Origin of the sequence: Aneurinibacillus sp. REN35, from assembly GCF_041379945.2 — a bacterium.
Taxonomy (GTDB): Bacteria; Bacillota; Bacilli; order Aneurinibacillales; family Aneurinibacillaceae; genus Aneurinibacillus.
Genome location: NZ_JBFTXJ020000005.1, coordinates 1 through 57,671 on the forward strand (window position 1 = coordinate 1; position 57,671 = coordinate 57,671).

A 57,671-nucleotide genomic window follows, 5' to 3' on the forward strand; every position below is an offset into this window, starting at 1 on the left:
ACAGATATATTTACTCGCACACATCGAGTGTCACTGTTCAGTTTTCAAGGAACTTGTTAGTACGCTTTTGCACCGCTCTGTATCTCAGCGGCGACTTTATTATTTTATTATATTTACATTTACATTGCAAGCATTTTTTTGATCGTATGTGAAAAAACAAAATCGTGCAAGTCAAAAATACAAATGTAAATTTTAAAACTAGCAAGAAATAATTTATCATGTTTTTCTCAAATAAACAAGAGATACAGCAAGAAAATATTTCTATATTTTTTTAAAAAAGCCGATTCCCTGTATACTATGGAAATCGGCCTCTCCCTCAGAATTATTTTTCACCTACACAGATGAAATGAGAATGCTTCAGAAGGAACGTCGAAAGGCTGACTATTCGAATCGCATCCATTAGCTTTGACTCGCTTTCCCGTCCAAAAGCCCTGTCGTTTATTTCTTTTATCTTACCGCTATCTGCCTGCTGAAGTTTCTTCTCGAATGCTTACAATTGAATCTGCTTTTTCTATACCTATTATTCATCTTATCCTTCTGTCACAATATCACGGGAGACCCTTAGAACCACCGCATCATCAGAGGTAAGAAAATCGATCACATACGTCTCTCTTTAAGCAACAGAACCATCATCCAGCTCATAAAAAAGAGCATCAGCCACCAAAAAAACATCATTAAAAATTCAGGGAGACTGTGTAATACTCCAACCTCCTCCGTATCCACTGTGGATGTAAGCGGCGCGCCCGCCGTCAACTCCTCTTCCTTTGTCAATGCAGAAGGATATTGGCGTATAAGACCAGATGTTGTTTCTACAAGCAGAACATTCTCAGCCCCCACGCGAGCTTTAAACTCATCATTTTTAGGAATGGAAGCATACACATTCTCGCTTGCTGCATACGTATGTCCATCCTCCGAGATTTTCGCTCCAGCTCGCAGTACCGGTACGGTTTTATAGTGGGAAAAGCCGTAATCCAGCAGCTTTGTAGCATCTTTGTAAATTTGATTATTGTTATCGGCTTTCAATAATACAACAATGAATTCCGTGTCATCCCGCTTCGCTGAAGTAACAAGCGTAAAGCCCGATTGTTGGGTAAAGCCGTTCTTTATCCCATTGGCTCCCTGATAAGACACCAGCATCTTATTATGATTAATAAGCTTGCTTTTCCATTCCTTCCCTTCCCATGGTTTAACCCTTGTGCCGACAATTTCCCGGAACTTTGTATTCTTCATCGCATAGGCTGAGATTTTTGCCATATCTGCAGCAGTTGTTACATGTTCCTTTTCATGCAGGCCGCTTGGATTGGTAAAATGCGTATTATGCGCTCCCACAGAAGCTGCAAACGTATTCATTCTCTTACTGAATGCTTCTACACTCCCATCGATATGTTCTGCGATGGCAACAGCAGCATCATTTCCTGAATTCATTAAAAGACCATATACCATGTCTTTTAGCGGCTTCTGCTCACCCTCCGCTAGAAAGATCCGCGTCCCATCACTTTGCCTTGCATTGCGTGATACGGTCACCTGCTCATCGGACCGATCCGCTTCTAGCGCAATAATCCCGGTAGCAATTTTTGTAATGCTGGCCGGCTCCATTTTTTCTTCGCTATTCTTTTCGTACAACACATCACCGGAACGGGAATCGATAAGAATAGCAGCATGACTATGTAATGAAATCTGGTTCGCCGTTTCTTGTGCCGCTGCTGAAGATGAAACATCCGCTTCCATGGCAGGTGCAGCCATACTAGGCACCGGGAACAACGTTTGCAATATAAATAAAAAGAAAAATATTTTTTTTAGTAAAAATAGAGAGGATCGCTTTATCATTTTCATATAAAATAGTATAAATGATGAGAAAAAACTGAGAAAAGTGAAGAAAGTTATAACTTTGTCCATAATTTTCGACGCTTATTACTCCGATTTTTAACTATGACATATTTTTATTACGAAAGGTTGAATCCATGAACATTTTATTGACCGGCGGAACAGGCTTTGTAGGCGGAGCCCTTACTACTGTTCTGCTTACTGAAGGGCATCATGTGCATATTGTTGTACGCAGCATACGTAAAGCGCACCAATTCGCTTCCTCCCTTGATAAAGAGCTTCGTAATCGACTGCATATTATCGAAGGGGATATCACTCTTCCTTTTCTTGGGATCAAAAACTCTATTCGTTGTCAATTAGAAAAGAAGATCGATGCCTTTTATCATATTGCCGCTCTTGTTAAATTTGACGAAAGTATGCGCGAAACGCTGTTTTCCATTAATTACAACGGAACTGCACATGCCCTTGAGTTGGCCGCATCCCTTAGCATTCCCCGTTTCTTCTACGTTAGTACCGCCTATACAGTTGGCAGAAACGAACACGGACATGAAAAGCTTTATGATATACGAAGCAGGTTCAACAATCCGTATGAAGAAAGCAAGTGTCGGGCTGAACATCTCGTTTTCTCATACCAGGACCAAATGCACACGTCCATTTTTCGTCCATCTATTATCGTAGGAGATTCCACTTCCGGAAAATCTGACTCCACAGTCGCTTTATACGGCTTTATCCGGGGGATTCATGTATTTCAAAGACGCATCATGGCAAAAAGTGATGCTGCGTATACCTATCGTATTCATGCTGCATCCAAGGGTACTTCAAATCTTGTCCCCATTGATTATGTATGCCGCGTATTGTTCGGCGCTCTGACAAACGCAGAGTCAGGAACGATTTATTCAATTACAAATGCGCAGGCGCCTACAAACGAAAAAATCCTTTCTCTCATATGTGATCATCTTGGATTGGCAGACCGCTTGGTTTCGGCTGAAAACCCACAGGATTTATCAGCGGACGAGCTGTTGCTCAACGAATTGATTGCCGCATATGAGGTTTATATGCATAGACACATTCAGTTCACTGATACAAACACACAGCTGCTGCTCAGTAATGCCGGTCTCCCTGGTCTATCCATGGATGAGGCTATGCTTACACGAATTATCAACGGGTATCATCACACGACCAGCACAGGCACAAAAAAGCGGAGCGTTCTCGTCTAACGCTCCGCTTTCTTCTTTTTTATTTTTCCTAATCAATCAGCGGGTTATTGCCCATGGGCTCAGGCTTATCTACATATTCGAATGTATCATCCGCATTCCATGGCCCGCGTGCATCCGTCTCACCTGTAGACATATTGAAATATTTTCTTACGAATTCAGGCGAGCCGGCCATAGTGCCTGGCATCTGCTCTTCAAGGGAATAAAGTGCCTCTTGGAAGTTTCGAATATGTGTTACTTCCCGCGTCATTAAGAATTTCAATGTATCGATCACCAACGGGTCATCCGTCTGTCCCATTAGTCTTTCATACGTAATTTTGGCGCGCCCTTCGGCTGCAATATCGTTAAGTAGGTCGCTGGCAATCTCGCCGCTGACTTTTAAATAATCGGCTGTCCACTTTACACCGTGACTGTTCATCAAATCAGGACCGTTGCCTCCCACTACGTCGAACAGTTCACTTTCATAATACTCTTCATTTGGATGGCCTTTGATCAGCATGTCAATACACGTTCCTACCATCTCGAGATGACTAATTTCTTCTGTAGCGATATCCATAAACATATCTCTAAGCTTCGGATCACGACAGCCGATTCCTTGGACAAAGTATTGCATCGCGGCGGCTAGCTCACCGTTAGCTCCACCGAATTGTTCTAACAACAGCTTAGCAAAGCGTGGATCAGCTTGGCTCACTTTTACTTCATACATAAGTTTCTTGCGATGTTCAAACATTGGCTCGACCTCCTGTATGATTCAAATGGATACAAGCGGTCTTTTCCCTGCTTTTCAGTATCGTAAACAGATGCTTTCGTATTTTTACCCGTTCAATACAGTTCCGCCGTTCACATGAATCATCTGCCCGCTAATATAGGACGAATCATCACATGCCAGGAACACATAGCTTGGCGCAAGCTCTTCCGGCTGACCCGGACGCTGCATTGGTGTATCTTTTCCGAACTTCTCCACTTTATCCGGTGTGAACGTAGATGGAATCAGCGGTGTCCAGATCGGCCCCGGCGCAACACCATTCACTCGGATGCCGCGTTTTGCAAGGGAGATGGACAAGGAACGAGTAAATGAAACGATCGCCCCTTTTGTTGATGAGTAATCAATGAGCAGCGGGTGTCCTTTGTACGCGGTAATTGAAGCCGTATTAATAATAGCACTGCCTGACTTTAAGTGCTTCAACGCGGCTTTGGTTAAATAAAACATGGAGAAGATATTGGTTTGGAATGTACGATGCAACTGCTCAGACGTAATATCTTCAAAGTTCTCCTGTACATGCTGCTCCCCTGCATTATTTACAAGAATATCAAGCTGCCCTAACTCGTCAATAACCTTCTGAACGGCTCCCTGGCAAAATTCCTCATCACCAACATCGCCTGCAATCGTTAGACAGCGGCGTCCTTCTTCTTCTACCTGGCGCTTTGTCTCCTGCGCGTCACTATCAGACTCCAAATACATAATGCAGACGTCTGCCCCTTCCTTCGCATATGCGATAGCGACCGCCCGTCCAATGCCGCTGTCACCACCAGTAATTAAGGCCACTTTACCTTTAAGCTTGCCGCCTGGCTTATAATTATAATCCTCTGCATTAGGCTGAGGGGACATCTGTGATTCGATATCCGGCTGCAGATAACCATGCTGCGGAGCCATAGATACTAATTTGTCTTTGCTGTTTTTCTGTGCCATAATCGATCATCCTTTCAAGAGAAGTATAAACTGTCATCGTATATGTTGTTCCCGCTCTGTCTTAAATTGAACCAATCTATTTCCATAAAAAAAGCGAAGCTGCATCACAGCAGCTTCGCTTGGTCCATCTATTTTTATTTCAGCATAGCGGCATATACTTGCTCATCGAGCGCTTTTGCCTTCTCAACGTCATACGTTTTCTCAAACTTCGGATCTTGGGTAATTTTTGCACCCCAGAACATGCTCTCGAATATGGCAGAGATGCTGACTTCAATGTTAGCAAGCGGCATAGCTACGCCTTCCATTTTTTCCGTTAGTACCGTGCAGGTACCTGTGATGGAATACACGGATTCCAAACCGATGATGCATAGGGTTACACGCGGGTTCGCCTTCACATTGGTCACGATTCTAGACGAAGCGCTCACCGAAAAACGGATGGTCTCCTCAGAAGGCGCCTTCACCCAAGAGATCGCATTCACCGTAGGGGTATCCGTATCAGCATCTACTGTGCTGAGCAGCACCAGGGTCTCTTCATTCAGTAAATCTTTTTGCTGCTCTGTTAATGTTGTTGGTATTTCCGCTTTTTTTGCCATAGTATCTACTCCTTTGTCTTGTAGCTTATATTGCTCTTTTTCCCTTACCAAGATAGGCGTCGCGAACAGCTGGATTATCTGCCACTTCCTGCGCTGTTCCGCTAATAACAATATGGCCCCTCTCCAGCACGCAGGCATGATCGGCAATAGCGAGCGCTGCCTTTACGTTTTGCTCTACTAAGATCACGGTAGTTCCAAACTCCTCTTTCAACTGTTTAAGAATTTCCATAATGTTTTTTACGATAAGCGGGGCTAAGCCAAGCGATGGCTCATCAAGCATGATTAACTTTGGATTAGCCATTAACCCTCTCGCAATGGCTACCATCTGCTGTTCTCCTCCACTTAATAGCCCGCCCGGCCGGTCCAGCATGGATGTAAGACGCGGAAAAAATGCTAGCATTTTTTCATAATCCCTCATGACCTGTCGCCGCTCTCGTCGAAAACGGTGATACGATCCAAGAATAAGATTATCTTTTACTGAAAGGGCATCAAATATTTGACGCCGCTCTGGTACAAGCGCAATCCCCTTCGCAACAACCTGCTCGGCACGCATTCTTGAAATATCTTCGCCTTCGAAAACAATATTTCCTGCTTGTGAAGCATAAATACCTGCAATCGTACCAAGCAACGTGCTTTTTCCCGCTCCATTCGAACCGACAATGGCAAGTATTTCTCCTTTCTGCAAAGAGAATTCGATCTCATTCAATACATGAAGATAACCGTGATACGTATGCAGCCCCGTCACCTTTAACATGATAGAACCTCCTCATCACCTAGATACGCGGCTATAACACGTGGGTCGTTATAAATTTCTTCTGGCGTACCTTCCGCGATTTTGCCGCCGTAATCAAGTACAACAATTCGGTCGGCTGTCGTCATTACCGTCTCCATGTCATGTTCAACAAATAAAAAGGTCATACCTGCTTTTCGCATCTGTAAAATCACATTCACCAGCTCACGGGATTCTTCTGGATTCAGGCCTGCCATCGGTTCATCAAGCAAGATCAGCTTTGGCTCAGCCGCCGCCGCACGTGCAATCTCGATCAGTCGCTGATTCCCATAAGGCTGCATAGCGGCGCTCTCGTATGCTTTAGGCAGCATTCCCACCATATCTAGATAGCCAAAGGCTTTCTCAAGCATACGCTTTTCTTCTAAAGCGACACTCCTCAGGCGGAATCCTGCACCTAATAGCCCACAGCGACCACGGGTATGCATGCCAGTCATAACATTTTCGACAACCGACATATTGCCGAAGATTTGCAAATTCTGAAACGTACGCGTAATGCCGAGCGTTGCAATTTCGAACGGTTCTTTCCCTAAAACTTCTACTCCATCAAAACAGGCAGAACCGGATGTCGCAGGCAAAACGGCAGTAACCATATTGAACAGCGTCGTCTTCCCTGCACCATTCGGCCCGATAACAGCTACGATCTCTCCTGGAAAAATATCAAACGATACATCATGTACCGCCGTTACACCACCGAAGCTCTTAGTTAAACCACGGACGGAAAGAAGCGGCGTTTGCTCACTCATCCCTCTCCACCTCCTACCATTCTCACTTGATTTTCCCGCTCATTTTCTAGCTGTACATTCGTATCTGTGCTATTTTCATCATAGCTTTCATCTTTATGCAATATCCGTTTTTTCCATGCCTTATCGAAAGCCGGCATTAAGCCCTGCGGCATATAAATTAACAGCACAACAAGCAGGATACCGAAGAAGACAATTTCGAACTCTCCGCCTGCATGACTCATAATAAGAGGTACCACTTCTTTTAATCCTTCGCTCAAAAAAACGAAGACGGCCGCACCGACCAGCGCCCCCCAAATATTCGCCACTCCGCCGATGATGACCATAATTAAAAAGTGAATGGATGTCATCACTTCGAACAACTGCGGGCTGATAAAGGTCACATAGTGAGCATATAGACTCCCCGCAATCGCTGCATATACAGCGCTCATCATAAATACCTGAAGCTTATATTTTTGAATGTTGACGCCAAGTGCATTAGCCGCAGTCTCACTGCCATGAAGCGAACGAAGGGCTCGCCCGACTCGCGATTGTGTCACATTGCGAGCATATAAAATCCCACATAGAGCAATCGGCCAAACGAGATAGTAATAAGCAAAGTCCGTCATAAACGCAAACCCGAATATCTCAAATGGAGGAATACCAAAAAAGCCATCCAGACCTCCCGTAAGACTCTTAAATTGCTTAAATACGATAAAAATAATAACTCCAAATCCGAGTGTTGCCAGAGCAAGATAATGTTCTGTCAGTTTTAAGGTCGGCATACCGACAATGTATGCGATTACCAAAGCTACAAGCGCACCCGCTACAATTCCGACAACCGAGGGCATCCCCATTTTCGCTGTCATAATCGCAGAGGTATAGGCGCCTACACCATAGAACGCGGCATGGCCGAGCGAAATCTGCCCGGCGTATCCCATTAGCATGGACAATCCGGTTCCAACGATCGTGTAAAAACCAATTAGAACCATAAGACCGACAAAATACGGGGATGGAACAACAAAGGGAAAAGCAAACAACAGCACAGCAAGCGCAGCTGGAGCTTTCAGGCTCCTATTATAAATCCTGTGCAAATCCGGTTTCATTCTGGCTCCCCCCTTATACGCGCTTTCCGGAAGCTTTGGCAAAAATGCCATTTGGCAAAAGGAACAAGACGAGCAGCAATACACCGAAGCTTACTGCATCTTTAAACCCAGTGGTCCATAATCCTTCTGTAAACGACTCCAACAACCCAATCATCATCGCTCCTACAATTGCGGCGGGAGCATTAGATAAACCACCGATGACGGCGGCAATAAACGCTTTCATTCCGAGCATTAGACCCATGCTATATGTCGCGCCAGAAATCGGGGCGATAATAATTCCGGCCAATGCCCCGAGTCCACCGCTGACGCTGATCGAAATTAAGGACATTTTCTCCGGACGAATGCCCATTAAGCGGGCGGCAAAACGATTAACTACACAAGCTGTAACCGCTTTTCCAATGAATGTCTTCTCGAAGAATATGTACATAAAGACAAGACTAAGCAAAGAGACAGCAATGGCCCAAAGACTCTGCATCTGAATAACGGCACCACCGAGGGTAAGAGCTTTTCCAGAAGTAAGCGGAGCTAGATTGTGCGGTTCCGTCCCCCAAATAAACAATGCGATGCCGCGTAATGAGATGGCTACGCCAATCGTAATAATAATAAGCGTCGGAATGCTAGACTGGCGTGCCGGATAAATGGCTACACGTTCAAATAAGCCAGCAATGACAATGACCGCCGCAATACTTAGAACAATCGCACCTACATACGGCAGTCCACTTCCCACGAGTGATACGCAGATCAAAGCGCCCAACATCGCAAACTCTCCCTGTGCGAAGTTCAATACTCCCGTAATGTTATACGTAATAACAAATCCGATGGCAATTAGCGCATAAATACTACCAATCGTAAGCCCGGAAAAAATAAGCTGAATGATTTGGCTTACATCTCCCATGTCTGATTCACTTCCTCTCTTTTTTCGCTTGCATGTCAGCTACATGTAGGAAAGGGAAGGCCGGAATCCAGCCCTCCCGTCGCTCTCTCTAGTTTTCTTTTAACATCCATTTTCCGTCTTTAATTTCGATCATCGCCAGCGAATCCGCCTGCAGTCCGTTATGCTCTTGTTCTGACATTGTGAACACACCCGTTACACCCGTAAATTCTTTCGTGCTAGTTTCTAGTGCAGCGCGGATTTTCTCCTTATCATCTCCCGTGGACTTTATCACAGCCATCAGGATTTCAAATGCATCATACGCATGCCCACCAAATGTGCTCGGTTCTGTGTTATATTTTTCTTTAAACATTTTTGCATATGCTTCCAGCACCGGTTTCTGTTTGCTATCCGCTGGGATTTGATCAGCAACAAGCAGACGCCCAGCCGGGAAAACCACGCCGTTGGCCGCATCTTTAGCCAATTCAATGAATTTCTTATTACCAATACCATGCGACTCAACAACCGGTGCCTGAATGCCAAGCTCACGAATATTTTTTGTTACAATGGCCGATTCCTGTGCCGTCCCCCATACTATAATCGTTTCTGGATTTGTCTGTTTTACGCGCGTTAGCATCGGTTTTGCATCATTTACCGTCGCTTCAAACACTTCAGAGATTGCAATTTCAATTCCGGCTTCTTTTGCCAAAACGTCAAACTCTTCCTTACCGCTAGATCCAAAAGGATTGTCAACACTAAGCCAAGCTACCTTTTTAATATTTTGTTTTTTCAGATAATCTATAATACGAGGAATGACGACATCGTCTCCCTGCGCAGTCTTAAATACATACTTCTTAACTGGCTTGTTGATATTTTTACTGGCTGCCACGGAAATGAACGGAATCTTTGCTTTTTCCGCCTGTGGAATCATAGCCAGCGAACTGCCAGAGGTAGTACCGCCAATTACGGCTACAACTTTATCTTGTTCAATCAGCTTTTTGATAGCGATCACTGCTTCATTCTGATCGGATTTATCATCATAGGCAATGACTTCAATTTTTCGGCCATTGACGCCCCCTTCGGCATTAATCTTTTCCGCCATCATATTCAACGTGTCCATCTCAGGCTTACCAAGTGAGGCAGAGCTTCCGGAAGCGGCGAAGACACCGCCGATTTTAATAGGCTCACTGCTCCCCTGTGCGCTGCCACCAGCCCCCGCTTCTTTGCTTCCTCCACTTGTTTCTGTGTTCTTGCCTGTACATCCAATCACTGAAAATGCTACTATCAGAGTCAACAACAGAAAAGCCAGCTTTTTCATGACCCCTCGTCCCCTCTTTTTTTTATTTTTGTTCTTGCGGCTTTTTTACTACCGGTTCTTTAATCTCTACCAATTCCCCTGTCAAAATGTGCTGGACGGGCATTGCTTGTGTCTTCCATGTCTGCGGTGGCTCTGTTCCCCAGAATGTTGCACGCTGTGGGTCTTCCAAATGCCATTTAACAGGCTCCCAATCCGGATCATCTGTAAAGTAATCGCCCGTATATAATTCGAGGCGATGTCCATCCGGATCGCGCACATATACAAAAAAGGCATTAGACGTTCCATGACGTCCCGGACTTCGTTCGATATGCATGGCATAACCGGAAGCTGCCAGATAATCACAAGCGTCAAGAATGGATTTTGCATCATCTACCCAAAAGCCGATATGATGCAGACGGGGTCCCCGCTCATTAATTAACGCCAAATCATGAACACTTGGTTTCCGGTGAAGCCAGGAAGCCCAGAGTGACTCCTCTTCACCTTGTCCTGTTACCGTGTACTCTGAACACTTAAATCCTAATTCTTTCATATACCATGTATTAAGATAATTAATGTCAGTCACTAAACAATTCGCATGATCAATACGCTTGATTTTTGCACCGGTATGAAGATCGAACTTCTGCAGCATGCGCTCCGCCTTCTCCATTTCAAAGAAGAATTCAACCGGAATACCGCCAGGGTCCTGCATGCGCAGTGCACGGCCCTGTCCCCGCTCTTCACCTTTCTCCACCCATCGGAGGGGTACATTCTGCGTCAAAAGGAAGGCCTCTAGCTTGTACAGTTGTTCTTCTGAGGCTACCCGATACGCAATATGATTAAGGCTTGGCGTATCAGCTTTCGTCAATACAAGACAATGATGATTCGCATCTTCAATCGCCCTAAGATAAATATGGGCTTCATCCGACTCCGTTTCAATAAAGCCAAGGGCGCGTACATAGAAATCACGAGCTTTCTCCAAATCTGTCACATTGAATTCAACATGAGCTAAACGAATAATGTCAAAACCACCCACTATTTTTCTCCTCCTTTTTCTGTAAAAACTATACGAAAGGCTGGAAAAGAAGGAGACCACCGATCCAGCGAAGAAAAAGACCGTCGCCTTTTTCCCTATTGAAATCCTGCTCTCCCTTTCATCTTCGATCTTTCCTCGTCCTGCTATGAGTGAACATTGCACTAATTTTTATGACCGGGTGTAAAGAAGACTAGCAAAAGGACTTGCTTTTACTAGTCTGCACCTAACCCGTTCATCCGTCTTTCTACACCCTTGCATAGTTATGTGTCGGCTGCTTAACTCTGTCAAGAAACTCTTTGACCATCGCTTTGTACGGCTCTTTCGAGTACATATCGTAATATACATTCGACATACGGACCGGATCTCCGAAGAAGTAGTACTCATACAGCGCCTGGCGTGTACCAAACGCACTCATCGTAATATCCCAGGCAAGACGGAATAGCTGCACACGCTCATATCCATCAATGTTAGCCCCCTGGTTATAGCGATGCATCAGGTGGCCGATTTCCTCACTTGCAAAGTCATCCTCTGTCGGAATCGCCATTAATCCGGATGCACCAAGAATACGGATGATTTCCACCATGCGTTGATACACTTTTGGATACCAGTTACGCGCAGCATTCAGCGGCGCAAAATCCGGTGTCATATTTCCATATCGATCAATCGATGCGTTCTGTTCAGCACGGAACATATGAGAGCGCATGGTTTCGAGTGCAATCATGATTTCCGATGCTTTCTCCTTAACATGCTGAAATTGCTCGATGCCAATCGCATCAATAATACTCAAAACAATTCCTAGCACGAATTCTGTTTTTGCCGTATTTTTTGCTACAACCTGATGTGTCATATGGATAACTGCATTTGTTTCTACATACGTACGGTTGCAAATGTCCGTGCTTTCGCACACAAATACTCTTTCCCAAGGTACGAGCACGTCTTCAAAAACAACAATGGCATCGCTTTCATCAAAGCGGGATCCCATCGGATGATCCCATTGATTCTTTCCATAGTCGAACGCTTCACGACAAATGAATTTCAATCCTGGTGTATTATTGGGGATGCCAAATGCAAATGCATACGGATCATCTTGCGAAGTCGCCTTGTTAAGCGTGGAAGGGAATACGACAATCTCATCCGTGACACCGCCTAATGTAGCAAGCAGGCGGCAGCCGTTAACGATGATACCGTCAGCGGTTTTTTTCGTAATGCGTGCCGACAGATACGGATCTCTTTGATCAGATTGCATTTTTGAGCGGTTGGCCTGTGGATGAATCAGCGTATGGGTCAGGCTGATATCATTTTCCCGGCAGTATTCATAGTAATTGCGGGCATTTTCACCGAAGCGGGGGTCAGCCTGAGCAAAGAAAGAAGCGGCCGTACCAAACGACATAATACTTGTATTAAGATAATCAGGAGAGCGTCCCATCATGCCACCGGAGTAACGAGCCCATTCTGTAACCATCTCACGGCGAGCTACCAAATCATCTTTTGTTTTCGGTTCAATAAAAGAAAGGCCTACCTTCTCACCCGTTGTTGGTGATGTATACAGCATTTTTTCCTCGTTTTCATGCTGAAGGTCATACAGGTTCACCATGCTTTGCACAATATTACGAAAAGCCGGGTGCTCCGATACTTTCTCTACTTTTTCCCCGTGAATCCATACGTTATTGTTGGCTGCATCTAACGCTTCTAAATACTGCTGTCCTGTACGTGCTGGCATATCCTATCTTTCCTCCTCATAATTTTTATGTTTGTAGTAAGTAGAATGGAGAAGGAGCAGCCGAAGCGCGCCCGCTTCTCCCTGAGATATCGACTCTGGCTTTATTTCACAGCTTTCTCTGTTTCAATTCGCTTCTTTTTACCAAACTGTGGAATATGATGGTCGCTTGTCGCTACATGAACGACCTGCATCTCCGTATAGAATTCAAAGCTATAGTGTCCGCCTTCTCGACCGATGCCACTCGCTTTAGAGCCGCCGAACGGAATTCGCAAATCCCTGACGTTTTGTGAATTTACCCATACCATTCCGCTTTCGATACCCTGAGCCAGACGATGTCCACGCTTAATGTCATTCGTCCAAACATAAGCAGCCAGTCCATACTTAATGTCGTTGGCCATCCGAAGTGCTTCTGCTTCATCGCGGAACGGAATCACGGCCAGCACTGGACCAAATATCTCTTCTTGGGCTACTCTCATCTCATTCGTGCAGTTTAGAAGAAGTGTAGGTGCTACATAATTGCCCGCATGGAGATTCTCCGGAATACTGCCGCTGAGAACCTGTGCTCCTTCCGCTTCCGCTAAGGCGATGTAGCCGGTCACATTCTCCCAATGCTTGCGGTGAATGAGAGGCCCTACCTCCGTCGCTGCATCCATCGGGTCGCCAACCACAATAGTAGTTATCCTCTCCCGTAGTGCGGCAACAAATCGATCGTACAGTTCTTCCTGGATAAATAGGCGAGAATTTGCGGTACAGCGCTCGCCATTAAAGGAGAATATCCCCCATACGACCGCATCTAATGCCCGTTCAAAATCCGCATCAGCAAATACAACGGCAGGTGATTTCCCCCCTAATTCCATCGAGCAGCGTTTGAGAGTATCCGCACCGTTTTTGATGATTTCCGAGCCTGTCTTTGTCTCGCCGGTGAAGGAAATTAGCTGCACATCGGGATGGGCTACAAGCGAAGCGCCCGCCGTTTCACCAAAACCATGCACAACATTAAACACACCTTTGGGCAGTCCCGATTCGTCGATGATTTGCGCCAATTTATTTGCCGTAAGCGGTGACCATTCCGCCGGTTTGAGCACACATGTATTGCCCGTGGCAAGTGCCGGAGCTACTTTCCATGTAGAAAGCATAAATGGGGCATTCCACGGGGTGATCAGTCCTGCAACACCCACCGGCTTATGAATCGTATAGTTGATAAATGCCTCATCCCCTTGATAGGCCTCACCAACCATACGGCTTTTTACCATTTCGGCATAAAAGCGGAAATTCTCGGCCGCACGGGCGGCCTGCTTTTTTGTCTGGCTAATCGGAAGTCCCGTGTCCAACGATTCAAGATAGGATAACTCCTCGGCATTGGCCTCAATCAGCTCAGCAATTCGCAGAATATAGTGCATTCGCTTGCTAACGCTCATTGTCCGCCATGGTCCTTCATCGAATGCTCTTCGCGCCGCTTGTACGGCAAGATGGATATCGGCGGCTTCCCCTTCCGCTACCTCATTCAACACCTGATTGTTGGATGGATTTATATTCTCAAATGCTTTGCCTGCTATCCCTTCAACGAATCGGCCATCAATATAGTGCAGAACGCGTTCAATGCTGAACTTGTTCATAGCTCTCACCTCCAGCAACTGTCGTTGTACGACCGTCAAGTACTGGATTTTCAAGCGCTCCAAGTCCGTCGATTTCAAGGCGCATCGTATCACCTGGATTTACATGGGAAATGCCCTTCGGTGTTCCCGTAAGCAGAACATCTCCTGGCTCTAATGTCATAAACGAGCTGACGAATTCAATAATGTCCGGAATGGAATACATTAAATCCTTCGTATTGCCGCACTGGCGCAGCTCGCCATTTACATATGTACGAAGCTCCAAATTCTCCACATTTGGAATGTCTTCTTTTGTAACAAAATACGGCCCCATCGGCCCAAACGTATCGTGCCCTTTTGCACGAACAGGTGGGCGATAAAAATTATTAACGAAATCACGTACCGTTACATCATTAATAATCGTATATCCGCTCACGTAATCATAAGCATGAGCATGCTTAATGTTCCTTCCTTCTCTGCCGATAACAACAGCCAGCTCATTTTCATAATGCATATAGGTAGCTCCGTTTGGATAATAGACAGGAGCCTTGTGGCCTATAAGCGTGCTGTTTGATTTGATAAATAGTACCGGCTCAGCCGGCTTTTCAAGTCCAAGCTCTTCCGCATGGTCAGCATAGTTAAGCGCAAGACCGATCATATTATTCGGTACAATTGGTGAAAGCCATAGCTGAATCGCATCACTATGATGCTCCCGACCCGCTGTGTCTACGATTATATCTCCCTGCACAGTGCCATTGACGATACGACCTTCATGAACAAATCTTGCGTGCATCATCCTTGCGCCCCCACCTTCTCATCTAACAGTCCATAGCTTGCCAGCGTCTGCCGAATCTCTTCCTGCAGTTCTGCAGAAGGAGGCCCCATCGGAAGGCGAAGCGCCGGATTGATTTTGCCCATCATACCCATTGCCGTTTTCAGCGGTCCAGGGTTCGTATCCTTAAAGAGTACGTCATTGAGTGGCATCATTTTATAATGCAGATCTATCGCTGCTTCTACCTCACCGTTCGTCCACAGATTGTAGAGATCAGCCACTTCTTTCGGTGTGACGTTTGCAGTTGCACTTACATGTCCCGCTCCTCCGATAGCAAGCATCGGATAGCAAAGCAGTTCAATGCCTGAATAAAGCAGGAAATCACGGCCACAATTCAGCAATACCCGGTTGATGTGCTCGAAATCTTTGTTCGACTCCTTCACCCCGATTATGTTTTTGCAATCTTCCGCAAGGCGGGCAAGCGTCTTCACTTCTAGATTGGTCGCTGTTCGTCCTGGAATGTTATAAACGATAATCGGGATATCTACAGAATTGGCAATCGCTTTAAAATGCTGGTAGAGCGCCTGCTGGTTCGGTTTATTATAGTACGGTACAATTACCATGGCCGCATCGGCACCCATTTCCTGTGCACGCTTTGTTAAATGCAGTGCTTCCGCATGGTTTGTAGAGCCGGTGCCTGGCACAACCGAAACTCTTCCTTCCGCTGCTTTAATCGCCGTCTCCATGACTACTTCTCGTTCCTCTACTGTTAGAGAGCTCGGCTCTCCCGTCGTACCTGTAACCGAAATGCCATGGGTACCGCTCTCGATATGCCATTCGATTAATCCCTTCAAAGCTTCGGTATCGACATTCATGTGCTCATCAAATGGCGTAATGATCGGCGCGATTGAGCCTCTAAGTCTTTGTTTTGCTTCTTGATACATAGCTACTACCTCCCGCTTTTCATATATTATTTAAAAATATATTATTTTCAGAAATATTAATCCAAAAAAAATACTTGCCCCTTTGGAAATATGATGCATGTTCCTAGATGCAAGTAAGATGACTAACGGTTACGCAATGCGTTTACTGTATTTAATTTGTGCTGTCTCGTTATGAATTCGATTTTATCAAATGAGGCTTGTTCTTGGAGCAACTGAATAATTTGAGCATGTTCTTCCACTGATTTTCTAGCACGCTGCGGCACAAACGTAAAAGCAGAACGACGAAGCGTATCAATCTTGCTCATCACTTTTTTAATTTCTTCCTGTAAATACTCGTTTCCGCATTTTTCGCTGATGATATGATGAAACTGCCGATTGAATTGGCCAAACTGTTCAAACTCAAAAGCAATTAATGCCTCTTTCATCTGGTTGTTCAGCCCTTCTAGTTCCGCAAAATCCGCAGATGTCAAATACTTCGCAGCAAGTGCTGTCGCATATCCTTCAAGGACAGCTAATACAGACAAAGTATCCGCATATTCTGTTTCATTAATTGTACTGACAATCGCACCGCTATAAGGCTTATATTGGATAAGACCGTCAGACTCTAGCTGTCGAATCGCCTCCCTTACTGGAATAATACTTAATCCAAGTTCTTTTGCAATCTGATCGATGATGACCCGGTGACCCGGACCATACGTTCCATTAAGAATGCCGGAACGAATAAAATTATACGCGTGCTGTGTTTTGCTTATCGCTAGCTTTTTCATATCCTTATCATATATGAAATCATATATGATTTCAACAGAATTATCGCAAAAATCATATATGATTTCACAAAAAAACCTCACGTTTTATTCAAACGTGAGGTTTACTTTCATATTATTAGCAAAATCTCCGCTCTTACCACCGGTTTTCTTAGCCAGATAGGTCGGGCCGACAACCATTTCTTTGTCCATCGCTTTGCACATATCGTATATGGTAAGTCCGGTTACAGAAGCCGCGGTCAATGCTTCCATCTCCACACCGGTCATCCCTTTTGTTTTGACAGTAACTTCAATATACAGCGTATCTTTATTATTATCGGTAAAACGAATGTCTACCCCTGTCAATGCGAGGGGATGGCACATCGGTATCATATCGGATGTTTTCTTAGCAGCCATGATACCTGCCACCTGTGCGACCGCCAATACATCGCCTTTACTAATGCGCCCTTCTTTAATTCGAGTAAGCGTCTCCGGCTTCATGACGACCCTGCTTTTTACGACAGCGATTCGTTCTGTAACCTGCTTCTCGGTAATATCAACCATTCGGGCGCGTTGCTGCTCATTAAAATGAGTAAGCGATTCACTCATTTTCCTATCCTCCTATTTGCGACATTCGACGAACCGTCGGCGTATGAGATTGCGATTCCTTCGCCAACGCTTGGGCCATCTCATGATTTTCTGGTTTGGCATCAATCGCACGCAGGAATAAATTCTGAATAGCCTGCTCATCTCCTATTAACGGACGAACATTCCACTCATCATCCCAATACAGGCAAGGCTTGATATTTCCATCGGCTGTCAAGCGCAGACGGTTACAATTATCACAGAAGTGATCACTTACTGGATGAATCAGGCCAAATGTGCCAGAAGCACCTGGAATTCGGTAGTTATCCGCCGGTCCGTTTCCATATACATCTCCAGCAGGCTCATACGTATAACCCATCTGCTTCACACGCTCAAAAACAGTATCAAGCGAAAGATAATGCTTGCGCCAGCCATCATCATTATGACCAATCGGCATGTATTCAATAAACCGAATCTGCAGCGGCTTGTCTAACGAGAGACGAATGAAGTCTTCAATCTCATCATCATTCTGCCCCTGCATAAGCACAACATTTAGCTTAATCGGAGAAAAACCAACGCGCACAGCGGCATCTAGTCCAGCAAGCACACGCTTTAGACTTCCGCCGCGTGTAATGAGCGCAAAGCGATCCGAACGAAGCGAATCAAGACTAACGTTCACACGAGTCACACCCGCTTCTTTGAGCGCGTCCGCTTTTTGTGCGAGAAAGATTGCATTGGTGGTTAACGCGATATCTTCAATGCCCGGAATTGCGGACAGCATAGCGATTAATTTTTCAATTTCCTTGCGAACGAGCGGTTCACCGCCGGTCAGACGCAGCTTGCGTACACCCATTTTGGCGACAGCTGCAACCACTTCAGCAATTTCTTCATACCGAAGAATGTTCTCACTCGGTTCGAACTCCATTCCTTCTTCCGGCATACAGTAGACACAGCGCAAATTGCAGCGGTCAGTGACCGAAATTCGCAAATAATCATGGACGCGGCCAAATCTATCAACCAATTTTTTCATAAAGCACGCATCTCCTTAACTCATTTTTTCGAGTCTCATTAGTATACTATAATTTTGCTTACATTGGAAATATATGAACAGTGAAGAATGTGCAGCATGCGGATGTCAAAAGCCTCCGTCTTGCACCCGTGGGCTTCTCCCCCAAAACATGATACAATATAAGGGAAATTCGAGAGAATGGGAGCATCTCATGATAGATACACGTTATTCAAGACAATTGTTGTTTGCCCCAATCGGCAAAGCAGGACAAGAAAAATTGGAAATAAGCCGAGTAACCATCGTAGGCGCAGGCGCATTAGGTGCGGTACTGGCAAATCATATGGTGCGGGCCGGCGTAGGATACGTACGAATTATTGATCGGGATTTCGTGGAGATGAGCAATCTCCAGCGACAAATGCTATATGATGAAGAAGATGCGGCCAATCATATACCCAAGGCCGCCGCTGCAGCAGAAAAGCTGAAGCGAATCAACAGCCGGGTAACAATTGAGCCTGTTATTGCTGATATTACAGCAGTGAATGCCGAAGAGCTGCTTACAAACTGTGACCTCATCCTTGATGGAACAGATAACTTCGCCATTCGTTTCCTCATTAATGATGTAGCAGTTAAACATAACATTCCGTGGGTGTATGGAGGAGTAGTCAGTGCTAAGGGAATGTTCACGGCTATCCGACCGCATATCACCCCATGCCTCCGCTGTTTTATTCCAGAGCCACCAACCGGAGGCGAGACATGTGATACGGCGGGTGTTATTGGACCGATCATCCATATCGTCGCTTCATATCAAGCTGTCGAAGGGCTTAAGCTGCTCGTTGGTGATGAGAAAAGCTACAATCCAAATCTTGAGCACATGGAAGTCTGGCGCAATATGCATACCCGAATGAATATGTCGAATAAACGAAACCCGAATTGCCCAACCTGCGGAAAAGGTCACTTTACTTTCCTTGAACTATCGGGTGATGAAGATACGATCACCTCCCTTTGTGGACGTGACAGCGTACAGATTAGCCCTACGCAAGATCAAAAGTTGAACTTAGAGGTTATGGAGCAACGGCTCGCACGACTTGGGGATGTAGAGCGAAACAAATTTCTTTTGCGTTTTCATACAGAAGACTATGTCCTCGTCATCTTTCCAAATGGGCGTGTGGTCATTCAAGGAACGGATGATATTACCATGGCTCGTTCACTTTATGCAAGATATATCGGCTCATAGTTCATACAAAAGGCACGCGCTCACAGGGAAGCGCGTGCCTTCTTTATGTTTTTACTCGTGCATTCGCAGTACTTCGATTCCATGATGCTGCATGAATAAGCGCCAGGACCACTGACTGTTTTCTTCCTTGCTCTGTTCAAAATTTTCTTCCAGTTTCTTTTTCATCACATCTACGCCATCTTTGTTAATCAATGCGTACGGTCCGATCACGCGATAGGCGAAGCCTACTTTTGTAAGACGCGCAAACAAATATTGTCCGATCATAAACTCGCTGCGCACCTGCTCCCGATCTCCTAGCGCTACGTCAACCATCTCTTCACCCCATACATCGATGAGTCGATACCCTTCCTCCCACGCTTCCTCTACACGATATACAGACGGGTAGGCGGCCATCCAATGGGCAGCGAGGTGGAGTTCTTGTTCCGGCAGGTCTGTATCCGGATCAAGCAGATACTTCTCGATAAGCCGCTCACCTTTGATATTCTGATATTCAAGCAGCAGCCAAATACCGTACTGTGCCTCCCAGAACGGCGTCAACAGCGCTTCTGGAGACAGGTTAACCTTGCTACGAAATACGTGCTTTGCCCGCACTTTTTCCCGCAGATTCAATGCGTGGCACGCGTATTCACGAAGTTTATCCATTAAATGCTCATGCAACTCATTAAATGCTCGCTGTTTCGCTTCTCGTTCAGCAAAGAAATCGACAAGAACCGGAGATCCATCCTCATTTTGCAAGACGCTTCAACTCCTTACTTTACGAGTGTTTGCTTCTAGTATACCACGAAACCGCTGGCATTCGATATGATGTCATCTAGCATCCTTATTGAACAATTCCTCATACTCAGCCATCGTCAAAAATACATCACGCGGCTTAGAATTACCTGTCTGCCCAGAGATAAACCCTTTCTCCTCCATCATATCAATCAAACGGGCAGCACGATTATATCCCACCTGAAAATTCCGCTGCAGAAGCGAAGCCGATGCTTGACCGTTCTCTACACAAAAGCGGACAACTTCAGCGAATAACTCATCCGTATTCTCAGACATCATCGCCTGCGTCAAATCTTCTTTTTCAAACAAATAATTCGGTTCTGTCTGTCCGCAAATCTGCGCTGTTACCGACTCGATTTCATCATCGGACACATACGGTCCTTGAAGGCGAACAGGCTTGGAACTTCCGCTCGACAAGTACAGCATATCGCCCCTCCCAAGCAGACGTTCTGCACCGTTCATATCAAGAATGGTACGGGAGTCGATCTGAGAGGATACCGAGAAAGCAATCCGGGTTGGTATATTTGCCTTAATTAAGCCTGTAATGACATCGACGGATGGACGCTGTGTTGCAACAAGCAGGTGAATACCGCAGGCCCGCGCTTTCTGGGCAATTCGACAGATAGCCTCCTCAACATCATGTGGGGCTACCATCATTAAGTCGGCTAATTCGTCAATAATGATGACAATGCTTGGCATGAGGTATTCCTTGTCGTCCGGATATGCGCGCCGCATCAAATCATTATAACGAGAAATATCACGTGCACCGGCCTCAGCAAACTTCTCATATCGGCTGTCCATTTCCTGCACCGCCCATTTGAGTGCAGCAGTTGCTTGCTTTGGATCTGTAACAACCGGCGTAACAAGATGCGGCAGGTGATTATACGGCGCAAGTTCCACCACTTTTGGATCAACAAGCAGAAGCCTTACCTGATCCGGTGTTGCTTTGTACAACAAGCTCAAAATAATCGAGTTAATACATACGCTTTTTCCTGAACCGGTTGCACCGGCAATCAGACCGTGCGGCATTTTGGCTAGATCAGCCAAGATCGGCTCGCCGCCAATATCCATACCAAGCGCTACGGTAAGCGGAGATGCTGCTTCCTCAAATGCTTTAGATTCAAGAATAGAACGTAAAAATACCGGTTCGCTATGCTCATTCGGCACTTCGATGCCCACCGCAGAACGGCCTGGTATCGGAGCCTCAATCCGAACATCACGGGCAGCCAAACTTAACTTAATATCATCAATCAGATTCGTGATTTTATTAACTTTTACACCGGGTGCTGGCTGGATCTCATAGCGGGTTACGGTCGGCCCTCGTACGGCCCCGATGACTTCTGCATTCACATTAAAGTTATGCAGCGTAGTTGCCAATACTTCACGCTGGCGATTCGTATGTTCTGTATCCTCAGTCTGTACATTTGGTGGAGCCATCAACAAAGATAGCCCAGGCCGCTTATAGATTCCATCTATTGGTGCAATCGGTGTCGGCATTGCAGTAGACGGTCCGCTCCATTGGGGCGGCTCCGGCTGTACGGGCTTCTCACGCATAGGTTGTATACTAAAGTTTGAGAGAAGCCGCTGGTCGCCTGTTGACTCTACTTTTTGCTCTAGCAGCATCGGTGCTGGTGCTGGCTCTTCTTTCTTCTCAATGAGCTCAGCAGCAGGCTCCCATCTTGAAGAACGGTCTGCAATTATCTGCTGTGGTTGCGGTTGCGGCGGCATCTCTCTTTCCATCCTTGCTATACGTTCATCCGCCTCCGTAGAAGGCAAGCGTTCTTCTTCTCCCTTAATTGGAAAAGACTCCTTCTCTTCTACTGGCATATGCTTCTCTTGGAGTTGAGCATCATTTACTTCTATCTTTGTCTGCTGTTTAAATTCCATTGGATGGATTAGTGTATTAAACGCCTGTTCTCTTGGTATCTCTTCTTTAATAGGTTCGTCTTCTTCCATTTCTTCCGGACGCTTACGTCCATAAATAGGTGAAATGATCTCTGTCGGTCGAAACGGTCGCTTATTCTCCCCTATCTTACGCGGTGCTTCTCTTCGCCCCTCTTTTTCTTCATGCGGCGTCTTAGCCGGATAAGAGGCGGGCTGCACAGGAACCTGCTGCTCTCTGCTCGTATTCTCCTCCGCATCCTTTGCTCTCATATGCTGTTGAATCGGAATGTCATCAGGAATAAGCGGAAAAGGAAAATTGCCTCTCTCCCGCTTCCGTTTAGACAGAGTACGGGCATTCACAGAAGCCCCTTGATCGGTATGATTGACTTTCTTATATTTGGAAGCTTTACGCCTCTCTACATCTCTTTCAACCGTCTGCTTCGGATAAATATTGGCTGTGCGGATTGTCAGGTGTTTACCTGAGACTGGAATTGGAGCAACCTGCGGTTCGAGCTGTTCATATTCTTCTTCATACGTTTCGACTTCCGCTTCTACGTTGCGTTCTTTTTCCTTATGTACATAGTCTTCCGCCAGGAGCCATTCTTTGAATCGTTCAAGCCATTCTTTCAAAGCGCCTCTTCCTTTCTTTCTCCGCTTCTTTCGCTTCTTCCTTACTTAACAAAACGCCGAACCGCCCGTTGCAAAAAGCGGCCTATTTGTATCATCACTTATTGTATTGTAGCACGATTTCGCGTTTTGGACAGGTACATAAGAAGTCGAAAGAATCCGCTCTATTTTCTAAATATAAAACTATCATGTATAATTAACGTATAATAAAGTTACAAGGAAAATCCCAATCGGATATTGTCAATCATGTATGTGTTATATAGCTAGAAAGGGTTTAACATATGAAAAACTCACAAGGAAAATATAATATTAAAGCAGTTTCCCATCTGGTCGGCATCACCACCCATACACTGCGCGCCTGGGAGCGACGTTACGGCATGATTGAACCGCAGCGAACAGAGTCGGGGCATCGTCTCTATACTGAAGAGGACGTGGCTACCCTGCACTGGCTCAAAGAACAAGTAGAGAAGGGACTTCATATAAGCAAAGCCGTTGAAATTCTTAAGGCACGGCAGCAGGGGCAATTACACGTTCATCCGAGTACTCTTCCCCCTTCTTTGGAGCAGGAAAAAGAAGCGCTCCCACTTATCAAAAAACAACAGGAGAGACTCATTAAAGCTCTTCTTTCTTTTCAAGAAGCGGAGGCCCATGCAATTATCGACCAATCCATGGCCTTATGGCAGCCGGATGATGTACTTCACCACATTATCCTTCCTGTATTTATTGAGATTGGCGACCGCTGGGAATGCAATACCATTACAGTAGCACATGAGCACTATGCGAGCCACCTGTTGAATCAGCGCATTCAGCAGCTTTTCCGCTATACTAAGGTCAATCCAGCCATGCCACGAGTTTTGACAATGGCCGGACCTGAAGAGCAGCATACGATTGGAATTACGCTTTTCTCACTTTTCCTGCGCCAGCATAGTCTTGATGTGTATTCTCTTGGCGCCAATACGCCGCTTGATAGCGTACGCCAGATTATTCCTGAACTTATGCCGCAGATCATCTGTATTTCCATTACCCTTGAGAAGAATATTCCAAATCTCATTCGTTTAATTGAGGACATTCATACTACGAATCCTTCAATTATGTTCGGCGTGGGCGGAAGAGCGATGGACAGTCACAACTTGCCCCAGTCCCTTAAATCATATTATATTGGAAATACAAGAAAAGAATGGGAAAAATGGCTGCGTCGAATTCTCACCACATAAACATAAAAATGGAGAGGGGAGCGTCCCAATGAAAAAACGATGGTCCTGGCTTTTATTATTTGTATTGTGCATCATGTCGCTTGTAGGCTGTACAGAGTATGGTACGAAAACCGTCGAATCCGTTACTGACCAAGAATTCAAAGCGTCCTACGAGTCATACAATAAGACCGTAACAAAGAAAATCCCTGCTATTCCAGATAGCGCACTCGCCATTCAAGTCCAGGAACTCCAATTCAAAAAAGGAAAGGTAACCATTACCGTTACCGCACCAAATGGAAAAAAAGCATTCGAACATACTTTTGAACCCGGTACATACCAGGATGGCTATGCTGTTCATCTCGATCAGAAAGGCGACTATGAAATGGCCTTTGCATTTGAACATGTAGAAGATGGAAAACACCTGATTACTTGGGAGACGGATTAACAAACATAAAAGACGCTATCGCATGCGATAGCGTCTTTTATTGTATGTACGTGACGGAGAAGGAGGGATTCGAACCCTCGCACGGCATAACCCGTCTACTCCCTTAGCAGGGGAGCCCCTTATAGCCACTTGGGTACTTCTCCATACCTTATGTATTCATTGTCACCACAACGATATTTAAGAATTTACCATATCCCTATAAGCTGTGCAAGTATTTTTTCGAACATTTCCTTTTTCTCCAGCAAAATGATCTGTCCGCCTGCTTTACATCTCGGTCATTTATCACTATCATTAGGGGAACCCTTATGCGATACACACTAGAGTTCTCATATCGTTCATCGGCTTATTTCTTTCAGTTGTCAAAATTTGATCGGCTCAATTCAGATATGATCTCATATAAATTGAAAGAGGTGTAAGCAATGTATAAAGATTTTATCAGGGTCAAAGATACAGAAGGCACACTCCTACTCTCACACAAAAACGGGAAGTTAGGATGCAGCGTAACTACAAAAGAGATTATTCTCCAACGTCCCCACTGCACATACCAAATTCTTTTTGACCATATTATCAGCATGGTTCCACATACGATAAAAACAAAGCATATCATGATGCCCACGCTCGGTAATACACAAGAGCAGGTCAGCACCACCTTTGCCTCTTCCTACTATAAAATACGGACCAAACATGTGCGCATTCATAATCGTTCTGGCATTTATGAAAAAGGAGAGACGGAATTTATCGTACCGTTACATGAACTTTTCCTTGATTATTTCGCTCGCTACAGTACATTAACTGTCGTACAATAAATACACCTAAAGGGGCTTCCCAATAACGTATGGGTCAGCCCCTTGTTTTTATATACTCTTATCCTTCCGCTCCATTCGAAAGCCTATACTGAGGAGTCGGGTGAGAAGGCTTGGCTGCTACGGTGTCTGCTGCTCTGGCCAGTTGGCACAGCACATTGGTTATTGACTGTTCATTCATATATTCAAGCTTTATGAACACACGCCCCGAATTCGTCGTTACATAACGTGGCGGCAGCCCGTTCATCATGATGGCATAAATATCTCCCTTGCACTGTTCACACTTACAGGGAATCGCTAAACGGTCCCAATGTTCCTGCAGTACCTCCCATGCTACCTCTTCTAAAATATTTATAACCTTCATCTCTCTCCCTCCCCTTCTACACTATTATAATATATTTCTGCAAATTCCTGCTTAATTCCTACAATAAAACCCATTTTTCAATAAAAAGTAAAAAGTCCTGCGGTTCATATGACCCACAGGACTTTCAAGTTCTAAGCAATTGTATTTATTATGTTTGTTTACCTTTTGAGTTTGCCGTGACAAATAATATAAGCGCAACCGCAAGGAATGCAATAAGGGAAACGAGCGGGCCGAGGAATGGATTCTCTGGCAGCACGATTCCTGCCGACACAGCAATCGCAATCATAATACCCATGAGCGCCTCACCGGCAATGAAACCAGACGATAAAAGAATACCTCGCTCTAGCTTGAGCTTGCGTACCTCTTCTTTCTTCTCACGGCGTTCAATCATCCCGCGAATCAAGCCGCCAAGCATGATCGGCGTACTCAAATGAATAGGCAAATACAATCCTACCGCAAACGGAAGGGAACCGATTCCCATCAACTCAACCAATGCCGCTGCTGCCATACCGATGAATACAAGGGTCCACGGCAGATTACCATCCATAATACCTTCGACAACCATCATCATTAGTGTAGCCTGAGGTGCCGGGAGGTTTTTGGAACCAAATCCATAGGCCTGGTCAAGCAGCGTCAGCACAGAACCAATCGTTAAACTCGTAATAAATACACCGTACATCAACGCATACTGCTGATACTTCGGCGTAGCGCCTACGAGAAAAGCGGTTTTCAAATCTTGGGAGGTATCGCCAGCCATCGCTGCAGCAATACAAATAACGGCACCGATTGTAATCGCTGCGATCATCCCCGTCTGTCCGCTGAAATCCATCAGCTTGAGGATGAGGGTAATTAGAATGAGAGCAGCAATTGTCATCCCAGATACCGGATTGGAGGAGCTTCCGACAATTCCGACAATACGGGATGAGACTGTTACAAAGAAGAAACCAAACAGCATTACGAGCAAGGCTCCCGGAATGCCAATATGAATGCCTGGGAAAAACGCAAGAACAGAAATAAGAATAATAACAAGCCCGATAATATATGGCAACGGCATATCCTGCTCCGTACGAAGCACGCCTGCCCCATTGCTGCCTCGTGTACTGTTAAATCCTTTCATTGCAATGGTGAAAGAAGAAGCGATCGTAGGCATCGCCTTAAATAAGCTGACAATCCCACCAAACGCAACCGCACCTGCACCGATATAGCGTAAATAATTGCTCCAAATATCCCAAAAGCCAAGCTCGCTAATTGGCGAGGTTGCCGGGAAAATCGGACTGGGTGCAAACGCACCAAAGTAGCTAATAAGCGGGATCAAACCCAGCCAACCAAGCACAGCACCGGCCAGCATGTATCCGGCGATACGCGGACCGATAATAAAGCCGACACCAAGCAGAGATGGCAGTGTATCCATACCAACGGCTGCATTTTTGAAGCCGCGAATCGTCGTTTCAATCTCAGATGGAAATGCTTTAATTCCATCAGCGATAAACTTGAACAACGCGCCAATTCCAAGCCCGCTGAATACCAGCTTCGCCAGTCCTCCGCCTTTCTCCCCTGCGATAAGTACTTCTGCACAAGCCGTACCTTCAGGATATGGTAATACCCCGTGCTCTTTGACAATCAATGCTTTACGCAATGGAATCATCATAATAATACCAAGAATACCACCTGCAAGAGCAATGAATGCAATTGTAGTGAGGCTTGGCTGCAGCTTCCAAATAAATAAAGCCGGTACCGTAAAAATAACACCAGCGGCCAATGATTCTCCAACGGATGTAATCGTCTGTACCGTATTATTCTCTAGAATCGAATTACGACGCAGAACTCCGCGCAGAATCGCCATCGAAATAACGGCTGCCGGAATGGATGCGCTGACTGTCATACCAACAATTAAGCCCAGGTATGCATTTGCCGCTCCAAACAAAATCGCAAGAACTCCGCCTAGAATGATCGCTGTCCATGTCATTTCTGGACGGTGTTCATTCGGTGGCACGTAAGGTACAAAACCGCTCGGGTTCTGCCCTTGTCCGGAGGCCGATTTGTTTTCCATAACTATTCTACCTCTTTCCTTAAAAATACTTGTTGCCTTGTTTTTGCGTCTTCTTTGTTTTTAGGGATGGTTACGCCCTAATCTTATGTTTACCCATTTTAACTATAAACGAAGTTAAAAAAAAATGTTAGCAACCCACTTATATTCATAACAAATGGAATTTTGGTAAATATACAATCTTCCCAAATAGTGATACAATGATAAAAATTTAAAATTAAGCAACATACAATAGTGGAGGGGTTTATAGTGGCAGAATTACGCAGCAATATGATTAAAAAGGGATTTGACCGTGCGCCGCACCGAAGCCTGCTTCGCGCAGCAGGCGTCAAAGAAGAGGATTTCGACAAACCATTCATTGCGGTATGCAATTCTTATATTGATATTGTACCGGGGCATGTTCATCTACAGGAATTCGGTAAGCTTGTTAAAGAAGCGATTCGTGAAGCAGGCGGTGTACCATTTGAATTCAATACGATTGGTGTAGACGACGGGATCGCAATGGGACATATCGGTATGCGCTACTCTTTGCCTAGCCGTGAAATCATTGCCGATTCCGTAGAAACTGTTGTTGCAGCCCACTGGTTCGATGGGATGGTATGCATTCCAAACTGCGACAAAATTACGCCTGGGATGATGATGGCAACACTTCGTCTGAATATTCCAACCATATTTGTAAGCGGCGGTCCGATGGCGGCTGGCAGAACGAGCGACGGACGCAAGATCTCCTTATCTTCTGTATTTGAAGGCGTTGGCGCACATCAAGCAGGTAAAATTGATGATAGTCAGCTACAGGAGCTAGAACAATACGGCTGCCCAACATGCGGCTCTTGTTCCGGTATGTTTACCGCTAACTCCATGAACTGCCTGGCTGAAGCTCTCGGTCTTGCACTGCCTGGCAATGGTACCATTCTTGCTACTGATCCAGAGCGCAAAGAGTTTGCAAAACGCACAGCAAAACAACTCATGGAGTTGATCAAGATCGACTTGAAACCGCGTGACATCGTTACGGAAAAAGCGATTGATAATGCATTTGCGCTCGACATGGCGCTTGGTGGTTCAACCAATACGGTTCTGCATACACTCGCACTTGCCCATGAAGCTGAAGTAGATTATCCGATCGAGCGTATTAATGAAGTGGCAGAGCGTGTACCGCACCTCTCTAAGCTTGCTCCTGCTTCCGATTGGCATATTGAAGATCTGCACCAAGCAGGAGGCGTATCGGCTGCACTCAACGAATTGTCGAAAAAAGAAGGCGCTCTTCACTTAGATACAATGACGGTAACTGGAAAAACGCTCGGCGAAAACATTGCCGGCCATGATGTGAAGGATTATAACGTCATCTACCCAATCGATAAACCTTATTCCGAAAAAGGCGGCTTGGCTGTCCTATTCGGCAATCTTGCTCCTGAAGGGGCAATCATCAAAACAGGTGGCGTACAAGGCGGTATTACACGTCATGAAGGCCCTGCTATCGTATTCGATTCGCAGGAAGAAGCGTTGGAAGGAATTGCAGGAGGGCAAGTTAAAGAGGGGCATGTTGTCATCATCCGCTATGAAGGACCAAAAGGCGGGCCTGGCATGCCGGAAATGCTGGCGCCAACTTCGCAGATCGTAGGCATGGGCTTAGGTACAAAAGTTGCTCTCGTGACGGACGGTCGTTTCTCTGGGGCATCCCGTGGTCTCTCCATCGGACATGCTTCTCCTGAAGCCGCAGAAGGCGGACCGCTCGCTTTTGTTAAGAACGGTGACCACGTTGTCATCGATATCGCCGCACGGACAATGGATGTACAAGTATCTGAAGAGGAATGGGCAGAGCGGAAAGCGAATTGGAAGGGCTTTGAACCAAAAGTAAAAACAGGCTATCTTGCCCGCTATTCCAAATTAGTTACTTCAGCAAGCACAGGCGGCATTATGAAAATTTGATTTTTTGCCGATACTAAAGATACATAGTTTGCCAAATTCTTGGCGCTATGTATCTTTTTTATTTCCTGTTAAGGGGGATAAACATGTCCTATATCGCTCGAATACTCAGTATATTTTTAGTGTTTTTTTATTTCCAATTATTCCCCCAGCAACCAGTGCAAGCCCCGCCCAGTCTGCCTGAGCCCTTCTATGAAGTGATCGGAGTGCCGACAGGGCTAACACAAGAGCAGATGCGCAGGCAGCTACAAACATACATAGAGCGCAAAGATCCGGTTACAAAAAATAAGAGCATCATTGTGGGCGTACCGCAAACCCTAGCTTTGCCCGCCTATGTTCCGCTTCCATTCTATCAACCGGATTTCCTCGCTTATATTGCAGATACGAACGGAGGGATTCAATTTTTTGATCCGTCCTGTTCGTGCAATGACAATCCAGAGATAAAGCGAATTAAAGACACAATCACACAGCAACGCACAAGGCTTGAGCAGCTTCTTATTGTCCGCAGTGCACTGTACAACTACTACATCCATAACAAGAAGCTTCCCAAGAAACTCGAGGAGGTGGCTGGCGCTTTTCCAGCCAATTATTTATCTCGTATTCCATTCACACAAGCTGCGCATAGTAAAGCCATACCCGCGCTGCATAAGACCGGTATCATCTATCAACCGGAGCGCCTCTCTTCTAAAAAACTGTGGGAATCAATGAGCGATGTACTGTACAGTGGGGATGCAGCAGAACCCCCCGTCAAATTACAACCATTAGAAATTACCGTCTATCAATCATCGTTTCGTATGATCGTCCAAAGCGGACCGTATGCTGTCCGCTCCTATCCTATCGGCTTGGGTGCAGAACAACGGACACCACTAGGCTTGTATACTATTAAACAAAAGGTAAGCAATCCGGTATCCGAGAACAACGTATACGGAACACGCGGACTTGTGCTAAATGATACAGCATATGCTATCCACGGTACGAACAACCCGAACTCTATCGGCAAAGCCGTCTCTATGGGTTGTATCCGCCTCTCCAATGCTCACGTCGAAGAGCTCTTCAGTATGGTACCGATTGGAACGAAAGTCAATATTAAAGCAGGCGCAGCCCCCGCACTACAGCAGCCAAATGCACCCGCTTTTACTATCAAGCCTCGTATAAACGAAGAAAATCCGCATTACGTCTATAACTGGAAACAGTAACGACGATGCTGCATCGATGTATGCGATGCAGCAATGCGGACAACATACGTTGATTATTTGCAAATCCCATGACGATGTGCGTAAATGGCTGCTTGCGTACGATCTTCTACACCGAGCTTGCTTAAGATATTGCTTACATGTGTTTTTACGGTTTTAATACCAATATAAAGTTCCTCGGCAATCTCCTGATTGGATTTCCCTTCTCCGAGCAGACGCAGCACTTCTAACTCACGATTCGTACACTGCTCATGCAGTGGAGTTTCTTCCGTAGTCCGCTGGCGAAAACGCGACATAATTTTCCCTGCTACCTGGGCTTCAAGCACAGGCTGGCCTCTATACGCTTGGCGAATAGCCTGGGCAATTTCGGGAGCGCGTGCCGTCTTGAGCAAGTAGCTGAATGCACCTGCTTCAATGACCGGGTACACCTTCTCATCATCGATAAAGCTGGTCAGCACAATTACCTTGCCTTCAGGATGAATCATTTTCATTCGTCGGGTCGTCTCAATCCCGTCCATTCCGTCCATGACAAGATCCATCAGAATCACATCCGGCTTAGTCTGCTCTGCAATTTTCAGTCCCTCTGCCCCGCTTCCCGCTTCTCCGACCACCTCAATCTCATCTTCTGTGGACAAAAAAGCGACCAATCCCATTCGTACCATCTCATGGTCATCAATCAACAATACTTTAATCCCTTCGCTCATGATATCTCCTCCGCCTTCCATCCCTATCCAACAAACGGAACCGTTACTTCAATCATTGTTCCACGTCCCGGAGCCGAAGATACGACAAGCACGCCACCGATCTCGGCCACACGCTCTTCCATCAGCTTCATGCCATATGATGATGACTTTTTCTCCTCGCCTTCCGCAAAACCTACGCCGTCATCCGTTATTTTTAGACGCAATTGATTATTCATCTGTACAAGCTTAATCTCAAGTGCCGTCGCTTTTGCATGACGCAACGCATTAGAAAGCGCCTCCTGCATAATACGGAATAAGTGATCCTCTATTCCCTTTGATAAAGTAGGAACATCGGCAATCTGCCATGTAATGGCGAGAGAATGTTTTGTCTGTAATTCAATGAGCAGGCCTTCCATTCCTTCACGCAATGACTTCCCTTCTAGCTGTGTCGGTCTAAGATGTAGAAGCAGCGCCCGCATCTCTGACTGTGCGGCCGCCGCCATCTCTTCTACAAGTTCAATCTGGCGGCTCGCCTTCTCTGGATTCTGGCTTATCGTCCGTCTGACTGCTGCCATTGTCATCGAAATAGCAAAAAGCTGCTGACTAACCGCATCATGCAGCTCACGCGCCAAACGCTGTCTCTCTTCGGTAACTGCTGACTGCTTCACCTGTTCAGTCAACTCTGCATTATGAGCAGACAGCCGCTGCAAGGAAAGAACCTGCTGTTGAAACCGAATTGTCATTTCATTCAACCGTTCACCGAGCATGCCCACTTCATCTTCTCCTAAATACGGAACACGAGTGGATAAGTTTCCACGCTCAATCATCATTGCAGATTGCAATAAAATCTCTACACGTTTTTTCATCAGATTACCATATATATAGCCAACGCTTGTACCAATAAGAGAAGCGGTTATACATAAGAATACTAGCATAAGTACAGCAAACAACATGCCCGGAAAGACAGGAAGCTGCCAATCAAACTTGTGAAGCAGCCATTGGCGCAGCTTCGGCACTTCCGTCATCTCATACCAGATAAAGAAAAATACGACACTCCCCACACATACAGCGCCGACACTGCCCCACAGAGACTGCCGCATGAACTGCCATTGGATATTCGCCAACTTACGTTCCGACACTTTACTCCTCCCCTATAGCTGAATGACGTCTATATCGCCTATAAGCAGGCTCACCACAAGCCGAACCCGCTTGCTTGAATCCTTGTAGCCTGAGGTAGAAAGCGTCATGCTGCGGTTAATTCCTCCCTGCTTGTTTCCAAATACATCGATATCACCAAGATTAATCGTAGCCGTCAGCGAAATAGCGAGATCATATGGAACATAAACATCTACATCGCCTATCCATCCATTAATAATAATGACGGTCTCCCCATCTGGAATGTGTGCACGTGATAAGTCAATTTTTACATCGCCAATGCCATGCCATACATTCATGTTCTGCAATTCCCATCGGCTGCCGGTCAAGAATAGATTACCAATTAAGGAATGCTTATGCTGCGGAGAATGAAGCGAATACATATGGGTAAACGTCTTCTTATTCTCTCCTGCATGATTTGCTTCTCTCTCCTGACCTGAAGAAGTGAACGGCTCCGGCTCATTTCGCTGTTTATACGATGGATTGATCTCAATTTCCTTACTTTTTCCTCTAATTAAGCGATACCCAAAGTAAATGAACAGCACGGCAAGGATAAGACCGATCACACGGCCCGGATCAATGCCTAACCAATAGGATAAAAAGCTGGTAAGGCCAATAAATAACAGAAATCCACTGCTAACCCGCTTACCTCGCTGCAAAGATTTCAAACCAAAATATAAAAACAGAAACGGAAAGAGGCCTGCGGGGTTGAAATCTTTCAGCCCCATCATGTCAAATAAAATACCAATGCCCGCAAAAATAATCGTAATGCCGAGCAAATATGAAAGCAAACGTGATCCTCTCGCCACTTCTTCACCTCCTGCAATAGACAAAAACAGCTATAGCCATCATACATACTATAGCTAATAGGAACGTCTATTTCACCTTCTCTTATCGTAACCAGCTTACTGCTTGAGCAAAACTGGCTATGGGTTGGTTTCATCTCCGCCCCAAGACGGAGATTACTCTTCTATAACTATAATTAAAAAAACCATGGTTTGCCAACTGCATCCCATAAAATAAATGGATACGATAGCTTACCATGGTCAGTTATTTATTTTGTAATCTCTTGTGTCGGAACACTGCTGCAGCTCGTCTGACAACTTTTTTTCACAGCGCAGCTTGCACATTGTCCTTTTTGGCTTTTCTTCACGAAGCGGAACAGCGACCATCCTGCATAGCCGAAAATCCCGGCCCCAAGTACAATATTGACGATCATTGAAATCTCTCCCTTCCTACCTAGAATCCAAGCAGCTTGCCGCCCTGATAGATGACAAGTGAAATCAAGTAGGCAATAACCAGTGCATAAATGATTGAGAACCACATCCAACGCGCAGAGCCTGCTTCCTTACGAATAACACCGACGGTAGCAATACACGGTACATACAGAAGAATAAATGCCATAAAGCTGTATGCCTGCAATGCCGTAAAGTGTTCAGCAAGCAGCCCTTGCAACGCTGCTGTATCCGGAGCCACATAGATGATATTCATTGTAGCTACGACTACTTCCTTAGCAAGAAATCCGGTTAAAAGCGCTGCGCCTGCTTCCCATGTACCAAAGCCAATCGGCGCAAACAGCGGAGCAATTGCGCCACCAATCAGCGCAAGGAAGCTATCCTTCATCTCTACGTCAAGTCCTGCCGGGCCTGCATAGCTTAAGAACCAGATGACGACCGAACCGGCAAAAATCAACGTACCTGCTTTACGAATAAATCCTTTGCCTTTTTCCCACGTACTACGAAGGAGCGTACGTCCCTGCGGAATACGATATGGCGGCAATTCTACAAAAAACATCGAGCCTTCGTACTTAAGCAGCGTACTTGAAAAAAGCTTTGCCAAAAGAAGCGCTACCACCACGCCAAGCACATACATGGATAATACAATAAGCGCTTGATTCTGAACAAAGAAAATACCGACAAATATGCTGTAGACAGGTAGGCGGGCTGAGCAGGACATAAGCGGTGTCAGAAGAATTGTCAAAAGTCTCTCCTTCGGCTGTTCAATCGTCCGTGCTGCCATAACACCGGGTACATTACACCCAAAACCGATAATCATCGGAATGAATGCTTTTCCGTTTAATCCAATCGCCTGCATAATCCGGTCCATAACCATGGCTACACGAGCCATATAACCGGAGTCTTCAATAACTGAAATTAAGAAAAACAGAATAAAAATCTGCGGAATAAATACGAGCACGCCGCCAACTCCGGTCACGATCCCATCGAGTACAACGGCACGGATAAACTCTGAGGCCCCGACCGCTGTTAGCATGGAATCAAGCGTATCTGTTAACGTACCTCCAATGAAGCCGTCCAGCATATCAGATAGCGGTACACCCAGCCAGTCAAACGTAAGCTTAAATGTTAAAAACATCAGAAGCAAAAAGATCGGAATACCGAGCCACTTGTGCGTCACAATCTGATCAATGCGCTCTGAGAATGTATAGTCTACTTTTTTTGTACGAGTAACAACCTGCTTGCCAATATCAGAAATAAAACGAGTACGCACATGGCGGATATAGTGTGACAATGAAGCCATTCCGCTTTCGCTTCGAATGGTCATCTCCGTTTTGGCATGCAGCTCAGTCAAACGCTGCGTCTCAATATGTGCCGCCAGTCGTTCTTTTACAAGTGCATTTCCTTCGAAAAATTGCAATGCCACCCAACGCTTCGGAAGAGGATAGGAAGCCGGGAGTAGCGTGCTTACTTCTTCGATCGCTTTTTCAAGCACGGAACCGTAATCGATATGCAGCGGTTCGCTTTTTTGCTCCGCATTCTCTGCTAGAAAACCAGCCAACTCGTCACACCCTGTACCGTTGCGAGCTACGATTGGCAGAACCGGGACATTAAGCAGAGCAGCAAGCTTATTTTCATCGATAATATAGCCGCGCCCTTTCGCCACATCTACCATGTTCAGACCGATAACGACAGGCTTTCCATATTCCAGCAGTTGTACGGTTAAATACAGATTCCGCTCAAGCTGTGAAGCATCTACAATATTCAAAACGGAAGAGAACTCTTCTGAAAGCAGGAACTGTGTCGCTACTCCCTCATCACGAGAAAGAGGATTCAGCGAGTAGATGCCCGGCAGATCAATAAGCTGTCCACGCTTATTCTTCAACACGCCTACTTTCTTCTCAACCGTAACGCCAGTCCAGTTCCCGACATATTCATACGAACCAGTAAGAATGTTAAATAATGAGGTCTTTCCGGTATTTGGATTACCAGCTAACGCTACGTTCATCATATCGCTTCCACCCGGATAGCGCTTGCTTCACGACGGCGAATTCCAATCCACTGACCTCCTGCTTCCAATGTCAGCGGACCGCCAAAAGGCAGCATACGCTTCACACAGACGACCGTGCCTTCCATAACACCCAGATCCAGCAGGCGACGGCGCACATTATCTTCCATGTTTTCTGTGCCGATAATTTTTGCTTTTTTCCCCAGTTTTAATTCGGTTAAACACATACTACATCCCCCGATTCAGGTATTCTTTATCTTTTTCTATTGATATTAATTATCATTATTAAGTCGATTATACGTGAGAATGCTCCTTTCGTAAACTGCATTTTTCAAATATTTTTTTACAAAAAAAAGAAAACAAGCAGCAAACTGCCTGTCTTCTCTTTGTTTTGTTGTCTGTTATTGATTTTTTATACCGGACAAATGAAGCAGCTCCGCAAATACTGCGGCCATGTCCATATCCTGCATTCCGTGGTTTGAAGCTGATGTATACGACTGGTGTGCGGCGGCTGCGGCAGGGAGCACGCTGCCGGTTTTGTGTGCCTGTTCAAGCACCAAGCCAAAATCTTTTCGCATATGCTTCAGCGCAAAGGAAGCAGGATAGCTTTCCTTCAGCAACAGTTCTCGTTTGAAACCAAGCAGTGGAGTCGCCACGGCTGTTTGCTGCATCATCTCTATAATCATTCCACGATCAAGCCCGAGCTTCTCTGCCAAAACAAGCGATTCGCTAATTCCCTGCATTGTCATCCCAAGCAATAAATTGATAACCAGCTTAGCGCTTTCTCCACTTCCGTTCTCTCCAAAGTAGAAGCTTGCTTTGCCCATCGCTTGAAATACATCCTGCAGCTCGTCGAACGCTTCTTTGTTCCCGCCAACCAAAAGCACAAGATTGGCACTTTCTGCCGCATTTACACTGCCTGACACCGGCGCATCAAGCATTGTGATTCCAAATTCACTTGCCGTCTCCGCTAACATACGTGATGTATCCGGTGAAATCGTACTCATATCTATCAGCTTCGTCGGTGCCTCTATGTAATCAAGAATGCCTCCGTCACCAACCACCATCTTCTCAACTGCCTGGTCATCAGCAAGCATCGTAATGACCACATCTTTCTCGCGGATAGCATCTCCGAGTTCTTGCGCCACATTTAAGCCGTATTCCATAAGCGGAAGCGCTTTTTCATGCGTTCGGTTGTATACGGTTACATCATGACCAGCTTTATGAAGGTTTAGCGCCATAGGTACACCCATGTTACCCAAACCAATAAATCCAATTTTTTTACTCATTACTAACTGCCTCTCCTTTATTTTTCAGCTATCTGCTTCGACGTTATGCTTCTCAGTATAGCGCAAATTGTTTAGAAGAGGCATGAGCCAATTTGCCAAAGAAGTGAAAATGACGCATCTATGATTCAATATTGCAGATTTCTTGAAGAATATATGATTTTAAATCCACAATACGCGGCTTCTTAAAGCGCGCGACAGACTCATCAGTAATAATGAGTGAAATAAGGGAGTCCGTCTCATGTAAGGAACCATGACTTGCTCCCCCTCTGTGCACTGGATCGCTTTGGGTAAAGAATTCACACCCTGGCTCTGCTGTAGCAACAATCATCTCACCCTTTTGCGCATACAGCGCCCCATACAGACGCGAGAGAATGTCTGGATATTTTCCGAAAAAAATAACCGGCACACTATCCTCTGGATGCTCTCTGGCTACTGCATCGATCAGGGATAAATCACCTTCAATTTTCCATGTCTTTCCGAACTCATCCCGCATATCGCGACCCAATGCAAAAAAAAGCGTTTGTTTGCCATGACCCAGGCGCACGCCTTCTTTTTCCTTCCAGGCCAGCACATCAATACGCGGCTCTTCTAACAATCGCTTCACCACTTCAGCCTGGACGCTTTGCTGAAGCGGATAGAAATAGCAGGCACGCTCATTATTGCAGATAACAAGATCATCTTCCTCCGGCTTCACCTGCTCCATCCGGGCTATTTTCATTCCTTGAAGAAGCTGTTCTACATTAATTGTCGCCTCTATTTCCACACCGATCTTCGTCTGTCCGTGATCGCCGACCAGAATGAATCTGCATTCCTTACACGCTGCCTCTATCCCGCCAAAACTCTCTAACAACCGACTTATATGGCGATCCACTTTAGCGAGAATCTGGGGGCCTTGATCCGGCTTGCGATGATATGAGTAATCCATGTCTGGTAAATAAATCACACTTACCTGCGGCAGCTTCTTCTGACGCACAAGACGGCTAAAGGCACGAATCGCAAACGAGTCGTTTAGTCCGTATTTGTAAAAAATCGTATGGCTGCCATTCCAAGGCAGCGAACGCAAAAAGCTTGAATCAATAAAGCGGCCTATCGTACAAATTTCAGGACCTGTTACTTGATAGATAGGCAAACCGGCCAAAAATATGGCAGACAGGCCCGGCTTCTTCGTTCTATACACACGCGGGCCACGGTGCGAAGAAAAATTAATGGAGGCGGAGGTCTTTCCACGCTGTGCCAATTCCTCAAATAACGTAGATGTATTCTTGCTCAGATGTTTTTCGTTGAGTTCAACCAATACGTCTTTGGCACATTTCTTTATACCGACACGCAAGACCGATTTATTGCCATTAATATAATTGACTACCCGTTTCTCCGTACGTGAATACCAGACAAGTCCCGGTATCCCATGTACCTCTGAATACGCACCTGTGCTCAGTGAAGCATCTACATTTGCTGACATCGTAGGAAAAGCAGAGACGCAATTGTCCCAGTAAGCGCCGCGTTCCATCAATGCAGAAAGCGTGGGTACAAGCTGTGCCTGCCTAGCTTCCTGCAGCACATGCGGCATGAATGAATCCATTAGAATGAGCACAATTTTTTTACCCATCACTACTTCACCGCCTTTCCTCTCATTATGTTCATTCTGTAAGCTTTCTATTTACAGAATTCATCTTCCGCTCTCATAATATGTGCAGGAAGCGCTGAGCAGGAACTAGGCGATGCTGTCGATATACTTATCTATGGCATCGCATACAAATGCCCGGACGGTTAATCCACCGTTCCGGGCATTTTTTATACCGCTCAGGGCTTATTTCGCTCTGATGTACGCAGCAATTCAATTTCTTCTTCGGCAAGCTCTCGGTATTCACCTGGCTCCAGGTCCTCATCCAACTGCAGCGATCCCATCGCAATGCGTTTTAAGTAGGTTACTTTCTTGCCTACCGATTCAAACATCCGCTTTACCTGATGATACTTTCCTTCATAGATGACCAGTTCGATTTCGGATATATCCCCCTGTGTAAGAATTGTCAGATCGGCAGGCAGTGTCTTATATCCGTCATCAAGTGTCACTCCTTTGCGGAACGCCTCCCCGTCCGCTTCGCTTACTCTGCCCCTTATTTGCGCAAAGTAGCGTTTGGGTACGTGCTTTTTCGGAGATAGCAATTCATGGGCCAGCTTGCCGTCGTTAGTTAGCAAAAGCAAACCTTCCGTATCCTTATCAAGACGCCCCACCGGAAATACGTCAAATGCGAAAAATTCGGCATCAAGCAGATCTACAACCGTCTCCTCCATCGCATCCTCAGTTGCCGAAATCACACCCTGCGGCTTATTCATCATAAGATAGACGAATTCCCGATAGTGCACCACTTCACCTAAAATTTGCACTTCCTGTCCATCCGGATCGACATGCATACTGCTGTCCTTTATCAGCTCACCGTCCACTTTTACCGCGCCGCTCTTACATAGTTTTCTGATCTCTTTGCGTGAGCCATAGCCCATATTAGCTAACAATTTATCCAGCCTCATCGACTTCCACACCCTTTACTTCTAGTCGTTCCTCTATTGTAACTGTCTATGCCCCGTCCATCCAGCGCCAGCCGGCAGGGTACATGTTTTTCAGCATCGCACCCGCTCCTTTGGCCCAACCGAGTGGATGACCGTCTACACAGACAAGGTTCCATCCTTTCTCTGCTGGATGCATCAATGTCTCACCCTTTAGATACCGAATGACATTAGCATCCTGTACTGCAAAATGAACCGTATGCAGCACGTCTCCTGCTCCAAGACCTAGCGCAAAAGCCTGAGAAGGCTCAAATCGCTTCTTCTTTATCACTCCAAGCTCCCAGCCCTGCCTTGCAAGTCGCAGAGAACGCAGATCAGGCAGATCGGCAGGAGATAGAAAGACGCGATCTTCATGCATTGTTAGCTCTACCTGATCGCTTTCTAACCCTTTCCAAGCAGGCAGCACCTCTTTAATAAATGCATAAAAATCGGCCAGTTCTTTGTGAAGAGCCGAACGGCGCGCTTTTGGTGTATGTGTTTTTCCTGCTTCCGCTACTCTCTTCTCTTTTTGAAGCAGCGCGACATAATGCCCTTCACCTTGCAGGCGGTGCGGCCACAGCCGCGCCGTTCCTTCTATCTGGACAGACGCAGCGCCTAACGTTGTCCATTCGATGCGCCCGTGTTCCCAGCCATGCTGTATTTTGATAGGTACAACCGAAAAGTCCGGATGCTGTTCTAAGAATGCTGCGATCATCTGTTCATTTTCTTCCGGCGCAAAGGTACACGTAGAATACAGCAGCCTTCCCCCCGGACGAAGCATCTGTGCCGCATCAGCCAGAATGGTTCGCTGCATAACAACGCAAGTCGAAATCGCTGCTTCACTCCAGCTTTTTACCATCTCCGGCTCTTTTCGGAACATACCTTCCCCGGAACACGGAGCATCTACCAGAATTTTATCGAAATATCCCGAGAAGACGGCGGCAAGTCGATCTGGAGTCTCATTGGTCACCACCGCATTGCGGATACCGTACAGTTCTACATTTTTCGTTAATGCTTTGACCCGATTCGGATTATTATCATTTGTTACAAGAACTCCCTGTCCCTGCATGGCCGCTGCCAGTTGGGTCGTCTTCCCGCCTGGTGCTGCACATAAATCCAGCACCTTCTCACCTGGACATACGTCCAATACGGCAGCAGGCGACATGGCGCTCGGCTCCTGAATGTAATACAGACCCGCGTGATAATACGGATGCTTGGCCGGACGTACGCCCTCTGGGTAGTAGAATCCATCCTCGGTCCACGGAATACCCGAGAGCGCCCAGTTCAACTGCGGAAGAAGTGCTTCCGGCGAGCTTTTTAATCGATTAATTCGCAATCCCTGCTTGCGAGGTTCTTGATAGGAGGCCATAAACTGTTCGTATTCTTCTTCAACCAGCAACGTCTTCATTCTTGCTGCAAAAGCCTCAGGGATATTCATGATTGTTCCTCTTTTCATTTTCTCTATGCTGAATACATGACATGATCTCGGTATTTTTTGCAGAAAAAAGAGGGAGCCCAGCTCCCTCTGTCTATTGCTTCACATATCGGACTGCCGGCGCTATTCGTCGACACCGACCTCTTCTTCCTGCAGTTCTTGTTTGTCGCCTTCGTACCAGTGATCCAGCACACGGGCCTCCAGCACTTTACATTCAATATAATGGACTTGTTTATCGGTGAACAAGTGCTTCCATTCGACTTCCAGCTCTCGTGCGAGGCGGACGACGGTCAGGAGTTCCTGCCAGGCCACGTAACGTTTGTACCAGAAAAATTGGGGATGCTCATTCATATACGGGTACAAATCATCAAACTCTGTATGCTTGCAATCCAGCGCACGTTCAAAGTGTGTCTTGGCATTGGACAGTTGTTCTTCAAAAAAACGGGCTATATCTCGACTTGTGGTCATAAACAACCCCTCCTTATCTTCTCCTTGTTCACCATTATAACAAATCCTCATCCATTTGCGGACATTTCTTTACAATTACTGATTGGTCTGTTGATCAGAAGATGGATTGCGTCCATTGCCACGACCCGGTGTCTCGTTATTCTGATCCGGTTTGGTTTCCGTACCCGGTACGGACTGATTCGGATCTTGGTTCGGGTTGTTCGGATCGACCGGCTGATTCGGATTGTTTGGATCAATCGGCTGATTCGGATTCTGATTCGGGTTGTTCGGATCGACTGGCTGATTCGGATTCTGATTCGGATTGTTCGGATCGACCGGCTGTTCCTCATCCTGATTCTCATCATCCGGTTCAGATGGCACCGTTTCCGGTATCGTGATCGCAGCCATGTTGGACATACTGCCCTCTTCCCCTGTTTCTGCATTATACGGTACGACAACATACGTATACATCCTTGATGGGTCGAATGAATCCGTATAACCAGACGATCCGGTATCTGCAATTTCTTCCTTATCAGCAGGAGAACCAAGGAAACGATACAGCTTGTATTTTACACGCTGATCATTGGTTCCGCCCCAATCAATTTTTACATTTTGTCCTGTCTCATCAACCGTTGCGCTCAAATCGCTGATAGAAGGAATCGACACTGGGGGCTCTACTGGTTTCACACCTTCTGGACGTTCAAATTCTTTGCGTTCCTTGCCTTCCATCGCCTTCTCCATTACCTTGCTGAACAAAGCGGCAGGCTCGGCGCCACCGGTTGTTTTCAAATGATTTTCATCATTTGTTTTATCATATCCCATGTAGACAGCACCCACATATTCCGGCGTATAGCCGACAAACCACGCATATCTTGTACCGCGTGATACTTTGTCACTGTCATATTGCTGTGTACCGGTTTTACCTGCAAGCGGGTGACTGATGCGAGCCCGCTTACCCGTTCCTTCTCGGACTGCATTTTGCAGCATATCAGTCATATAATATGCGGTTTGAGCACTTACTACCTCTGTTTCATCTTTCTTTTCCTGCACAATGATACTGTCATCTTGTGTACGAATTTCTTTGATCGTATGCCCTTTATTCATCTTGCCGCCATTAGCAAACGTAGAGTAGGCTTGCGCCATTTGGATCGGCGTCGCCCCTTTCTCCATACCGCCGAGGGCAATGGATAAATACTGCTCTTCCTTTGGCTCCGGCGTAATGCCGAACTTTTTGAGATAGCTTACTCCGTTAGAGAGACCGACCTCATTCAGCGTCCACACGGCCGCTGCATTTCGCGACTCGACCAGCGCCTTATTCATGGAAATGCTGCCCGCATAGCCCTCATTTCCATAGTTACGCGGCGTCCAATTACCGTATTCACGGTACGTTTTCTTCTCATCTTTTACGATGGTGTATGGTGTCCAGCCCTTTTCAAGCGCTGGAGCATAATCAATCAGCGGCTTGATGGTCGAGCCCGGCTGCACCTTCATGGTCGCCCGGTTTAAGTCGCCCCGCTTATAATCGCGTCCACCGATCATGGCAGTAATCCCACCGGTCTTCGCTTCCATGATTACCATAGCCGACTGTACCTTCGGATCGGTACCGCCTGGGAAATTTTTATTTTTTTGGTACTCTTCAAACATCGCTTTCTGAGCTTTGCTGTCCAGATACGTGATGATTTTATACCCGCCATAAAACAATTGATCTTCTGTAATGCCCAGTTGATCTTCCGCCTCATCCGTCAAGTAATCAACATAGGTTGCATACTCTTTGCTGATTCTTGAATTGCTTGGCGGATTATCCTGCACTTTCAACGGTGCTTTCTGCGCCTTTACCTTTTGCTCCTCTGTAATGAATCCGTTTTTCGCCATAAGCGACAGCACAAGATTGCGGCGCTTCAACGAATTGTCCGGGTTAGCGATCGGATTGTACGTATTCGGCGCTTTCGGCAGCGCAGCGAGCGTTGCCCCTTCCTCTAGGGATAATTCCTCGACAGATTTACCAAAATAGTATTTCGAGGCCGCCTGCACACCGACTCTTCCTTTGCCTGCATAAAAAGCGTTCAAGTACATTTCCATAATCTGCGGCTTCGTATACTTGCGCTCCAGATTTAACGCAATCATGATTTCTTTTGTTTTACGCATGAATGTCTTGTCATGGGAAAGAAAAATATTACGGGCAAGCTGCTGCGTAATCGTACTCGCCCCTTCCGCCTTACTGCGGGTGATCACGTCTTTAACAACGGCGCGACCAATCCCGATCGGATCGATACCATTATGCTCATAGAACCGGTTATCCTCGGTAGCAATAAACGCATCGACCACATGCTTTGGTATTTTATCAAATGTTACAATCTGTCTGTCTTCCAATCCTAACTTGGCAATTTCCTTTCCATCCGAAGAATATACGGTGGATGTTGCTTTTAACTCCAGCTTACTCTCATCAATCATCTGGTTGCCGGCTATATACAACGCCGAACAGCCACCGATGCTTAGAATCAAGAAAAGCGCAGTCATAAGGACCACGATGCCCCATGGACCTCTCCAGAATGACTTTCGCTTTTTGGCTGGTTTTCTTGATCGTCGTTTGTCCATGTTTCCAGTAACCCCCTAATAATGTACAGAAGGATAACAATACTACATAATAATACACATATCTATACAAAACAAAACGGTAAAAAGTTGCAAAAATCCATCGGTTTTCCCATGACCGCTCAAAATGAAAAAAGAGCCGCTATACAGGCTCTTTTTCTCTCTCTACATCTCACACATTCCGTTTCGCCTGTTGCAGAACCGTCATCGCCGCGCGAAATTCATCCATATCGATCACTTTCTCATGGTACAATTCACGCAACTCGTCTTCACACATCTCATAGTCAGTCAGCGGATCTCCCATATAAATAACGATCCCAAACCGGCGAAGCAACGCTTTAACGTCAAGAATGGTTTTGATCTCATTCATGAAACGAATCGCTACCCTTCATATCCTTCCTTACGGTATTCTACAACAACTTCCGTTCCGAGTCCACCACGCGCATTCCACGTCGCTTCAATACGCATATATAGGGGATCAGCCACTTTCACGAGATCTTCCAGAATTTTATTTGTTGCATGCTCCTGGTAAATGCCAACGTTTCTGTAAGAAGTAAGATAGAATTTCAAAGATTTCATCTCAATCAACTTCTCATTAGGAACGAAAATGATCCGAATATCTGCAAAATCCGGAAGGCCAGACCACGGGCATACGGAAGTAAATTCATTCGTCGGAATCGTTACCTCGGTTTTTTTTCCTACATATTCATATGGAATGGTCTCAAGAATATCCTCCATAATTGCTGTACGATCCTGAATATCAAATCTAATTTTATTATATTTGTCATGATCATGCTGTACTTGACTCATCATGTATTCATCCTTTCTTATATAAGATGGGGTCTTTCGCACCAGCTTCTGCAAAGCCTTTGAGACGCAGGCGGCAGCTATCGCATTCACCGCACGCTTCATCTCCTCCCTGATAGCAGGAAGTGCTAAGCTCATATGGAACCTTGAGCGTAAGTCCCCATTCCACCGTTTCTTTTTTTGATAAATGAGCAAGCGGCGCCTCTATACGAATTCCCGTACCGGCCACGCCCGCTTTCGTTGCCAACTGGATCGTCTCATTCATTGAATGAATAAACTCCGGCCTACAATCCGGATATCCGCTGTAATCTACGGCGCTGACACCAATATACACAGCCTCTGCTCCTACGGTCTCCGCATAGGCGGCTGCAAGCGATAAGAAAATCATATTGCGTGCGGGAACGTAGGTGGAAGGAATATCTTCCTCACCTGCCGCATTCTCTCCTACAGGTACTTGTATCTTCGTATCCGTTAAAGCGCTGCCGCCAATTTGCCTAAGAAAATCAAGCGTAACAATCCTATGATCGAATGCATCATAGAAGGCGGCCACTTTCTTCGCCATCTCTACTTCTCTGTTATGGCGCTGCCCATAATAAAACGTCAACGGATACAGTTCATATCCGGCAGCTTGCGCGATGCCCATGCATGTTGTGCTGTCAAGACCGCCGCTTAATACGACAACTGCTTTTCTCTTCATTACGCCTTATCCTCCCTATACGCCTCGTGCTTCAGGGTCCCAAATCACTTTATGAAGCTGCATGTTTATCCTTGCTCTGCCCTGCATAGGACGATGCTGCAGCATAAGCTCTACAAGCCTTGCAGGCGGCATAGTCTCCCACACCGGACTGAAGCATACCGTAGCTTTTGTCGGGTATCTTTCTAGAATCATAAGCGCATGCAGGAAATCATCCTCGTTCCCTACGACGAACTTCACTTCATCCCGGGACGCAAGCAGCGCAAAGTTCGCAAGATGCATCGCATCCGTCTCCCCGCTTGCCGGAAGCTTATAATCCATTACAAACCGGACTTTGTTACCTACGTTCTGCTCCTGCTCCCTTAATTCGCAAAACGGCAGCAGATCAATCGCACCGTTCGTTTCAATGTGAATGTCCCATACGTCCGAAAGCTGTGCCAATTGATACGCAAGCGCAAGCGACTTCGTACCGTGCATCAGCGGTTCTCCACCTGTCAGGCAGACCACACCGTGGCCGTGTGCCTTCACCTGACGCACAATCTCCTCAATACTTGCGGTAAATGCCGCCTTCTCAGGTGCATAGCTATAGGGCGTATCACACCACGTACAGCGGAGGTTACAGTTAAATACGCGGACAAATGTCGTCGGATACCCTGCCATTTTCCCTTCGCCTTCCACTGTTTCGAATAGTTCTACCATCGGCAGCTTCCAATGCAAATGAAGGTCGGATATGTTATGCATCAACTTCCATCCATTCCCGCTTCAGCGTTGCATAGCTGGTCGGCGTCTCGTACAGTACCAGTTCTTCAAGACGAGTTCCCCGCTCTTTCCACCCCTGGGATTCAGCTTCTTGATCGAGACGTTCCCATATCCACACGATCATGTTTTCCGCCGTTGTATTCATAGGCGGCAGCACTTCATTCAAATATTTATGATCAAGCTGTGCTTTAATCGCCCTTTCATACGCTTTCTTTATGTCGCCAAAATCTACACAAATACCAATCTCATCTACGAATCCGCTCACAGTGATCACCAGCTTATACGTATGGCCGTGTAAATTTTTACACTTGCCCTCATACAGATGCAGATGGTGCGCAGAATCAAATGTAAACTCTTTAGTTAGCGCTACGCGGCGGCGGTGATAACGAAGCTGCTCCGGCTGAATATCTTCATACAGGCGCTGTACACTATGTGGAATCTCAAATCCCGACATTCTTCCTTCTCCTTTCCATATCGTGAAATCGGCGCACCTCCGGAAACTAAAAAACGGGACCTCCAACATGGCGGTCCCGTGTACTGTCGCTTTTTACTAAAAAATAAAAAAATCCCCTTCACCAGGGGATAGAACAGTCAATACTCCGGTGGTATTTTTAACGTTGGTATCGCCACACAACAACGATTGATTCAATTGTACGTAGCCATTATACCGGAGTCTCTGCTAAAAACTCAAGCAGAAAATCATAAATATACGGATTGGCCGCCAAAATACTACTGCGCTCAGCGAATGGAATCTCCCCGCCCTCTAAAGTAGTAATCCTGCCACCCGCCTCTTCAACAAGCAAGCGGCCTGCGCCATAATCCCACGGATTTAAGTTGAGATTAATATATCCATCCAATCGGCCCACCGCAACATAAGCTAACTCTAATGCCGCTACACCATAGACGCGAACGCCGCGTGAGCGGTGAGCGAGACGCTGCGCTTTCTCTGAGAGACCGCTCTTCATGGCACGCCGATTCCAGAACAAGCCGGTTGAGAGAAGCGCTTCTTTCATCTCCTTATTGCGCTCCACCTGTATCGGCATGTCATTAAGGAATAGACCGCCGCCACGCTCTGCATAAAACATCTCTTTGCGGGTCGGATCATAGACAACACCTGCTTCACATACACCTTTATGATATACCGCAATGGATATACAATAGTTCTGCTGCTGGTGTACGAAATTGGTTGTCCCGTCAATCGGATCAACCATCCATACCGTGTCAAACTCACTGGGCTTACAAGCAATCAGCCCTTCTTCACCCAGTATGCCATGGTCAGGATACGCTTTAATAATCTTATCTATGACAAATTGCTCAACCGCCCGATCCACAGACGTCACCAGATCGGATGCAGACGATTTATACATAACTTCTAATGGTCGGGACAGCATCTCGGCAACCAAGTCTCCTGCACCTAATGCACAGCGCTTCGCCAGCAAGCCCCATGCCTTCACTTGTGTATTTTCCACGATTTTCGCCTCACACTTCTGATTCGTCATTCTTCTTATACTAACTTTACCCCATTTGTCTGATGGGTATAAAGAAAATTTTTCTTTTCTTGCCCATTCCCACACTTTTCAAGTTTTCCTCGCTTTTTCGCATGAATTGTGTTACTTTTCAGTTAAAATACCAAAGGAGAGTACACGATGGCTTTTAACTGGCATGAAGCATGTGCAACACACTGGAATAAGATGTCTGATCACTGGCAGGCAAATAGCGAAGAAATGTGGGAGACAGGAAGCCGTAAGTCCATTCTTCCCGTACTAACCCGTTATATACAACCCGAAGGCGGTCCTGTACTTGATGCCGGATGCGGCGATGGATACGGCAGCGTGAAGCTCTCAGAACGCGGCTTTGATGTGATTGGTATTGATATCTCTGAAGAGATGATCAATAAAGCGAACACGCGCGAAAAAAATGGATGCTCTCTTTCCTTTAAAAAAGCGGATTTGCGCGATCTCCCATTTGAGCTGGCGAGCTTTCAAGCAATTATGGCTATTAATGTCATTGAATGGACGGATACGCCTCGTGAGATGCTGCTGAATTTGCAGCAATACATACGACCAGGCGGCCTGCTTGCGCTTGGCATTCTTGGTCCGACCGCGGCACCGCGCGAACATGGATATCGTCGCTTGTATGGTGAGGATGTCGTGCTGAATACGATGATGCCATGGGAATGTGAGCGACTGCTTACAGAGAACGGATATGAAATCATACACCAGGAAGGCGTCTACAAGCGCGGAGTGACTGCTGAGATGACGAATGTCCTCTCCCATGAATTACAACAGGCTGTAAGCTTCCTCTGGATGTTTTATGCCCGTCCCCACACTTCTATATAATACTAAAGAAGTCTTCCGTATCTTGCGGAAGACTTTTTATTGCCTGTACACAACTTCTTTGCTTGCTTCCCGTCTAACTTTATAAGAAAATGATGCGACGCTTATCCAGCATGCAAAGAAAGGAACATGGATCATGAAGTGGCAACGAATCGCGGCCGTCCTGCTTACAACAGGGGGATTGCTCATGACAGGAACCGGATGTTCGTCCATTGACACGCGCTCTCCCTCCGCCCAAACGGAAGAAGCAAAGAGTTGGATCGCCCAGCAAATGAAACTGAAACAAGCCTCCATCAATGAATGGGAGAAGATGGCCGATCAGGCCAAATCATCTCCAGCCGATCAGGCCGTCTCACAGCTTGCCGTCAATGTTCTCTCAAAGAATGTAGCCTCTTTGATTGCCGAGAATGGAAAAAATAAGCCCGCCCTTTTAGCAAGTGTAATGAAAAAGGAAAAAGTAAGTGAACCTACAAACCTGCCTTCCCTCGCTTCTCTTACGCTGGCAGCAAAAAATCAACTCGATGGCGGAAAAACACTGTACCGCCTTGAAGGTAAGGTCTTCACTTCCGTACCTGAGCGGCTGTATCCTGTAACGATCGTTGTCCGGGTTAGCAAGCAGGGGCATATCGAGTACTTTGACATTGATCGGTAAGCAGAAAAGAACCAGGCGCAGTTGAGTGCCTGGTTCTTTTCTGCTTATTTTATTGATGCTGCGCCTACAAGATAAGAGATGCGTTCACATACTTCCGCAATATCCTCATCCGTAATATGCCGATGTGTAACAAAGCGGATAATTCCTTCATCGAACGGAGATGCTTTGACTCCCTTTTCAGCAAGCTTTGCTTGAAATTCCGATTCATTCATGCCTGTTTTTGTCACATCACACATAATAATATTCGTCTCTACCGTATCTGTATTAACATACAATCCAGGAATCGCATTCAATCCAGCCGCAAGCTGCTTGGCACGAGCATGGTCCTCATGCAGACGCTGGCTCATCACCTCAAGCGCATGCAGCCCCGGCGCTGCAAGTACACCCACCTGGCGCAGACCACCGCCTAACCGCTTCCGCCAACGCCTAGCCTCCTCAATAAACTCCCGTGTTCCCGTGAGCACGGAACCAATGGGAGCACTCAATCCTTTGGATAAGCAGAACTGAATCGAATCTACATATTTTCCGTATTCTTTTGCAGAAGCGCCGGAAGCCGCTACCGCATTAAACAGGCGGGCTCCATCCATATGAATCAGCAGCCCGTGCTTTTTGGCAAGAGTATGAATCTCTTCCATCTTATGCAGCAAAATCACGCGTCCACCCGCTTTATTATGCGTATTCTCCAGGCAGATCATCCGGGTGCGCGGCTGATGCACATCATAACTATCACGCAGCGCACGCCGAATCGCCTGCGCGGAAGGACATCCTCCCTCCTCTGCAACAGGACGCAATTGAAGTCCGCCTAATGCAGCCGGAGCCCCTCCCTCATACAGATAAATATGGCTGTTCTCACCCACAATCACTTCTTCACCAGGACGGCAGGAGGAAAGCAGAGCCAACTGATTCCCCTGTGTTCCGCTCGTAACAAACAAGGCTGCTTCGTGTCCTACAACCTCAGCCGCCTTTTCTTCTAGACGGCGAACGGTAGGATCTTCTCCATACACATCATCGCCCACTTCAGCTTCATACATAAGCGTACGCATCTCTTCTGTTGGTTTTGTTAGCGTATCGCTGCGAAGATCAATAATTTTCAATCATCTCGTCTCCTTCTGCTCCGAAGCGGCAATTCTTCAGCACCTGCCACTTCTGCGCTGTAATTCGGATGCTCCTCAATAATGCGGCGCATATTATCGAGCCATGCATTGATACCCGCGATTTTATCCAGATCCTTGTTCGTAAAAATCGTGCGTTGAAAATACGGCTGCACCTCATACATGCGTTCCTCTAAGTTGTGGTCAAAATTATTCCACTTCATCATTTGCCGCACGTCTCCGTTATTTTCAACGACATCGCAAATCCAATAGTACTGAGACTGAATATCGCGAATCATCTCATATGCTCTCCGCTGATCGCTCGTATACTGCTCCTCTACGGCCCACTGCCGCTCACGCTTGCTGTAAGCAAAATACGCAAGAAAGTGAATGACCGTTGCTAAAAATAAACCCAATGTAAAAATAAATCCGGTGTAGTACATCCAATCGGGTATGTAAATCGAACTTAAGAGGCCCACGCTTAAATGATAGCACAGCGAGACGACCCAAAAACCGATAATGAATGGATTGGGCCGGGTCAACTGCGTTTCTCTCTTTTGCACAGGTCGTGTAGAAATGGTTGCAAACGCCTGCAAATATGCATCAAGGAAAATTACGCTTAAAAAAAACAGCCCTGCTTCCAATCCGATTCGTTTCGTATAATCGGCCGGTACCTTAATATAGTAAAGCAACATATAGAAAACGATAAGGTAGACAAGCGATAATGCTGTCCATACAAGAGCACGCCCGCCTTTACGCTTTTCTCTGCGCTGGCGGTATTTTTCTGTACGCGAAAGGGGATCCAACCTCCGTCACCATCTTTCTCTGTCATTCTAACAATTTTGGCGATTTCTTCATAAATAATATATTTGGACTATACATGTAAAGATCAAAAAGTACGATTTTCCCTCTCACGATCCCGATTTTCGAAAAAAAGAAAGCCTCTACGTTACGCAGAGGCTGTTGTTGTTGATTGTTTGTCTTTTTTTATCTTACCACTAATTAGAACGCCTGCAACCACTACAGCAATAACAATCCATTTGACAACCGGATTTTCGGCAAAAAACGGAACGATAAACTTCTCAGCAACCATCATCTTCGCTGCCGTATAAGCAAGGACACCGCCACCAACGAAGATCAGCCATGGGAAACGATCGAGTAATTTAATAATTACCTGGCTTCCCCATACTACAAGCGGAATGCTGATCAAAAGACCCAACACAACCATACCTGTATGGCCTTGTGCGGCACCGGCTACGGCAAGCACATTATCAAGTCCCATCATCACATCCGCGATAATGATTGTTCGAATGGCACCAAATAGTGAGCTGCTGCTTTTAATATTGCCTTCGTCCTCTTCCCCGATCAAAAGCTTATAGGCGATCCAGACGAGAATTGCTCCACCAATAAGGTGAAGTCCAGGAATATTCAACAGCCAAACCACAAAAACGGTAGCAATTGCACGAATAGCGATCGCACCGACCGTCCCCCAAATAATTGCCTTCTTCTGCTGTTCTTTCGGCAAGTTCCGGGAAGCAAGCCCGATTACAATGGCATTGTCACCGGCAAGCACCAGGTCAATAATGATAATGGAAAAAAGCATTGAAAAAAATTGTGGGGATAAAAACTCCACGCTAATCATTCCTCCTCACTAAGGTCGTACCTTTATGCACGCGACAAAAATGTTAAAAACCTCCATAAAAACACAAAAAGACCCGGCCGTATACGGCACAGGTCTTGCTTACAACATTCGCATGCTGTCGATAGAGCCGGGGTTCCCGCCAAGGTTCCCGTAATGACGACACTATCGTTTTCAAAGCTACTCCCCTATGGGCTATTCTGTTATTTATAACATACACCCAGCGGCAATGTGTGTCAATCTATAATTTGACGCACAAATGATTGAATGAATTTGCCATTTATCATACCATAAAAATGTGAGCATATCATTTTACGAAAGAGAGGGTTCAATTATGCCATCGATTGATACATTCCTCGCCTCGCGTCTTACACAGCTCGAAAACTTATCTACAGCAGCCGCACAGGCATATTGGCAGGCTACAACCACCGGTGAAGAGCAATATGAAAAACAGTATGTACAATACCGACAGGACTTGATCCGCTTATTCTCTAATAAAGATGATTATGCATTACTAAAGGAATGGCTGGCCGATGAAAAAAACGGATACGATGTATTATTGAACCGCCAACTGGTACTGCTTGGGAATGAATACCTTCCAAACCAGCCAGATGCCGAGCTTCTTTCTGCGATCGTACATAAAGAAAGCGAAATCGAAGGTGCATTCACTCGCTTTCGTGCTTCCGTTAATAACCAGTCTGTATCCGATAACGAAATCCAGGATATATTACAAAACGAGACTGATTCCTCTCTCCGCCGCCAAGCATGGGAGGCAAGCAAACAGATTGGAAGTCAGGTAGCACACAGCGTGATCGAGCTTGTCAAACTGCGCAACCGCTGTGCTCAAGAAGTCGGCTTCAAAAATTATTATGCTATGTCGCTCAAATTACAGGAACTTGATGGACGGGATCTCTTCGCTATTCTCGACTCGCTAGAGGAGAAGACAACAGAGCCGTTCCGCCGTATGAAACAAAAGCTCGATGAGCAGCTAGCACGCAAATTCAACATTGCCTCAGATAATCTCATGCCGTGGCATTATGCCGATCCTTTCTTCCAAGGAGCTCCCGCTCTTGAGGGCGTGCAGCTCGATCCGTATTTTAAAGAGAAAAATATTATAACGATCGCCAAACGCTTCTTCAGCGATATCGGATTGGATGTAGAAGATATCATCGAGCGCAGTGACCTTTTTGAGCGACCGAACAAAAATCAGCACGCTTATTGTATTGCTGTTGATCACAGCGGAGATATACGTATCCTCGCCAATCTGCGTGATAACGAATCGTGGATGAGCACCTTGCTGCATGAGTTGGGGCATGGGGTTTATGACAAATACATCGACCGCACGCTCCCATACCTGCTGCGCACCCCGGCACATACACTAACCACAGAAGCGATTGCCATGCTGATGGGACGGCTGACTAAAGATTCCGAGTGGCTCAAGCTGTATGCTGACGTACCGGAACAGGAAGCGCTGCAATTAAAAGAAGCTCTCGAAGACTATGTAAGCATGAGCATGCTCATCTTCGTGCGCTGGGGTCTTGTCATGGTCCACTTCGAACATGAGATGTACCATGATCCCGATCAGGATTTGAATGCGTTATGGTGGTCGCTTGTGGAACGTTTTCAACTGATTACAAAACCTAAAGACCGTAATGAGCCGGATTGGGCCGCCAAAATCCATATCGGAACCGCACCTGTCTACTACCAGAATTATATTTTAGGTGAGCTTATGGCCTCCCAACTGCATTTCATGATGCTTGACGAGCTGAAGAATGAGTCATACCTGCAAAAGAAAAGCACCGGCTCCTACCTTATCCGCCGTATTTTTCATTCCGGCGCTCAAGTACCCTGGTATGAACTTCTCAAGAACGCTAACGGCGAAGGATTGAATCCTGATTACTTCGTAAAACAATTCGTACGATAACATAAGAAAAGGCGCCTCCATCATGCGGATGGAAGCGCCTTTTTAAGCTAGTTTCTCACCGTGTTACGCACTTGATCCGAGCTTCGAATCGGCAGGAACATCATTGCAAAACCGAGTAATACGACAATACCGGAAATACCAAACGGGGCTTGCGGAAAGAGCATATGTCCGAAAACTCCGGATAGAATCGGGGCAAAGCCTGCGCCCATCCAACGCACGAAGTTATATACACCAGAGGTAACGCCCCTCTCATACGGTGATGACTCCATTACATGCGTTGTGAACAGTGCATTATTCAAGCCGGAGACGAGTCCTGAGAGCATGATGAGGATAATCTGTATCCACACTACCTTAACGAAGAACAACAGGAATAAGAACATGCTGAAAACTAACAAACTGTAGCGAAGCAGACGCTTCGGCTTATATGTTCGCTCCAACTTATGCGATAGAATGGCAGAGCCGTATGCGAGACAGAGACCCCAACCAAAGAAAATCAGCCCGAGTTGAATCGGCGATACCTTCAGTACGAGCGGCGAATAGGCCAATACAGTGAAAAAACCGTAATTATACAGCATACCTGCAAGCGCCCCCTGCAGAAACGGCGGATAGGAGAAGAGGTGGCCCATCTCTTTGAACCCTGCTGTTTTCCGCTTCTGCTTCTGCGACGGCACTTTCACCAGGACGCTAACCATTACAAACGCAGCCAGAATCAAAAGCCCTGTGGCAATAAACGGATAGCGCCACGTATATCCGCCCAGAATCCCTCCAACAAGCGGTCCGCCCGCCATTCCCAGTCCAATCGCAGCTTCATATAAGCCGATAGCGGAACTAACTTCACTAGATAGCGCGATTAGAAGCGTCATCGCTGTGGCAAAGAAGAAGGCATTGCCCAATCCCCAACCGGCGCGAAAGAGAGACAGTTCCATAATCGTATGCGAGAAGCCGCAGAGCAGCGCAAATATCGTAACAATTGCAAGCCCCGTTACCATCATCGGTTTATCACCGAATTTTCCAGCCAGAAGACCTGCCGGAAGCATCATGATCGCCATTGTGAAAATATAAGAGGTAAATAACATTTCAACTTGCCATTTGGTAGCGCCAATCTGTTCTGCAATCGAGGGCAGGATCGGATCGACTACACCGATTCCCATAAATGCAAGAAATGTAGCAAACACTGTAATGGCTCTCGCTCTTTTCTTTTTACTTTCACTTAACTCCAAGTTTCTCACTCCCCTTATGCATCATCTACTGTTGCATGTCTATTTTTCATCTGTGTATTGATACTTTCTCGTAAGCGGCAACTCGTTATTGATTCCTTTGGAAAAGAGAATCTGATGAATAGAGAGACCGCCCATTCTGAAAAAAGCCGCACTTGAACGCAAGTACAACCGCCACATACGAACAAACTTCTCATCATACATCGCGCGTACTTTCTCCTCACTTTGGTCGAAACGCTCAGCCCACCGATCAAGCGTCATCGCGTAATGCATGCGCAAACTTTCCACATCAATTGTATGCATATCATAATCAGGAAGCAGGTGCATGATTTCCCTAAGCGCGGGAATATAACCACCGGGGAAGATATACTTCTCAATCCACGGATCACCCGGTTCCTCTTTCATATGTGTAATGGTATGCAAAAGCATGAGCCCTCCGTCTGTAAGAAGCGTTTGAACGGTTTTCAAGAAGTCGGGATAGTGGCTTTGACCAACATGCTCAAACATGCCTACACTGGCAATTTTATTGAACACTCTTCTAGTCTTGGGAAGATCCTGATAATTCATCAACTCAACCTCTACCTGTCCGATAAGGCCAAGTTGGGCAATTCTCTCCTTCGTCTTCTTAAACTGCTCTTCACTTAAGGTAATGCCCATCGCTTTGACACCATATTGCTGTGCAGCACGTATGATCAGCCATCCCCACCCGCTTCCGATATCAAGTAATGTCTCTCCCTCTTTGAGCTGCAGTTTTTTCAATACATGGTCGATTTTTTGGAGCTGCGCTTGCTCCAGCGTATCTTCAGGCGTTTTGAAATAAGCGCAGGAATAGCTCATTGTCTCATCGAGCCACAGAGAGTAGAAGTCATTGCCCACATCATAATGATGTTGTACATTTTCCTTTTGCTTGTGTCCGCTTCGCTTTGGAAGTAGAGCAAGCTTCTCAGTCCATATCATGCTGCGATTCGATGTGGCCGCACGTATCAACTCTTCAATCTCACCCTCAAGCTCAATGCTTTTGTCCATATACGCTTCACCAAAGGCTACAGATGGTTGTTTTATAAACAAACTAAACGGGAGTTTTTTATGAAAAGTTAACGTAAAACGCGGGGTTCCTTTGCCGTACATTTCGGTTGTACCGTCCCAGAAATTAACTTGGAAAGAAACAGAAGTAATTTTGTTAAAAAACTGTTGAAACAAATACTTTTGCATACTACCTCTCCTTCGCTTTTAACTTCTTAGTACATAGCTTGATACATCATATGGAAAAATAAACAAAATGAAAACAATGTTAATTAAATAGTTTATAAAACTAATTATATATGTAAATTTTTATATATGAAGAACATGATTGAGTATAATACGCTATGCTTGTATATGTCAATATTTATATATATAATAAATGTATTCTTGTTGCATAGATGGAGGAACGACATGAATGCTTTAAGCTACGCTCTATTGGGTATGCTTGCACGTAAAGCATGCTCAGGTTATGAATTAACACAAAAGCTAGAAATATTCTGGCAGGCCAAGCACAGCCAAATCTATCCACTACTTACCAAGCTTGAACAAAATGGGCTTGTAACGTTTATTCATGTCGAACAGACGGGAAAACCTGATAAAAAGATATATTCCATTACAGACAAAGGCACGTCTTTACTTAGGGAGTGGATTGCCGAATCTCCCGCACCTCCGGTAATCCGGGATGAATTCCTTGCTAAAGTCTATTCCATCAGACTGACCGATCCTGCTACAGCAAAACGTCTGTTCCATGAGCGTATCGAAAGCTTTGAGGAAAAAATCCTGTTTCGTAGGCAGGATATTGAAAAGATGAAAAAAGAATACGGCCAAGATATCGAGAATATGGCCTCCAAGCATTTCGGACGCTATCTAATCTTTGAGCGGAAGCTGAGGCAGGAGGAAGAAGAGATTGCATGGTGCCGGTGGGCGCTCCGCTTACTCGATAACACAGCGACGGAGGCAACATAACACGCTTTTCGCACAAAAAAACCGGAACAGCGGCTAAATAAAGCCTCCGTCCCGGTTTTTTCATTATTTTTTCTTTCTTTTCTTATATGAATCCTGAATGGATTTACGGCGCTCTTTACGCTGCTGTTTTTCCTTTTCCAGACGGATTTTTTTCTTGTAGCCAGGCTTTACTTTGGCTGGCTGCGCCTTGGC

At 46.0% G+C, this 57,671-nt stretch carries 56 protein-coding genes and 1 tRNA gene (1 of these 57 running past the window's edge); 11 read left to right on the forward strand and 46 right to left on the reverse strand.

Going from position 1 to position 57,671, the window contains the following annotated elements:
- Positions 1 to 597: 597 nt before the first annotated feature.
- Positions 598 to 1,743, reverse strand: a complete 1,146-nt coding sequence (locus tag AB3351_RS10875) for a D-alanyl-D-alanine carboxypeptidase family protein (RefSeq protein WP_371147172.1) — start codon at positions 1,741 to 1,743, stop codon at positions 598 to 600.
- A 218-nt stretch (positions 1,744 to 1,961) separates the two neighbouring features.
- Here AB3351_RS10875 and AB3351_RS10880 point away from each other — a divergent pair, with 218 nt between their 5' ends.
- On the forward strand, positions 1,962 to 3,041 hold the full coding sequence (locus AB3351_RS10880; RefSeq protein ID WP_371147173.1) for an SDR family oxidoreductase: 1,080 nt from the start codon (positions 1,962 to 1,964) through the stop codon (positions 3,039 to 3,041).
- A 28-nt stretch (positions 3,042 to 3,069) separates the two neighbouring features.
- Here the strand turns inward: AB3351_RS10880 and AB3351_RS10885 are convergent, their stop codons facing one another.
- The 16 genes from AB3351_RS10885 to moaA all read right to left on the reverse strand — a co-directional run bounded on the left by AB3351_RS10885 (position 3,070) and on the right by moaA (position 18,523).
- The gene (locus AB3351_RS10885; protein ID WP_371147174.1) at positions 3,070 to 3,768 is read right to left on the reverse strand and encodes a manganese catalase family protein; all 699 of its coding nucleotides are present in this window, start codon (positions 3,766 to 3,768) and stop codon (positions 3,070 to 3,072) included.
- An 84-nt stretch (positions 3,769 to 3,852) separates the two neighbouring features.
- A complete protein-coding gene (locus tag AB3351_RS10890) occupies positions 3,853 to 4,728 on the reverse strand; it encodes an SDR family oxidoreductase (RefSeq protein ID WP_371147175.1) in 876 nt (291 codons plus the stop codon).
- A 134-nt stretch (positions 4,729 to 4,862) separates the two neighbouring features.
- Positions 4,863 to 5,321 carry a pyridoxamine 5'-phosphate oxidase family protein gene (locus AB3351_RS10895; protein WP_371147176.1) on the reverse strand — a complete coding sequence of 153 codons (459 nt, stop codon included), beginning with the start codon at positions 5,319 to 5,321 and terminating at the stop codon, positions 4,863 to 4,865.
- A 25-nt stretch (positions 5,322 to 5,346) separates the two neighbouring features.
- Positions 5,347 to 6,075 carry an ABC transporter ATP-binding protein gene (locus AB3351_RS10900; RefSeq protein ID WP_371147177.1) on the reverse strand — a complete coding sequence of 243 codons (729 nt, stop codon included), beginning with the start codon at positions 6,073 to 6,075 and terminating at the stop codon, positions 5,347 to 5,349.
- Positions 6,069 to 6,854 (reverse strand): ABC transporter ATP-binding protein, encoded by a 786-nt coding sequence (locus AB3351_RS10905; protein ID WP_371147178.1) that lies wholly within the window; start codon positions 6,852 to 6,854, stop codon positions 6,069 to 6,071. Before AB3351_RS10905 ends, AB3351_RS10900 begins: the two co-directional genes overlap by 7 nt.
- Complete coding sequence (locus AB3351_RS10910; protein WP_371147179.1) at positions 6,851 to 7,936, reverse strand: branched-chain amino acid ABC transporter permease; 1,086 nt, start codon at positions 7,934 to 7,936, stop codon at positions 6,851 to 6,853. The genes AB3351_RS10905 and AB3351_RS10910 overlap by 4 nt, the downstream gene beginning before the upstream one ends.
- Positions 7,937 to 7,949: 13 nt before the next feature.
- On the reverse strand, positions 7,950 to 8,831 hold the full coding sequence (locus AB3351_RS10915; RefSeq protein ID WP_371147180.1) for a branched-chain amino acid ABC transporter permease: 882 nt from the start codon (positions 8,829 to 8,831) through the stop codon (positions 7,950 to 7,952).
- Positions 8,832 to 8,919: 88 nt separating this feature from the next.
- Complete coding sequence (locus tag AB3351_RS10920; protein WP_371147181.1) at positions 8,920 to 10,125, reverse strand: ABC transporter substrate-binding protein; 1,206 nt, start codon at positions 10,123 to 10,125, stop codon at positions 8,920 to 8,922.
- A gap of 22 nt (positions 10,126 to 10,147) precedes the next feature.
- A complete protein-coding gene (hpaD, locus tag AB3351_RS10925) occupies positions 10,148 to 11,137 on the reverse strand; it encodes a 3,4-dihydroxyphenylacetate 2,3-dioxygenase (RefSeq protein ID WP_371147182.1) in 990 nt (329 codons plus the stop codon).
- A gap of 244 nt (positions 11,138 to 11,381) precedes the next feature.
- Positions 11,382 to 12,857, reverse strand: coding sequence for a 4-hydroxyphenylacetate 3-monooxygenase, oxygenase component (hpaB, locus tag AB3351_RS10930; protein WP_371147183.1), 1,476 nt, complete (start codon positions 12,855 to 12,857; stop codon positions 11,382 to 11,384).
- A 101-nt stretch (positions 12,858 to 12,958) separates the two neighbouring features.
- Positions 12,959 to 14,473, reverse strand: coding sequence for a 5-carboxymethyl-2-hydroxymuconate semialdehyde dehydrogenase (gene hpaE / locus AB3351_RS10935; RefSeq protein WP_371147184.1), 1,515 nt, complete (start codon positions 14,471 to 14,473; stop codon positions 12,959 to 12,961).
- The gene (locus AB3351_RS10940; protein ID WP_371147185.1) at positions 14,454 to 15,245 is read right to left on the reverse strand and encodes a fumarylacetoacetate hydrolase family protein; all 792 of its coding nucleotides are present in this window, start codon (positions 15,243 to 15,245) and stop codon (positions 14,454 to 14,456) included. Before AB3351_RS10940 ends, hpaE begins: the two co-directional genes overlap by 20 nt.
- Positions 15,242 to 16,165, reverse strand: coding sequence for a 2,4-dihydroxyhept-2-ene-1,7-dioic acid aldolase (gene hpaI, locus AB3351_RS10945; protein ID WP_371147186.1), 924 nt, complete (start codon positions 16,163 to 16,165; stop codon positions 15,242 to 15,244). The genes AB3351_RS10940 and hpaI overlap by 4 nt, the downstream gene beginning before the upstream one ends.
- Positions 16,166 to 16,287: 122 nt before the next feature.
- The gene (locus AB3351_RS10950; protein WP_371147187.1) at positions 16,288 to 16,932 is read right to left on the reverse strand and encodes a GntR family transcriptional regulator; all 645 of its coding nucleotides are present in this window, start codon (positions 16,930 to 16,932) and stop codon (positions 16,288 to 16,290) included.
- 84 nt (positions 16,933 to 17,016) lie between these two features.
- Positions 17,017 to 17,517 (reverse strand): cyclic pyranopterin monophosphate synthase MoaC, encoded by a 501-nt coding sequence (moaC, locus tag AB3351_RS10955; protein WP_371147188.1) that lies wholly within the window; start codon positions 17,515 to 17,517, stop codon positions 17,017 to 17,019.
- Between the two features lie 4 nt (positions 17,518 to 17,521).
- Positions 17,522 to 18,523: a GTP 3',8-cyclase MoaA gene (gene moaA / locus AB3351_RS10960; RefSeq protein ID WP_371147189.1), complete on the reverse strand. Its 1,002-nt coding sequence runs from the start codon at positions 18,521 to 18,523 to the stop codon at positions 17,522 to 17,524.
- Between the two features lie 190 nt (positions 18,524 to 18,713).
- Between moaA and AB3351_RS10965 the strand changes: the two genes are divergently transcribed.
- Positions 18,714 to 19,736, forward strand: a complete 1,023-nt coding sequence (locus AB3351_RS10965) for a ThiF family adenylyltransferase (RefSeq protein WP_371147190.1) — start codon at positions 18,714 to 18,716, stop codon at positions 19,734 to 19,736.
- Positions 19,737 to 19,787: 51 nt separating this feature from the next.
- Here AB3351_RS10965 and AB3351_RS10970 read toward each other — a convergent pair whose 3' ends face one another.
- Positions 19,788 to 20,471 (reverse strand): hypothetical protein, encoded by a 684-nt coding sequence (locus tag AB3351_RS10970; RefSeq protein WP_371147191.1) that lies wholly within the window; start codon positions 20,469 to 20,471, stop codon positions 19,788 to 19,790.
- Positions 20,472 to 20,543: 72 nt separating this feature from the next.
- The gene (locus AB3351_RS10975) at positions 20,544 to 23,021 is read right to left on the reverse strand and encodes a DNA translocase FtsK (protein WP_371147192.1); all 2,478 of its coding nucleotides are present in this window, start codon (positions 23,019 to 23,021) and stop codon (positions 20,544 to 20,546) included.
- A 278-nt stretch (positions 23,022 to 23,299) separates the two neighbouring features.
- Here AB3351_RS10975 and AB3351_RS10980 point away from each other — a divergent pair, with 278 nt between their 5' ends.
- Both AB3351_RS10980 and AB3351_RS10985 read left to right on the forward strand, forming a co-directional pair.
- Positions 23,300 to 24,232, forward strand: a complete 933-nt coding sequence (locus AB3351_RS10980; protein ID WP_371147193.1) for a MerR family transcriptional regulator — start codon at positions 23,300 to 23,302, stop codon at positions 24,230 to 24,232.
- Between the two features lie 28 nt (positions 24,233 to 24,260).
- A complete protein-coding gene (locus AB3351_RS10985) occupies positions 24,261 to 24,656 on the forward strand; it encodes a hypothetical protein (RefSeq protein ID WP_371147194.1) in 396 nt (131 codons plus the stop codon).
- A gap of 54 nt (positions 24,657 to 24,710) precedes the next feature.
- Here AB3351_RS10985 and AB3351_RS10990 read toward each other — a convergent pair.
- Positions 24,711 to 24,799 (reverse strand) — tRNA-Ser (locus AB3351_RS10990).
- A 276-nt stretch (positions 24,800 to 25,075) separates the two neighbouring features.
- On the opposite strand from AB3351_RS10990, the gene AB3351_RS10995 reads away from it, so the two are divergent.
- A complete protein-coding gene (locus AB3351_RS10995; protein WP_371147195.1) occupies positions 25,076 to 25,462 on the forward strand; it encodes a hypothetical protein in 387 nt (128 codons plus the stop codon).
- 58 nt (positions 25,463 to 25,520) lie between these two features.
- On the opposite strand, the gene AB3351_RS11000 is transcribed toward AB3351_RS10995, so the two are convergent.
- Together AB3351_RS11000 and AB3351_RS11005 are read right to left on the reverse strand one after the other, a co-directional pair.
- Positions 25,521 to 25,823, reverse strand: coding sequence for a late competence development ComFB family protein (locus AB3351_RS11000; RefSeq protein ID WP_371147196.1), 303 nt, complete (start codon positions 25,821 to 25,823; stop codon positions 25,521 to 25,523).
- Positions 25,824 to 25,971: 148 nt separating this feature from the next.
- Positions 25,972 to 27,873, reverse strand: a complete 1,902-nt coding sequence (locus AB3351_RS11005) for an OPT family oligopeptide transporter (RefSeq protein ID WP_371147197.1) — start codon at positions 27,871 to 27,873, stop codon at positions 25,972 to 25,974.
- Positions 27,874 to 28,119: 246 nt separating this feature from the next.
- Here AB3351_RS11005 and ilvD point away from each other — a divergent pair, with 246 nt between their 5' ends.
- Together ilvD and AB3351_RS11015 are read left to right on the forward strand one after the other, a co-directional pair.
- Positions 28,120 to 29,796: a dihydroxy-acid dehydratase gene (gene ilvD / locus AB3351_RS11010; protein ID WP_371147198.1), complete on the forward strand. Its 1,677-nt coding sequence runs from the start codon at positions 28,120 to 28,122 to the stop codon at positions 29,794 to 29,796.
- A gap of 83 nt (positions 29,797 to 29,879) precedes the next feature.
- Positions 29,880 to 30,989: a L,D-transpeptidase gene (locus AB3351_RS11015; RefSeq protein WP_371147199.1), complete on the forward strand. Its 1,110-nt coding sequence runs from the start codon at positions 29,880 to 29,882 to the stop codon at positions 30,987 to 30,989.
- 53 nt (positions 30,990 to 31,042) lie between these two features.
- Here AB3351_RS11015 and AB3351_RS11020 read toward each other — a convergent pair whose 3' ends face one another.
- The 18 genes from AB3351_RS11020 to AB3351_RS11105 all read right to left on the reverse strand — a co-directional run bounded on the left by AB3351_RS11020 (position 31,043) and on the right by AB3351_RS11105 (position 48,100).
- Complete coding sequence (locus AB3351_RS11020) at positions 31,043 to 31,690, reverse strand: response regulator (RefSeq protein WP_371147200.1); 648 nt, start codon at positions 31,688 to 31,690, stop codon at positions 31,043 to 31,045.
- Between the two features lie 23 nt (positions 31,691 to 31,713).
- A complete protein-coding gene (locus AB3351_RS11025; RefSeq protein ID WP_371147201.1) occupies positions 31,714 to 32,808 on the reverse strand; it encodes a sensor histidine kinase in 1,095 nt (364 codons plus the stop codon).
- Positions 32,809 to 32,820: 12 nt separating this feature from the next.
- Complete coding sequence (liaF, locus tag AB3351_RS11030) at positions 32,821 to 33,633, reverse strand: cell wall-active antibiotics response protein LiaF (RefSeq protein ID WP_371147202.1); 813 nt, start codon at positions 33,631 to 33,633, stop codon at positions 32,821 to 32,823.
- A gap of 245 nt (positions 33,634 to 33,878) precedes the next feature.
- Positions 33,879 to 34,043, reverse strand: a complete 165-nt coding sequence (locus tag AB3351_RS11035) for a FeoB-associated Cys-rich membrane protein (RefSeq protein ID WP_371147203.1) — start codon at positions 34,041 to 34,043, stop codon at positions 33,879 to 33,881.
- A gap of 20 nt (positions 34,044 to 34,063) precedes the next feature.
- On the reverse strand, positions 34,064 to 36,070 hold the full coding sequence (feoB, locus tag AB3351_RS11040; RefSeq protein WP_371147204.1) for a ferrous iron transport protein B: 2,007 nt from the start codon (positions 36,068 to 36,070) through the stop codon (positions 34,064 to 34,066).
- Positions 36,067 to 36,294, reverse strand: coding sequence for a FeoA family protein (locus AB3351_RS11045; RefSeq protein WP_371147205.1), 228 nt, complete (start codon positions 36,292 to 36,294; stop codon positions 36,067 to 36,069). The genes feoB and AB3351_RS11045 overlap by 4 nt, the downstream gene beginning before the upstream one ends.
- Before the next feature lie 174 nt (positions 36,295 to 36,468).
- Positions 36,469 to 37,356 (reverse strand): NAD(P)-dependent oxidoreductase, encoded by an 888-nt coding sequence (locus tag AB3351_RS11050; RefSeq protein ID WP_371147206.1) that lies wholly within the window; start codon positions 37,354 to 37,356, stop codon positions 36,469 to 36,471.
- Positions 37,357 to 37,474: 118 nt separating this feature from the next.
- Entirely contained in the window at positions 37,475 to 38,962 is a 1,488-nt protein-coding gene (locus tag AB3351_RS11055) for an alkaline phosphatase family protein (protein WP_371147465.1), read from the reverse strand.
- 194 nt (positions 38,963 to 39,156) lie between these two features.
- Positions 39,157 to 39,882, reverse strand: coding sequence for a pseudouridine synthase (locus AB3351_RS11060; RefSeq protein ID WP_371147207.1), 726 nt, complete (start codon positions 39,880 to 39,882; stop codon positions 39,157 to 39,159).
- 46 nt (positions 39,883 to 39,928) lie between these two features.
- Entirely contained in the window at positions 39,929 to 41,335 is a 1,407-nt protein-coding gene (locus AB3351_RS11065) for an RsmF rRNA methyltransferase first C-terminal domain-containing protein (protein WP_371147208.1), read from the reverse strand.
- A gap of 120 nt (positions 41,336 to 41,455) precedes the next feature.
- Entirely contained in the window at positions 41,456 to 41,800 is a 345-nt protein-coding gene (locus AB3351_RS11070; RefSeq protein WP_371147209.1) for a hypothetical protein, read from the reverse strand.
- 75 nt (positions 41,801 to 41,875) lie between these two features.
- Complete coding sequence (locus AB3351_RS11075; protein WP_371147210.1) at positions 41,876 to 44,374, reverse strand: transglycosylase domain-containing protein; 2,499 nt, start codon at positions 44,372 to 44,374, stop codon at positions 41,876 to 41,878.
- 169 nt (positions 44,375 to 44,543) lie between these two features.
- A complete protein-coding gene (locus AB3351_RS11080) occupies positions 44,544 to 44,741 on the reverse strand; it encodes a YqgQ family protein (protein ID WP_371147211.1) in 198 nt (65 codons plus the stop codon).
- A gap of 11 nt (positions 44,742 to 44,752) precedes the next feature.
- Positions 44,753 to 45,184 (reverse strand): preQ(1) synthase, encoded by a 432-nt coding sequence (gene queF, locus AB3351_RS11085; protein ID WP_371147212.1) that lies wholly within the window; start codon positions 45,182 to 45,184, stop codon positions 44,753 to 44,755.
- A 4-nt stretch (positions 45,185 to 45,188) separates the two neighbouring features.
- On the reverse strand, positions 45,189 to 45,875 hold the full coding sequence (gene queC / locus AB3351_RS11090; RefSeq protein ID WP_371147213.1) for a 7-cyano-7-deazaguanine synthase QueC: 687 nt from the start codon (positions 45,873 to 45,875) through the stop codon (positions 45,189 to 45,191).
- A 15-nt stretch (positions 45,876 to 45,890) separates the two neighbouring features.
- A complete protein-coding gene (locus AB3351_RS11095) occupies positions 45,891 to 46,613 on the reverse strand; it encodes a 7-carboxy-7-deazaguanine synthase QueE (protein ID WP_371147214.1) in 723 nt (240 codons plus the stop codon).
- The gene (queD, locus tag AB3351_RS11100) at positions 46,606 to 47,085 is read right to left on the reverse strand and encodes a 6-carboxytetrahydropterin synthase QueD (protein WP_371147215.1); all 480 of its coding nucleotides are present in this window, start codon (positions 47,083 to 47,085) and stop codon (positions 46,606 to 46,608) included. The genes AB3351_RS11095 and queD overlap by 8 nt, the downstream gene beginning before the upstream one ends.
- A gap of 208 nt (positions 47,086 to 47,293) precedes the next feature.
- Positions 47,294 to 48,100 carry an inositol monophosphatase family protein gene (locus tag AB3351_RS11105; RefSeq protein WP_371147216.1) on the reverse strand — a complete coding sequence of 269 codons (807 nt, stop codon included), beginning with the start codon at positions 48,098 to 48,100 and terminating at the stop codon, positions 47,294 to 47,296.
- Positions 48,101 to 48,277: 177 nt separating this feature from the next.
- Here AB3351_RS11105 and AB3351_RS11110 point away from each other — a divergent pair, with 177 nt between their 5' ends.
- The gene (locus AB3351_RS11110) at positions 48,278 to 48,970 is read left to right on the forward strand and encodes a class I SAM-dependent methyltransferase (RefSeq protein ID WP_371147217.1); all 693 of its coding nucleotides are present in this window, start codon (positions 48,278 to 48,280) and stop codon (positions 48,968 to 48,970) included.
- A gap of 133 nt (positions 48,971 to 49,103) precedes the next feature.
- The gene (locus AB3351_RS11115; RefSeq protein ID WP_371147218.1) at positions 49,104 to 49,619 is read left to right on the forward strand and encodes a hypothetical protein; all 516 of its coding nucleotides are present in this window, start codon (positions 49,104 to 49,106) and stop codon (positions 49,617 to 49,619) included.
- 44 nt (positions 49,620 to 49,663) lie between these two features.
- On the opposite strand, the gene AB3351_RS11120 is transcribed toward AB3351_RS11115, so the two are convergent.
- From AB3351_RS11120 to AB3351_RS11130, 3 genes are all read right to left on the reverse strand, one after another.
- Positions 49,664 to 50,707 carry a threonine aldolase family protein gene (locus AB3351_RS11120; protein ID WP_371147466.1) on the reverse strand — a complete coding sequence of 348 codons (1,044 nt, stop codon included), beginning with the start codon at positions 50,705 to 50,707 and terminating at the stop codon, positions 49,664 to 49,666.
- 2 nt (positions 50,708 to 50,709) lie between these two features.
- Positions 50,710 to 51,516: a hypothetical protein gene (locus AB3351_RS11125; protein WP_371147219.1), complete on the reverse strand. Its 807-nt coding sequence runs from the start codon at positions 51,514 to 51,516 to the stop codon at positions 50,710 to 50,712.
- A 143-nt stretch (positions 51,517 to 51,659) separates the two neighbouring features.
- Positions 51,660 to 52,343, reverse strand: a complete 684-nt coding sequence (locus tag AB3351_RS11130; protein WP_371147220.1) for a TerC family protein — start codon at positions 52,341 to 52,343, stop codon at positions 51,660 to 51,662.
- 340 nt (positions 52,344 to 52,683) lie between these two features.
- Here AB3351_RS11130 and AB3351_RS11135 point away from each other — a divergent pair, with 340 nt between their 5' ends.
- Complete coding sequence (locus tag AB3351_RS11135; RefSeq protein ID WP_371147221.1) at positions 52,684 to 54,273, forward strand: M2 family metallopeptidase; 1,590 nt, start codon at positions 52,684 to 52,686, stop codon at positions 54,271 to 54,273.
- 47 nt (positions 54,274 to 54,320) lie between these two features.
- On the opposite strand, the gene AB3351_RS11140 is transcribed toward AB3351_RS11135, so the two are convergent.
- Both AB3351_RS11140 and AB3351_RS11145 read right to left on the reverse strand, forming a co-directional pair.
- Entirely contained in the window at positions 54,321 to 55,493 is a 1,173-nt protein-coding gene (locus tag AB3351_RS11140) for an MFS transporter (RefSeq protein WP_371147222.1), read from the reverse strand.
- Positions 55,494 to 55,532: 39 nt separating this feature from the next.
- Positions 55,533 to 56,702 carry a class I SAM-dependent methyltransferase gene (locus AB3351_RS11145; RefSeq protein ID WP_371147223.1) on the reverse strand — a complete coding sequence of 390 codons (1,170 nt, stop codon included), beginning with the start codon at positions 56,700 to 56,702 and terminating at the stop codon, positions 55,533 to 55,535.
- Positions 56,703 to 56,924: 222 nt separating this feature from the next.
- On the opposite strand from AB3351_RS11145, the gene AB3351_RS11150 reads away from it, so the two are divergent.
- A complete protein-coding gene (locus tag AB3351_RS11150; RefSeq protein WP_371147224.1) occupies positions 56,925 to 57,479 on the forward strand; it encodes a PadR family transcriptional regulator in 555 nt (184 codons plus the stop codon).
- Between the two features lie 63 nt (positions 57,480 to 57,542).
- Here the strand turns inward: AB3351_RS11150 and AB3351_RS11155 are convergent, their stop codons facing one another.
- On the reverse strand, positions 57,543 to 57,671 hold the final stretch of the coding sequence (locus AB3351_RS11155; RefSeq protein WP_371147225.1) for a DEAD/DEAH box helicase. It continues 1,236 nt past the right edge of the window; the window shows 129 of its 1,365 coding nt (coding positions 1,237-1,365); its start codon lies beyond the right edge, outside the window — the gene reads right to left on this strand; its stop codon occupies positions 57,543 to 57,545.

Coding starts and splice junctions, on each gene's coding strand:
- AB3351_RS11065 (WP_371147208.1), bottom strand. CDS start 41,335: ATGAATATCCCTGAGGCTTTTGCAGCAAGAATGAAGACGTTGCTGGTT.
- AB3351_RS10905 (WP_371147178.1), bottom strand. CDS start 6,854: ATGAGTGAGCAAACGCCGCTTCTTTCCGTCCGTGGTTTAACTAAGAGC.
- AB3351_RS10965 (WP_371147190.1), top strand. CDS start 18,714: ATGATAGATACACGTTATTCAAGACAATTGTTGTTTGCCCCAATCGGC.
- AB3351_RS11005 (WP_371147197.1), bottom strand. CDS start 27,873: ATGGAAAACAAATCGGCCTCCGGACAAGGGCAGAACCCGAGCGGTTTT.
- hpaE (WP_371147184.1), bottom strand. CDS start 14,473: ATGAACAAGTTCAGCATTGAACGCGTTCTGCACTATATTGATGGCCGA.
- queC (WP_371147213.1), bottom strand. CDS start 45,875: ATGAAGAGAAAAGCAGTTGTCGTATTAAGCGGCGGTCTTGACAGCACA.
- AB3351_RS10910 (WP_371147179.1), bottom strand. CDS start 7,936: ATGAAACCGGATTTGCACAGGATTTATAATAGGAGCCTGAAAGCTCCA.
- queF (WP_371147212.1), bottom strand. CDS start 45,184: ATGATGAGTCAAGTACAGCATGATCATGACAAATATAATAAAATTAGA.
- AB3351_RS10940 (WP_371147185.1), bottom strand. CDS start 15,245: ATGATGCACGCAAGATTTGTTCATGAAGGTCGTATCGTCAATGGCACT.
- AB3351_RS10885 (WP_371147174.1), bottom strand. CDS start 3,768: ATGTTTGAACATCGCAAGAAACTTATGTATGAAGTAAAAGTGAGCCAA.
- moaC (WP_371147188.1), bottom strand. CDS start 17,517: ATGAGTGAATCGCTTACTCATTTTAATGAGCAGCAACGCGCCCGAATG.
- AB3351_RS10890 (WP_371147175.1), bottom strand. CDS start 4,728: ATGGCACAGAAAAACAGCAAAGACAAATTAGTATCTATGGCTCCGCAG.
- AB3351_RS10950 (WP_371147187.1), bottom strand. CDS start 16,932: ATGAAAAAGCTAGCGATAAGCAAAACACAGCACGCGTATAATTTTATT.
- AB3351_RS11080 (WP_371147211.1), bottom strand. CDS start 44,741: ATGAATGAGATCAAAACCATTCTTGACGTTAAAGCGTTGCTTCGCCGG.
- AB3351_RS11050 (WP_371147206.1), bottom strand. CDS start 37,356: ATGAGTAAAAAAATTGGATTTATTGGTTTGGGTAACATGGGTGTACCT.
- AB3351_RS11000 (WP_371147196.1), bottom strand. CDS start 25,823: ATGAAGGTTATAAATATTTTAGAAGAGGTAGCATGGGAGGTACTGCAG.
- AB3351_RS11110 (WP_371147217.1), top strand. CDS start 48,278: ATGGCTTTTAACTGGCATGAAGCATGTGCAACACACTGGAATAAGATG.
- queD (WP_371147215.1), bottom strand. CDS start 47,085: ATGTCGGGATTTGAGATTCCACATAGTGTACAGCGCCTGTATGAAGAT.
- feoB (WP_371147204.1), bottom strand. CDS start 36,070: ATGATGAACGTAGCGTTAGCTGGTAATCCAAATACCGGAAAGACCTCA.
- AB3351_RS10880 (WP_371147173.1), top strand. CDS start 1,962: ATGAACATTTTATTGACCGGCGGAACAGGCTTTGTAGGCGGAGCCCTT.
- AB3351_RS11075 (WP_371147210.1), bottom strand. CDS start 44,374: ATGGACAAACGACGATCAAGAAAACCAGCCAAAAAGCGAAAGTCATTC.
- AB3351_RS11055 (WP_371147465.1), bottom strand. CDS start 38,962: ATGGGTAAAAAAATTGTGCTCATTCTAATGGATTCATTCATGCCGCAT.
- AB3351_RS11020 (WP_371147200.1), bottom strand. CDS start 31,690: ATGAGCGAAGGGATTAAAGTATTGTTGATTGATGACCATGAGATGGTA.
- AB3351_RS11095 (WP_371147214.1), bottom strand. CDS start 46,613: ATGCATAACATATCCGACCTTCATTTGCATTGGAAGCTGCCGATGGTA.
- AB3351_RS10980 (WP_371147193.1), top strand. CDS start 23,300: ATGAAAAACTCACAAGGAAAATATAATATTAAAGCAGTTTCCCATCTG.
- hpaI (WP_371147186.1), bottom strand. CDS start 16,165: ATGTATCAAGAAGCAAAACAAAGACTTAGAGGCTCAATCGCGCCGATC.
- AB3351_RS11150 (WP_371147224.1), top strand. CDS start 56,925: ATGAATGCTTTAAGCTACGCTCTATTGGGTATGCTTGCACGTAAAGCA.
- AB3351_RS10895 (WP_371147176.1), bottom strand. CDS start 5,321: ATGGCAAAAAAAGCGGAAATACCAACAACATTAACAGAGCAGCAAAAA.
- AB3351_RS10915 (WP_371147180.1), bottom strand. CDS start 8,831: ATGGGAGATGTAAGCCAAATCATTCAGCTTATTTTTTCCGGGCTTACG.
- AB3351_RS11035 (WP_371147203.1), bottom strand. CDS start 34,043: ATGATCGTCAATATTGTACTTGGGGCCGGGATTTTCGGCTATGCAGGA.
- AB3351_RS11135 (WP_371147221.1), top strand. CDS start 52,684: ATGCCATCGATTGATACATTCCTCGCCTCGCGTCTTACACAGCTCGAA.
- AB3351_RS10875 (WP_371147172.1), bottom strand. CDS start 1,743: ATGGCTGCACCTGCCATGGAAGCGGATGTTTCATCTTCAGCAGCGGCA.
- AB3351_RS11045 (WP_371147205.1), bottom strand. CDS start 36,294: ATGTGTTTAACCGAATTAAAACTGGGGAAAAAAGCAAAAATTATCGGC.
- AB3351_RS10985 (WP_371147194.1), top strand. CDS start 24,261: ATGAAAAAACGATGGTCCTGGCTTTTATTATTTGTATTGTGCATCATG.
- AB3351_RS11015 (WP_371147199.1), top strand. CDS start 29,880: ATGTCCTATATCGCTCGAATACTCAGTATATTTTTAGTGTTTTTTTAT.
- AB3351_RS10920 (WP_371147181.1), bottom strand. CDS start 10,125: ATGAAAAAGCTGGCTTTTCTGTTGTTGACTCTGATAGTAGCATTTTCA.
- AB3351_RS11145 (WP_371147223.1), bottom strand. CDS start 56,702: ATGCAAAAGTATTTGTTTCAACAGTTTTTTAACAAAATTACTTCTGTT.
- AB3351_RS11070 (WP_371147209.1), bottom strand. CDS start 41,800: ATGACCACAAGTCGAGATATAGCCCGTTTTTTTGAAGAACAACTGTCC.
- AB3351_RS11115 (WP_371147218.1), top strand. CDS start 49,104: ATGAAGTGGCAACGAATCGCGGCCGTCCTGCTTACAACAGGGGGATTG.
- AB3351_RS10995 (WP_371147195.1), top strand. CDS start 25,076: ATGTATAAAGATTTTATCAGGGTCAAAGATACAGAAGGCACACTCCTA.
- AB3351_RS11060 (WP_371147207.1), bottom strand. CDS start 39,882: ATGAGGCTGGATAAATTGTTAGCTAATATGGGCTATGGCTCACGCAAA.
- AB3351_RS10900 (WP_371147177.1), bottom strand. CDS start 6,075: ATGTTAAAGGTGACGGGGCTGCATACGTATCACGGTTATCTTCATGTA.
- hpaB (WP_371147183.1), bottom strand. CDS start 12,857: ATGCCAGCACGTACAGGACAGCAGTATTTAGAAGCGTTAGATGCAGCC.
- moaA (WP_371147189.1), bottom strand. CDS start 18,523: ATGAAAAAATTGGTTGATAGATTTGGCCGCGTCCATGATTATTTGCGA.